Below are 56569 nucleotides of genomic sequence, written 5' to 3'. Positions count from 1 at the left end.
CGGCGCTTGACGTCTTTGCCGAGGCGACGCCGCCGGTCGTCATCCCGCGTCTGGTCGTCGGGCAGATCGACGGCTTCTTCGCGCTGGTGCCGGAAACGCAATTCGCGCCGCTCAACGAATTCGCCGGCGAGGTGGTGCGCGCCTTCGATAATTTCCGCGCGCCGCTCACGGAGGCGGAGATCGAGCGCCGCAACCCCGATGCGCTGAAGCCGGACGAGTTCCGCAACCTCTGCCAATGGGGCTATCCTTACGTCTTCGACACGTTCCGCTTCCACATGACGCTGTCAGGGCGCGTCGGACCGGAGGAAAGCCCACGTCTTCGCGCGGCGATCGACGGGCTGTTCGCCGACGTGCTGCGGCAGCCGGTGCCGGTCGATGCGCTGACATTGTTCGTCGAAAGCGAGCCCGGCGCCCCGTTCATGGTGCTTTCCCACCATGCGCTTGGCCGTGGCCCGGCCCGCAAGACAGCCTAGGGCGGATCAGCGGAACGCTGAACCGCCCTATCTTTAGTTTTTACGCAATTCCGGACGGAAACCGCAAAGCACTTTTCCTGGAATTGCTCTGATTTGATTGCCGACCGTTCGAGATAGGACCACCTGAGATGACCGCCGAAACCGTTCTCACCAATGCCCGCATCGTGCTGCCCGACGAGATTGTCGAGGGTTCGCTTCTGCTGCGCGACGGCCTGATCGCCGCCATCGAGCCGGGGGCCGCCCGGGCCGGCGAGGACATGGGCGGCGATTACATCATCCCGGGCCTTGTCGAGCTGCACACCGACCACCTCGAAGGCCACTACGCGCCGCGTCCGAAGGTGCGCTGGAACCCGATCGCCGCGGTGCTTGCGCATGACGCCCAGGTCGCGACCGCCGGCATCACCACCGTGCTCGACGCCTTGCGCGTCGGCATGGACGAGGACGCCGACCTGAAGTCCGACGACGTCCGCAAGCTGGCCGACGCGATCGAGGACAGCGTGCGCCAGGATCGGCTGAGAGCCGACCATTTCATCCACCTGCGTTGCGAGGTTTCGGCGCCGGACTGCCTCGAGGCTTTCGCCAATTTCGAGACTGACGACAGGGTGAAGCTCGCCTCGCTGATGGACCATGCGCCCGGACAGCGCCAGTTCGTAAACCTCGAGACCTATGCCTATTACTATCAGCGCAAGCTGAAGCTGACGGACCGCGACTTCCAGAAATTCTGCGAGAAGCGGATGGCGGAATCGGCCCGCAATTCCGGACCGAACCGGGTCTTCATCTCGGCCGCCTGCCATGAGCGCGGCATCGTGCTGGCCAGCCACGACGACGCGACCGCCGGCCATGTCGACGAAGCGGTCGAGCAGGGCGTGCGCGTCGCCGAGTTCCCGACGACGGAAGAGGCCGCCAAGGCCTCCAAGGCAGCGGGTCTCGGCGTGCTGATGGGCGCGCCGAACGTGATGCGCGGCGCCTCGCATTCCGGCAACGTCTCGGCGCGCACGCTTGCCGCCGACGGCCTGCTCGACATCCTGTCGTCCGACTACATCCCCTTCAGCCTGATACAGTCGGCCTTCTTCCTCGGCGACGTCGTCGAGGGGATCACGCTGCCGCAGGCGGTCGCCATGGTGTCGAAGAACCCGGCCGAGGCGGTCGGCCTTGCCGACCGCGGCGTCATCGAGCCCGGCCGCCGCGCCGACCTGGTGCGCGTGCGCGTCGACGACCATGTGCCGGTCGTGCGCACCGTGTGGCGTCAGGGCCGCCGGGTCGCATGATGGTCTCGGCCCTCATCGAGCGCGAGCTGGCCGAGAGCCTGCCGATCCGCAACGGCGTCTTCGTCGCGGTGGTCGGCCCGAGCGGCGCCGGCAAAGATACGGTGATCGGCTATGCCAAGCAGCGCTTTGCCGGCGAGACGCGGCTGGAATTCGTGCGCCGCGTGATCACCAGGCCGAGCGATTCGGCAAGCGAGGATCACGACACGCTGGCGGACGCCGCCTTTGCCGAAGCGGAAGCGGACGGCGCCTTCTCGCTGTGTTGGGACGCGCACGGCCTGCGCTACGGCCTGCCGGCCGATGTCGACTGGGCCGTGGCCAATGGCCATGTGGCGGTCGCCAACGTGTCGCGCGCGGTGATCCCGGCGCTGCGCGAACGCTACGCCAACCTGGCCGTGGTCGAGATCACCGCCACGCCGGAGATCCTGGCCGAACGGCTGGCCGCGCGCGGCCGCGAATCGCGCGGCGAGGTGCTTGCCCGCCTGGCGCGCAGCGCCAATGTCAAGCTGACAGGACCTGACGTGACCTCGATCGACAACAGCGGCGACAGGCAAATCGCCGGCGAACGCTTCGCCGAGGTGCTGCGCAAGGCGATGGCGTTCTCCGATCTGTCGGACATGATCTAATATCTTCCCCTTCTCCCCTTGTGGGGAGAAGGTGGATCGGCGCGCAGCGCCGAGACGGATGAGGGGTGTTGGAGGATCGCTGCGATGCCGAAATGAGCGCTGTACGCATCCTATTCTTCAGCGCCTCGTTTCTTCCAGCACCCTCATCCGGCCGCTTCGCGGCCACCTTCTCCCACAGGGGGAGAAGGGAGGCGCTTCACTTATTGAAGTTGGCGATGAACTGCTTGAACTGCGGCGTCGGCGGCCTGGCGAACATCTCCTTCGGCTCGCCGGCCGAATCCACCTCGCCCTTGTGCAGGAACATCACCTTGCTCGACACGTCCCGGGCGAAGCCCATCTCGTGGGTGACGACCAGCATGGTGCGCCCTTCCTCGGCGAGCGAGCGCATGACGCGCAGGACCTCGCCGACCAGTTCAGGATCGAGCGCCGATGTCGGCTCGTCGAACAGCATCACCTTGGGGTTCATCGCAAGCGCCCGGGCGATCGCGGCACGCTGCTGCTGGCCGCCCGACATATGCGGCGGATAGTAGTTGCGCCGCTCCCATATGCCGACGCGCTTCAGCAAGGCCTCGGCCTGCTCCAGGCACTCGGCGCGCGGCCGCTTCAAAACATGCGTCGGCGCGGCAACGAGGTTTTCCAGCACCGTCATGTGCGACCAGAGATTGAAGCTCTGGAACACCATGGCGAGGTTGGCGCGGATCCGCTCCACCTGGCGGATATCGGCCGGCGCCTGATGACCATCGCGGCTTTGCTTCATCTTGATGAGCTCGCCGTCGACCCGCACCTCGCCGGAATCCGGGGTCTCCAGGAGATTGATGCAGCGCAGCATCGTGCTCTTGCCGGAGCCCGAGGAGCCAAGGATGGAAATCACGTCGCCCTTATGGGCTTCCAGCGAAATGCCCTTGAGCACCTCGTGATCGCCGAAGCACTTGCGCAGGTTCTTGACGCTGATCGCGGGCGTCTCGCCGGAGGACGGTGCCGCTTGCGCGGCAGCAGCGACATTTGCCGACATCACAACACCTCCGGTACGGGTTTGACGAGTTGGCTCTGCTCGGGCGGCGGCCGCAACTGCGGCGAAAGCCGGTATTCGACCCAGGCGAACAGCCGGGCAATCGACAGGTTGAGCAGCAGGTAGATCACGCCGGCGCAGGTCAGCACCTCGATCGGCCGGAACGTGTCGTGCTGGATCTTCTGCGCCGTTCCCATCATCTCCATGATGGTGACCACGGAAGCGAGTGCAGTGGCCTTGGTCATCAGGATGATCTCGGTCGAATAGGCCGGCAGAGCGAGCCGCAGCGCGATCGGCAGCGTGACGAGGCGGAAGCGGGTGAAGGCCGACATGCCGAACGCCTTGGCCGCCTCTATCTGCCCGACAGGCACCGCCCGCAGCGCGCCGCGGAAAATCTCGCTTTCATAGGCGGCCGTGTTCAAGGCCATGGCGACGATCGTGCAATACATCGGATCGCGCAAGATCGGCCACAGGATCGGGCTGTGGCGGACGAAATCGAACTGGGAGAGCCCGAAATAGATCAGATAGAGCTGCACCAGGAGCGGCGAGCCGCGGAAGACGAAGACATAGGCGCGGGTGAAATATTCACCCAATTTGTAGCCGGAAGCCCGCAGCCAGGTCAGGCCGGTGGCGATGACGAGCCCGAAGGCGATGCCGAAGAACCAGATCTCGAGCGTCAGCGGCAGCGCCTTGAGCACGCTCCACATTGTGGAAAGATAGAAGTCGAAATCCACCGCCACCTCACTTCGGCCGCGTGAAACTGCGCGAGGTGTAACGCTCGGCCTTTTCGAAGATCGGCGTCGAGACCGAGGTCATCACCAGGTAAAGGATGCCTGCGACCGTGTAGAAAAGCAGCGAATGGTGCGTGGAACGCGCCGCCTTGTTCGCGGTGAGCATCAGCTCGGCGACGCCGGTGACCGATATCAGCGCCGAATCCTTGATGGTCAATTGCCAGACATTGCCCAGCCCCGGCACCGCGAGGCGCAGCACCTGCGGCATGATCACCAGGCGAAAGCGCAGCCAGGCCGACATGCCGTAGGCGCGGGCCGCTTCCAACTCGCCGCGGTGGATTGCCAGGAACGACCCGCGAAAAACCTCGGCCTGATAGGCGCCGGAAATGATGCCGACCGCAAGCACGCCGCCGAGGAAGCTCGGCATGTTCAAGATGTCGGTCGAGCCGATCGATCCAGTGGACCGCGCCACGCCAGTCAGAACCTGTGTGCCGCCATAGTAGAAGAGATAGATGATCAAAAGTTCCGGCTCGCCGCGGAAGATGGTGGTGTAGCTCTCGCCGATAAATCGCAATCCGCCGCGATGCGAAAGCTTGGCAGCCGCCACCAGCGACCCAAGCACGGCGCCAATCAGCATCGAGACGACGGTGACGGCGAGCGTCCAGGCGATGCCCCAGAGCAGCTGCACGCCCCAGCCGGCGGCCAACAGCTCATAGGCCGTCGCCACCTGGTCCTTGAGATCGTTGAGAAACTCCACTTACGGCTCCTGCGGGCGCCGAGATAGGTATCGACGGTTGCCTGCCTTTGATGCATGTCGTTGTCCCAAAACCGCTACGCACTTTCGGACGACATGCACTCAATGCAAAACGGGAGCAGCCTTGGCTGCTCCCGTTGCGACATTACTTGGTAATGTCGATCTTGAACCATTGCATGGAGTATTTCGACACCGAGCCGTCGTCGAGCGCGGCCTTGAGCGCCTTGTTGTAGATGTCCTGCAGGTCCTTGTCGGTCTTGCGGAAGGCCGCCCCGATGCCCGGTCCGAGGATCGGACCACCCTTGAATTGCGGGCCGACGAATTCAAGGTCCTTGGCATCGGGCTTGGCCAGCGTGCCGAGGAAATAGGTGGTGTCGGCGAAGGCCACATCGATGCGGCCCGCCATCAGGTCGAGGTCGTGCTCGTCGGTGGTCTTGTATTCATGGACGTTGGCGACGTCCTTGAGATATTTGTCGGCGAAGGTCGCCTCGGTGGTCGATACCTGCAGGCCGACATTCTTGCCGGTGAGCTCCTTGCGTAGCGTGTCGAGCGCTGCCTTGGATTCAGCGTCGTCCTTCGACAGGTCGATCATCTTGCCGCTGTTGGACATATTGGCCAGCGGGCCGTTCTTGTCGGCCAGGAAAGCCACCGGCGAAGAGGCATAGGGGATCGAGAAGTCGATCGTCTTCATGCGTTCCTCGGTGATCGACATGCCGTCCATGACGATGTCGAACTTGCCTGCGGTGAGGCCGGGAATGACGCCGTCCCAATCCTGCGCGACGATCTTGCATTCGAGCTTGGCGCGGGCGCAGACGTCGTTGAGGATGTCGACCTCGAAGCCGACGATCTTGCCGCTGGCATCCGTCTGGTTCCAGGGCGCGTAGGAGCCCTCCATGGCGACGGTGACGGTTTTCCAGTCCTTGGCCAGCGCCGGAGTCGAGCAAGTCAACGCCAGCGCCGCGAGCGCGATCCAACGTGATGATGTCACAACAGTGTCTCCCGTATTTTGTTCTTGGAACCCTCTGATACCAATTGCTTAGCCCAGCCCCCATTCTGCGACAAGGGCAGTTTTCCGCTTCACGCGTTGTTGCAATCCGCCCGCGAATCCCGGCCTGCCCGCCGGCTTCACCGCGAGCATCGATCCAACAGGGACCGTGAGCCTAAAGCGCGCCGCGCCGAAACGGATTCAGGCGACGCGCTTTAGGTCTTTTGTTTTGATGCATGTCGTTGCCCCAGAACCGCTGCACACTTCTGGGCGACATGCATTAGAGCGAGGCTATTCCGCCGGCGCGCCCGCAACGTTCTGGCGCGTCGCTTCGATCATGCGGCGCCGGGCGCGGAAGACACCCCATTGCTGGTCGACCAGCACGCCGATCAGGATCACGCCACCCATCACCGCGAAGTTGAGCGATGAGGGGATGCCGAGCAGGTTGACGAGGTTCTGCAGCTCCTGCAGCAGCACGGTGCCGAGGACGACGCCGACCAGCGAGCCCTCGCCGCCACGCAGCGAGAAGCCGCCGAGCACCGCTGCCGCAATGGCATAGAGCTCGTAGAACTGGCCATGGCTCGCCGGCGAGATCGAGCGCGTGTACATGGCGAAATAGATCGCCGACAGCGCCGTCAGCACGCCGCAGATGACATAGGCCGCGATAATGATCCGGCCGGTGCGGATGCCGGAGTATTTCGCCGCCTCCTCGTTCTTGCCGATGGCGTAGAGATAGCGGCCGAACACCGAGCGGTGCAGCACCACCCACATGACGATGGCGATGACGATCAGCGCGATGAAGGAGTTCGGCAAGCCGTAGGAGCGGCCCGCGGTCAGGAATTCGAGCGTCGGGAAATTCTGCCCGAAGGCGAAGCCCGCTGTGCCGTCGGCGGTATAGAAACGCGCCACGCCGCGATAGATCAGGAGGCCGCACAGCGTCACCACGAAGGGCTGCAATTTCAGCCGCGTGATCAGCCAGCCATGCACGAAGCCGATGACGGCGCCGAGCGCGATGATCACCACGAAGGCCAGCGGCCAGTCCAGCTCGCGCACCGCGATGAAGTCGATGAACAGCGTGCCGAGCAGGGCGATCAGCGAACCGACCGACAATTCGATGCCGCCGGTGATGATGACGAAGGCCTGGCCGATCGACAGGATGCCGAACAGGGCGACGAGGTTGGAGGTGTTGGCAAGGTTGATCGCCGACAGGAACCGCGGATTGATGGCCGTCACCACCGCGCCGACCACCAGGATCAGGATCAGCAGGCCGAGATCTTTCTTGCTCATTCAACTCCTCCCGCCGCTTGCAGCGACCTCGGCTTCTTGCCGACCGCCAGCAAGAGCACGTTCTCCTGGCTGAAATCGTCTTTGTCGAGGATGCCGGAGATCTGCCCCTCATGCATGACCGCGATGCGGTCCGACACGCCGATCACCTCCTCCATGTCGCTGGAGATCATCAGCACGGCGACGCCGGCATCGGCCAGCGCCCGCATCAGTCCGTAGATCTCGGCCTTGGCGCCGATGTCGATGCCGCGCGTCGGCTCGTCCAGGATCATCACCTTCGGATTCATCGCCAGCCATTTGGCCAGCACCACTTTCTGCTGGTTGCCGCCCGACAGCGTGCCGGTGCGGGTCAAGACCGACGGCGCCTTGATGCCGAGGTTCTTCTTCTGCTTTTCGGCGGTCGCGAGCTCGGCGCCGGTCGAGACCAGCGAACGCCTGGCATGCGCCGGCAGGTTGGGCAGCGTAATGTTCTGCGCGATCGAGAGATCGAGCAATATGCCGGTGAGCTTGCGGTCCTCCGGCACCAGGAAGATGCCGTTCGCCACCGCGTCGGCGGCCGAGCCGACGTTGAACGGCTTGCCGTCGAGCGTGACGCTGCCGGCCAAACGCTCGTCGATGCCGAACAGCACGCGCGCCAACTCGGTGCGGCCGGAGCCGACAAGGCCGGCGAGGCCGAGAATCTCCGCGCGCCTCAGTTCGAGGCTGACTGGCCTGTCCGGGTAGGTGCTGGTGCGGATAGCGTCGGCCGACAGAGCCACGCTGCCCGGCGCGCGCGTGGCTTCGCCCGCCTTCTCGCGCTCCTTCAGCATGCGGCCGATCATCAGCTTGACCATCTCGTCGTGGTTGATCCGGTCCTTCGCCAGCGTGCCGGCCAGCGTGCCGTCGCGCAGCACCACGACACGGTCGGCGACGCGCTCGATCTCATGCAGCCGGTGCGAGATGAAGATGACGCTGATGCCTTGCGCCTTCAGCCCCTTGATGACGTCGAGCAGCTTTTCGGTTTCGGCGATCGGCAGGCTGGAGGTCGGCTCATCGAGGATGACAAGGCGGGCCTTGATCGACAGCGCCTTGGCGATCTCGACCATCTGCTGCTGGGCGAGCGACAGCGATGCCACAGGCGCATCGGCCGAGAAATTGGCGCCGACGCGCTTTAGCAGCGGCGCCACCATCTCGCGCAGCTTGGCACGGTCGACCAGCTTCAGCAGACCGGCGCGCAGCGGCTCGCGGCCGAAGAAGATGTTGGCGGCGACGTCGAGGTTTTCGAAGAGGTTCAATTCCTGATGCACGAAGGCTATGCCGGAGCCGATGCTCTGCTCGACGGTCAGCCCATCATGCGCCGCGCCATCCACGGTGATGGTGCCGCTGTCCGGCCGCGTCACGCCGCCGAGGATCTTCATCAGTGTCGATTTGCCGGCGCCGTTTTCACCGACAAGGCCGATGACCTCTCCAGGCCGGACCTCCATGGAGAACCGGTCCAGGGCGACAACGCCCGGATAGGTCTTGCGCACGGCCTCCAGGCTCAGGAACGGAGCGGTGTCCGGGGGAGTGGTATCGGTAGAGGTCATCGCGCCTAAGTTTACCGCACGGGCAACAGCCGGTGGCCACAGACTGACGGGCCTTGGCGGGTCCGTCAATACGAACGCCGGCTCAAGGCAAGCCCTTGAGCCGGCGCAACTGTGCCGGGCTTACTTGCCCGCCATCGCCTTGAGGTTGGCGGCGTAGGCGTCGACGTCATCCTTGCCGATGATCTTGGTCGGGATGATGATCAGGTTGTTGGCCGGGATGCCCGACTTGTCGCCCTTGAGATAGGCGGCCATCAGCTTCATGCCCTGATAGGCCCATTCGAACGGCTGCTGCACCACGGTGGCGGCGACGGTGCCTTCCTTGACGCCGCCCAGCGTGATCGGATCGTCGTCGAAGCCGACGACGGTGATCTGGCCGAGCTTGCCGGCGTCGCGCAGCGCTTCATAGATGCGCGGCGTGTTGTAGGAGTAGAAGCCGACCATGCAGTTGATGTCGGGGCTGGCGACCAGCGCGTCCTCGACATTCTTCTTGGCGCGCGCCTGGTCGATATCGTCGCCGCGGACGTCAACCAGCTCGATCTTGCTGCCGGCGAGCCCGTCCTTCATGCCCTGGATGCGCTCCTTGGCGTTGTCGGCGCCGAGCAGGCCGACGAAGCCCAGGCACTTGCCGCCGTTGGGCATCGCCTTCTTGGCGATCTCGGCCGCCTGCTTGCCGGCATCGACGTTGGACGAGCCGATATAGGCGACGCGCTTGGTTTGCGGCGCATCGGAGTCGGTGGTGAACAGCGCGGTTTCCGAGGCGATCTTGTTCAGCCCGTCGGTCGAGGTCTTGGGATCGACGGCCGAGACCATGATGCCCTTGACGCCCGCCGTCACCAGATCGTCCATCAGACGCTGCTGGATGGCGACCGAGGACTGCTCCGGATACTTCAGCTCGAGATTGTAGTCGGGCAATTCGGCCTGCGCCTTCTTCACACCGGCTTCCGCCGCCTTCCAGAAGTCTGACGCGCCGTTGACGACGAAGGCCAGCGTCGGCTTGTCGTCGGCGCGGGTAACCGCCGTGGCCGCGAGCCCGATGAGCAGGGCCGCCGCGGCGACAGATGCATTGCGGATCATGGATTTCATAGTTCAACCTCCCTTGTAGAACTTGCCTTGTAGAACTCGTCGCCGATGTCTCGGCCGCGGCCCGGACAATCCTCCTCCTCAAGGGTACGGCGCAAAGGTCCGCCGACTTAAGAACGGTGCCGATCCGGCCGCGGTCGAGACACTAGACACTCATGTGACGTTCGTAAATAGTCCGATTTGTCTGACATTTTCGTGAGGATGGAAGCGCGCCCAAACCGGCGGGACCGCCGGGTCCCGAGCGAGCATCCCTCTCAACCGCCATCACCGGACGGAAGCCCGGGCGGCGACGGCGAGTTGACAGTAGAACGCTAACGACTATTAGTAAAGAGTATTAGTTATGGGACCAAGACGCGCGCTTTCGCAATGGAGGAGACGCTGGTCGGAAGACGCGCCGGGAGTGAGGAGGGCGAGCGCGGCGGTTGCCTGGGGCCACGCGGAAAATACGGGAATCGTCAGCATTGCTGACCTTGTCAGTCGGGTTTCGTTGCGAAGCGGCGCAGCCGGCAATTTGCATGCCGCGTCTGGTAATATGTATTAGTCAGCCGCGATCTCGATAAACGCACCGGCCTCGACCATCTTGCCGTTGCCGTCGGCCTTTGCTTTAGAGCCGGCTGGGTTTGGGAAACGACCATGAGCGAACCGACGGAACTCAGCGATCCTCCCGGGGCTTCCAGGCGCCGCAAGCCGGCCGCCAAGCCCAAGGGGCGCGTGACCATGACCGACATCGCGCGCGCGGCCGGCTGCTCGCAGGCGACGGTGTCGTTCGTGCTCAACAATTCGCCGGGCATCAGGCTGTCGCAGCAGACGCGCGACCGGGTCATCGAGGCGGCGCGGGCGCTGGGCTATTCGCCGCCGGTCTTCTCGGCGCTCCGGCCGCCGGTGACGCCGTTCGAAGGCTTGGACGGCGTCATCGGCTTCGCGGTCGACCAGCTCGCCACCAGCCCCGAGGCGGTGGTCGCCATCGAGGGCGCGCGGCAGGCCTCGTGGAACGCCGGCAATGTGCTTCTGGTAGCGCAAACCATGGGCGACGCGCTGATGGAGCCGCGCGCCATCCAGGCGCTGACGCGGCGGGGCATCTCGGCGCTGATCTATATGACCATTTTCACCCGCGAGATCACGGCGCCGGATTTCCTCTACAGCCTGGACATCCCGGTCATCCTGCTCAACTGCTACACCGCCGACTATGCCTTCCCGGCCGTGGTCCCCTCCGAGATCGCCGGCGGCCAGAGCGCGACCAGGCATCTGATCGCGCATGGCCATCGCCGTATCGCCACGATCACCGGCGAGCCGTGGATGCAGGCCGCGCAGGATCGGCTCAAGGGCTATCGGCGCGCCCTGGCCACCGCCGACATTCCCTTCGATCCGGAGCTGGTGGTCGAGGGCGACTGGTCGGCCAGCGCCGGCTATGCCGCGACGGTGAAGCTGCTCGCCCTGAAGGAGCGTCCCACCGCCATCTTCTGCCAGAACGACCGCACCGCGATCGGCTGCTACGAGGCGCTGAAGGAGGCCGGCCTGCATATCCCGCAGGACATTTCCGTGGTCGGTTACGACGACGAGGAGATCGCCCGTCATCTCTTCCCGCCGCTGACGACCTCGATCCTGCCGCATCTGGCGATGGGCCAATGGGCGATCGAGCAGCTCGAGACGCCGCCGACGCCCGGCCGCGGCCGCTATCCCATCACCAAGCTGGAGTGCCCGCTCGTGGAGCGGGAGAGCGTGGGGAGCGTAACCGCACAATTCCGGTGACCCGGCGCCGAGACCGGCTTATGACGCCGGCGCAAAGGGAGAGTTTGCCTTTGATCTTTATGGGCAGGCGGCGGCGCTGAACAGGGAGCTTCCTGCGGGCGAATTGATGCGGACGCTCGTGGCCGAAACAAGTGAGGTGTTCGAAACGCTCTCGGCCGGCAAAGTGATGCCTGCCTGAGCGAAGTCTCCGGTTCCAGGGGTCCCTGACAAGTCCCACCCGGATTGCGAAGATCAGCCGGCCAGCAGGGATGCCATCCGGTCGCGATCGATGATGTTGGCACTCGGCGGCAAGGGCTGACTGTCCAGCTCGGCCAGTTTTGCCGCGATATGCGGCCTGGCCATGACCTCCTGCGGCAGCGAAACGCACATCGCGATCTCGATCACGCCGCGAAACACGTCGGCATCCTCGCTTGCGGCGGCGAAAAGCCGGGCCATGACCGGATTGGGCAGCGGAACAGGAAGTCCATCCGCCAGGGCGTTCATCTCCGCGATCCGGGCACGGTCGGCGGCGATCTGGTTGCGATAGAACGGGCCGACCTGGCGCTCGGTCTCGGCATCATATTCTCGCGAGAATTCGGCAGGGTCGTCGATGTGCCGGCGAGCGACGTTCCTGAGCACCTGGGCGTGCACAAGGCCGACGCTCAAGCCCCGCCCGGCGGACGGATTGGTGCAGGCCCAAGCGTCGCCCACAGCCGCAAACCCGGTGACTACAGGCTGGCCGTCGACGACAAACCTCCTATAGCGGTCGAGAACGCCCGCCATCAGCAGGACATGCGTGATCGGCTCGCCGTCAAGCCAATGGGCCTGCATTGGACATGCCATGACGACACGGTGGAACGTGGCCGTGTCGCGCAAAGCCCGCATCGCCCTGTTTTTCGCCGAGGTGAACAGGGTGACCGACCAGGTGTCGTTGTCGCCATCCAGCGTAAGGATCGAGAACAGCCCCATCGGAGTGAGCAGGCGGCCCTTTCGGCGCGGCCGCTGCTTGCCCGTGAAATAGCGGGTGAAATAGACGAAATTGCTGTCCTCGGCTTCCTCGCTCGGACTGCGGCCTCCGGCGGCAATGATCCATTCGCAGGCAGGGCTTCGCCGCCCCATCGCATCGATCACCAGGTCGGCGCGAATCTCTTCGTCGGACGTCGTGCGAATGCCCGCAATATGCGGCACGCCGGGAATGGCTGAGGCTCCCGTGATCAGCTCACGAACCTTGATCCCCCGCCGGACCGTCACATTGGGCGCCGCTTGCGCCATCTCGGCTGTGGCCCATTCGATCACCGGCCGCCGGCCGGTGACGAAGCGCATGGCTTCGTCGCCCGGGCGGGGCGCCCTGTCCGTTATGGTCGGGGGCAACGATCCGGGGTCGAAAAAATCCATCCAGACGCAGCCGGCGCGCAGCAATATATCCGTAAGCCCGGGCAGTTCCTGATCGGCGACCATTCGGAAACGCGAGCTGAGGTTGTGAGGCTGCCTGAATTGCGCGACGCCGGGGCGCTCCCAGTCCCATCCTTGAATGGAACTCGAAGGCTGATCCGCCGGATCGGCCTCGAGGACCGTCACGTCATGACCGTCGCGGCCAAGCATGGCCGCCGTGCACAACCCGATTACGCCTCCACCGCAAATCAGGATCTTGCTCACCCCGTCCCCCAATGTCCGCGAGGGTCCGGCGCTATATTAGCTTCTGTACACGTTCCCGGCAACGTGCGGAGCCGGCCAGCTCCGACCCACTCCACGCTCGCGTGCAATCACGGACGGTCCGCTGCTTTCGTCGCTTGGCATGGCTCCCGCGCAGGTCTAGGCTGAGGTCCGCGAAGGGAGGGCGGGATGACATCAAGCTTCACCGTTCACGCCGCGTCCGGCTATGAGCAGCTCATGGGGCGCTGGAGCCGGAGGCTCGCGCCGAAATTCATCGACTTCGCCGGCCTGGGCGGCGGCGAAAAAATCCTCGACGTCGGCTGCGGCACCGGCAGCCTGACCTTCGAACTGGCGAAATCCGGTGATCTCGCCGAGATCCAGGCCATCGACTTCTCGCCGGTGTTCGTCGCGGCGGCGAGGGAGAAAAACACCGATCCGCGCATCACAATCAGCCAGGCCGATGCCACGGCGCTGCCTTTCGCCGACAACGTGTTCGACCGCGCGCTGGCGCTGCTGGTGCTGCACTTCGTGCCCGAGGCCGGCAAGGCGGTGGCCGAGATGCGCCGGGTGGTGCGGCCCGGCGGCGTGGTCGCTGCGGTCGTCTGGGATCACTATGGCGGCATGACCGGCATGCGCATGATCATCGACACCATAGCGGCGCTCAGCGAAAGCGGGCGCCAGATGCGCAGCCGCTATTGCTTCCAGCCGATGATGCAGCCGGGCGAGATGAAACGCACCTTTGTCGAGCAGGGTCTCGTCGACGTCACCGAAGCCGAGCTGACGATCCGGATGGACTACGCGGATTTCGACGACCTCTGGGCGCCGATCGGCGCCGGTGAAGGCCCGCTCGGCAGATACATGACCACGCTGGACGCGGCCGAGCAGAAGCGCGTCGAGGCCGCCATGCGCGATGCCTATCAGGCCGGCCGGCCCGACGGGCCGCGATCCTTCGCCAATGTCGCCTGGGCCTGCCGAGGCATCGTGCCCTGACATTCATGTCGACCGTGCGACACGGCATCGCGGCGTCGCATCAATTGCCGACGGCGGCTGCGGCATTGATCTCCCAGCCGTCGACCCAGACCTGCCGCAGCCGGTCGCCCTCGCCTTTGAACCACAGGCCCGCCGGCCGGCAGTCCTCGATCCGGTCGCTGCGGAAATTGCGGATGGCCTGGCGCAATTCGCACCAGGCGACGATGTTGGCGGTCTCGGCATAATAGATCAGCGCGACCGGGCGGATGATGCGGTTCGTCGCCCGCCCCGCTTCGTCGCGGTAGGAGAGGCTAAGCTTCTCCTCGTCGCGGATGGCGCGGCGGACCAGCGCGAGGTCGACCGCGGAGGCGGAAGGTGCTGCAAAACCCCAGGCGTGTAGCGCATTGGCGTCGAGCGTCTGCCGCAAGGGCGGCGGCACCGCGCCGGCGATCTTGGCGCCGACGCGTTTGGCCGCCTGTTTGAGCTCGTCGTCGCCGGTGCGCTCGAGCAGCGCCAGCGAGAGCACGATCGCCTCCATCTCCTCGATCGAGAACATCAGCGGCGGCAGGTCGAAGCCGGGCCGCAGGATGTAACCGATACCGCGCTCGCCCTCGATCGGCACGCGCATCGCCTGAAGCGCTGCAATGTCGCGATAGACCGAGCGCATGGTCACCTCCAGCCGCTCCGCGATCGTCGCCGCCGTCACCGGTTTCCTGGCCAGCCGCAGGATCTGGATGATCTCGAACAGGCGCGAGGCCTTGCGCATTTTTCCACCCGGCTGAAACGCAACTGACACACCCTCGTCAGTTGGCCTGACCTATAGGGCCGCCTACCGGCTTGAAAATCAACAGAATCCTTTAGGCGCTCGCGGCGGAGGCGACAGGCAACTGACATGAGCTATGGCGAAAACCTCTGGCTGTTCTTCGTGCTTCTGTTCGGCATCATCGCCGTTCCGGGCATGGACATGCTGTTCGTGCTGGCCAATGCGCTTACCGGCGGCAGCAACCGGGGCCTGGCGGCCACCGCCGGCATCATGCTCGGCGGCGCGGTGCACACGCTGAACGGGGCGGTCGGCGTCGGCCTGCTCATGCATTTCGTGCCGGTGCTGTTCACGCCGCTGCTGGTCGCCGGCGCCGCCTATATGGCCTATATCGGCGTTTCGCTGATGCGCAGCTCGATCACTGTCGGCGATGACGCGCCCGAAGGCAGCCGCTCGGCCTGGAAGGCGTTTCGCCAGGGCCTTGTCACCTGCCTGATCAATCCGAAAGCCTATCTCTTCATCCTTGCCGTCTATCCGCAATTCCTGAAGCCGGCCTACGGCCCGATCTGGATGCAGGCGGCCATCATGGGACTGCTGACGGTCGCCACGCAGGCGGCAATCTATGGCGGGCTCGCCGTCACCGCCGGCCGCAGCCGTGGGCTGCTGGTCGACAATCCGAGGGCGACCATCCTGGCCGGGCGCGGCGCCGGACTGCTTTTGTTTGCCGTTTCGATGTTCACAGCGTGGGAGGGGCTGAGGGCGGCGTGATTGCCGCCCTCGCCTTCTCGCTCACGCCGCGCCCTGACGGCTGGCGAGCAGCTCGCGCTTCACCGACCGGCGCCACTCGACGGCGCCGGCCAGGCCGTGCAGGACCGTCTCGGTGGTCGCCCAGTCGATGCAGCCGTCGGTGATGCTCTGGCCGTACACGAGCGGCTTGCCGGGCACGACGTCCTGGCGGCCGGCGACGAGATTGCTCTCGATCATGACGCCGATGATGCGCTCGTCGCCCGCCGCGACCTGGCCCGCCACATCATGCGCTACTTTCGGCTGGTTCTCCGGCTTCTTGGCGCTGTTGGCGTGGCTGACATCGATCATCAGCCGCGGCGCCACACCGATGCGGCCAAGCTCGGCGGCGGCCGCGTCGACGCTCGCGGCATCGTAGTTCGGCTGAATGCCGCCGCGCAGGATGACATGGCAATCCTCATTGCCGGTGGTCGCGGCGATCGCGCTGCGGCCGCCCTTGGTCACCGCCATGAAATGATGCGGCTGGGCGGCCGACTTCACCGCCTCACCGGCGATCCTGAGGTTGCCGTCGGTGCCGTTCTTGAAGCCGACCGGACAGGACAGGCCGGACGCCAGCTCGCGGTGGATCTGGCTTTCGGTGGTGCGCGCGCCGATGGCGCCCCAGGCGACGAGGTCGGCGATATATTGCGGCGTCGTCATGTCGAGGAATTCGGTCGCCGCCGGAAGGCCGAGATTGTTGACGGCCGACAGCACATTGCGCGCCATGCGCAAGCCCTTGTCGATGTTGAAGCTGCCGTCGAGATCGGGATCGTTGATGAGGCCCTTCCAGCCGACCGTGGTGCGCGGCTTCTCAAAATAGACGCGCATGACGATCTCGAGCCGGTCGGCCAGGGCCTCGCGCAGCGCCGCCAGACGGCTGGCGTAGTCCACGGCGGCGACCGGGTCGTGGATGGAACAAGGGCCGACGATGACCACCAGTCGATCGTCGGCCCCCGTGAGGATGGAATGGATGGCGTTGCGCGAAGCGGCAACGGTGCGCGTCGCCGTGAGCGAGCGCGGTATCTCGCGCATCACCTCGTCCGGCGTGCTCAGGACTTTGAGTTCCTTGACCCGAAGGTCGTCTGTGGTGGTCAACACGGCTTTCTGCTCCTGGTTAGGAGACCTGCCGGCTGAAACAAAAAAGCCGCCAGGTCTGGCGGCTTGTCGGATTTTGATCTGGAGTTTTCAGATCGAGCGCAATCCTCCCGCCGCCAGCGAGCTACCGTAGCTAAAGTACCAAAACGAGGCGGTCAGGTGGATCATGCGGCTCATATAGTCGATGCCGAAGCGCTTGTCACGTGTCTCGTTTGACGCAATTCCGAGCGGGAACCGCCTCACACTTTTCCTGAAATTGCTCTACTCCCCGATCACGCCGGCAATGTTCTGGTCATAATCGACCAACGAGCCGGTCATCACACCGGCCTGGGGACTCAGCATATAGGTGATCAGCCGGGCGAGCTGAGCGGGCTTCACCAACTGGCCCATCGGCTGCGCGGCTTCGGCCTTTTCCAACCAGTCGTCGGGCGCATCGTGCCATTTCTTCTGCACGATCGCCTCGCCCTCGGTGTCCATCCAGCCGGGCAGCACCGCGTTGCAGCGGATGCGGTTCTTCCGATAGGCGCTCGCGACATTCTTGGTCAGCGTCATCAGCGCGCCCTTGCTGGTCGAATAGGGCGTCAGGAAGGACTGGCCGGCATGCGCCGACATCGACAGCACATTGACGATCGAGCCCGGCGCGTTGCGCTCCAGGAGGTGTGTGACAAGGCCCTGCATCAGGAAGAAGGGCCCGCGCACATTGGTATCGAATATCTGGTCGAACAGTTCCTCGGTGGTCTCCACCAACGAGCCGCGCGCGGACGTGGCGGCGGCGTTGACCAGCGCGTTCAGCGTTCCGAAATGCTCGATCGCCGCCTCGACGGCGCGCTTGCAGTCGGCGACCTTGGCGACATCGGCGCTGATGAAGATGGCGTCGACGCCGCTCTTCTTCAGCACCGCGACCGCCTTGTCGCCTTTCTCCTGCGAGCGGCCGACCAGCGCCAGCGCGCGGCAGCCCTCGTCGGCAAGCGCTTCCGCGACGGCGAAGCCGATGCCCTGCGCACCGCCGGTGACGATGGCGCGCGTTTCCGAATTGCGACCGGCCAAACCGTTCATCGCTGTGCTCCTTGATCGAGGTAAGATGTTCAGGCGATACGGATGGTCTTGCCCGTCTTCGCCGATTCCAAGGCCGCGTCCGCCAGCTTCAGTGCAACGAGACCATCCTTGCCGCTCGGCGCCGCCTTCTCGCCCGCAGTTGCCGCGGCAATGAAGGATGAGATCTCGTTGGCATAGGCGTCGATGTAGCGGGTCATGAAAAAGTCGTGCAGCGGCGGGCGGGTGTAGCCCTTGTCGTTGGCGAGCTCGATCGACACCGGCCGCTGGTTCTCGGCCGCGACCATGCCCTTGGAGCCATGCACCTCAATGCGCTGGTCATAGCCATAGGTGGCGCGGCGCGAGTTGGAGATGACGGCCTGCTTGCCGGACGCCGTCTCGAGGATGACGCTGACCGAATCGAAATCGCCCGCTTCACCGATCTTCTTGTCGACCAGTACCGAAGCATGGGCGCTGACAGCGACGGGTTCTTCGCCCAGCAGGAAGCGGGCCATGTCGAAATCATGGATGGTCATATCGCGAAAGATGCCGCCGGAGCGGGCGATGTAGTCGAGCGGCGGGGCGCCAGGATCGCGCGACGTGATGGTGACCATCTCGACGTCGCCGATGGCGCCGTCGTCGATCGCCTTGCGGACGGCGGCGAAATGCGGGTCGAAGCGGCGGTTGAAGCCGACCATCAGCGTGGCGCCGGTCTGCTCGACCACCGCCAGGCATTTCTCGACGCGCTCGACCGAGAGGTCGATCGGCTTCTCGCAGAAGATCGCCTTGCCGGCCTTGGCGAAGCGCTCGATCAGATCGGCATGGGTGTCGGTCGGCGTGCAGATGATGACGGCGTCGATGTCCTTGGCCTTCTCGATGGCATCGATGGTGCGGACTTCCGCGCCATAGGCGGAGGCGAGCTCCGTCGCCGCTTTCTCGAAGGCGTCGGCCACGGCCACCAGCCTGGCCTGCGGGTTGGAGGCGACGGCGCGGGCATGCACCTTGCCGATACGGCCGGCGCCGAGGAGAGCGAAGCGGAGTGTCATGGAATGTCCTTCGAGGTGGGTTCTATAGGCATATCCGCGCCTGTCGGCGCGGAAGGTTGGTCGATTCCGTTATGAATCCGTCAGGCGGCCTGAAGCTCCGCCTGTCCGGTCTTGGCGCCGGTGATGTAGGCGACGATGTCGTTGCCGTCGGTGTCCTGCTTGCGCAAATTGGCGACGATGCGGCCGCGGCGGAAGACGACGATGCGGTCGACCAGGTCGAACACCTGGCGCATGTTGTGGCTGACCAGGATCAGCGGCTCGCCGTTTTCCTTCAACGTGCGGATGATGTTCTCGACCTGCGCGGTCTCCTGCACCCCGAGCGCCGCCGTCGGCTCGTCCATGATGATCAGCTTGGAGGCGAAGGTCGCGGTCCTGGCGATCGCCACGCACTGGCGCTGGCCGCCCGACATGTGGCGGATGGTGCTGGAGAGGTTGGGTATCTTCACCGCCGTGCGGACAAGCGCTGCTTCGGTCGCCTTGCGCATCGCCTTGCGGTCGAGGATCGAGAAGGGGCCGAGGTTGAACAGCACCTTCTCACGGCCGAGGAACAGGTTCGACGGCACGTCCAGGTCGTCGGCCAGAGCGAGGTTCTGGAACACGGTCTCGATGCCCGCCTCGCGCGCCTCGATCGGGCCGGAGAAATTCACCTCCTTGCCGTCGAACCAGATCTTGCCGCTGGTGCGCTGCTCGACGCCGGTGATCTGGCGCACGAAGGTAGACTTGCCGGCGCCGTTGTCGCCCATGATGGCGACATGCTCGCCCTTGCGCAGCTCGAAATTCGCCTCTTGCAGCGCATGCACGCCGCCATAGTGCTTGGTGAGGTTTTCGGTCTTCAGAACGATATCGGACATGGTCAAGCTCCTATCGCGCGGCGGCGCTGGCGCCATTGATCGAGAACGACCGCGCCGACGATGATCACGCCCTTGACCATCTCCTGATAATAGGCGTCGAGCCGCAGGAAGGTGAAGCCGGAAATGATGACGCCGAAGATCAGCGAGCCGATCACGGTGCCGATGATCGAGCCACGGCCGCCCGAGAGCGAGACGCCGCCGATGACGGCCATGGCGATGGCGTCGAGTTCATACATGACGCCCATGCCGGACTGGGCGGTGAGGTTCTTGGAGCAGAGCACCACAGCGGCCAAGGAGGCGAGGATGGCGGCGATGACGTAGACCAGCACCTTGTGGTTGGCGATCTTGATGCCGGACATGCGCGCGGCATCCTCGTTGGAGCCGATGGCGTAGCAGTGCTTGCCATATTTCGTGTAGGTCAAGATGAGCTGGAACAGGATCGCCAGCGAGATGAAGATGACGACCGGCATCAGGCCCTTGCCGATCGCGGCGAAGCTGTCGGTCGGAAACGAGATCGGCTCGCCCTTGGACCACCATTTGGCGATGCCGCGAGCGGTGACCATCATGCCGAGCGTAGCGATGAAGGGCGGGATGCGCGTATAGGCGATCAGCATACCGTTGACCAGGCCGGCGATGAGGCCGCAGCCTATGGCGACAAGCAAGGGCACGAGGACGGGCAGATCGACCCAGCCATAGGCAAGGAACATGGCCTTGGGGTTGGGATTGCCGTTGACGGTCGCCACCTGGGCAAAGCTCATCGCGATCATGGCCGTGGCGCCGACGACCGAGCCGGAAGACAGGTCGATGCCGCCGCTGATGATGACCTGAGTGACGCCGATGGCGATGATGCCGACGATCGAAACCTGCAGGATGATGATCTGCAGGCGCTGTTCGTTGAAGATCGCGTCAACGTTCGGACGCGTGTTGAACAGGAAACTGTCGCCGAGGAAGACACGGCCGATCAATTCGAACAGGCCGACCAGGATGACGAGCGCCAGGAACACATTGAACTCGGCCGGCCATGGGCGCTTCTTGGCGTCATAACTCAATCCGCCAATGCCATGCGATGTCTGTGACACGTCTTCTTCCTCCGAATGACCGCGCCCGCTCTCCCGCCCGACGGGGCGGGGGAGACAGGGAGCGGCGCCGCCACGCCAGCGGCCGTGATTTCAGCCAGTCCGATGTGCCGGCGCGCCGCTCCTCGGTTTGTCTTCACGCCATTCCTTCTGGAAAAGCGCCACGCGCTTTTCCCGGAATTGCGTTGGCGGCGCCTCAGTTCTTCTTCAAGAACTTGTCGATGTTCGCCGGCGTGACGAGCTGGAACGGGATGTAGACCTTGTGTTCCACCTTCTCGCCCTTGGCGAGCTTCAGCGCCGCGTCGAGCGCGCCGGCGCCTTGACCGGCCGCGTCCTGGAACACGGTCACCTTCAAGTCACCTGCCTGCATCGCCGCGAGCGCGTCCTGGGTCGCGTCGACACCGCCCACGACCATGGTCTTCATGTCGATGTTGGCGGCCTTCATCGCCTGGATGGCGCCGATTGCGCTTTCGTCGTTGTTGGCAATGACGCCATCGAACTGCTTGGCGGCCGACAGCCAGTTGGTCATCAGGTTCTGCGCCTGGTCGCGCTGCCAGTTCGAGGTCTGCTTGTCGATGATCTTGATGAAGTTGCAGTCCGGCGTGGCGATCACTTCCTCGATGTCCTTGGTGCGCTGCACCGCGGCCTGGTTGGAAAGCTCGCCCATGATCACATAGACATTGGCTTCCTTCTTGCCGGCTTCCTTGAACAAGCGGCAGACTTCCTTGGTCTCGAGCGTGCCGGATTCGGCCTCATTCGACGCGACGAAGGCTTGGTTGTCCGGCAGCGTATCGACATTGATCGGCTGGCGGTTGACGTAAACCAGCGGGATCTTGGCGGCGGCCGCGGCGTCGGACATCGCCTGGGTGGCCGAGGTGTCGACCGGGTTGACGATGATGGCGTCGACGCCCGAAGCGGCGAAGTTCTTGATCTGGTCGAGCTGCTTGGCGACATCGTTCTGCGCGTCCTCGACCTGCAGCTCGACACCGCTCATGCCCTTGGCCTGAGCGATCATGCCGTTGCGCAGCACAGTCAGGAAGTTGTCGTCGAAACGCGCCATCGAAACACCGATCTTGGCGGCGAAGGCGGATGAACACATCAGCGCCGAAAGCGCGACGCCCAAAAGAAGTTTCTTCATTTTATTCTCCTCCACTTGGTGTCCGGCTGCACCCATTGAACCGGAATCCCCGGTTTGCCCGGGGAATCTCTCCCTGCGGCCATGCGGCGTCGCCAATTCGATTGGAACGCCCCTTCCTCCGTTCGAACAGACGTTCCGGAACGAAAGAACCAAAAGGCCTAGTTGGTGAAATATTTATTCCATTTCGTTTTTGAAACGTCAAGGGAGATTCCGACCGGGGCGGCCGGTTTTTCGATCGCTATCGGCGTGGCGATGGTTCACGACCACCTTCGTGGGAGCCGGAATCGCGGCAAACCGACATGAAAGAATCCATCAGGCTGATGGATTCTTTCATGTCGATCTCATCACTCCGGGGTCTAGATGTTTTCCGGCAGATAGATGTCGAAGGGCAGGAAGGTCTGCCCGGGCGCATTGGCGGCGCCGCTTTCGATGGCATGGGCCATCAGCCCGACGAGCTCCCGGCAAAGCGCCGCGAGCGGCGTCGAGATCACCATGGTGAGGATGTTGTCGGCAAGCGCCGCGCGCGAGACGGCGTTGATCTCGTTGCAGATGACGACCGGCATCTCGGCAGGCTTTGCCGTCCGCAGCGCCGAGACCGCGCCTTCCATGCCGCCGCCGGCGACGTAGCAGCCGGCAAGATCGGGATGGCGCGCCAGAAGGTCGAGCATGGCGTCATGCGTCACGTCATTGGCCTCGAGGTTGACCAGCGTCTCCATCACGGTGAAGTCCGGCGCGTGCTCGCGAAAGAATGAGCGAAAGCCGATCTCGCGCAGCTCGTGGCCGTGGAAGCGGTGGCTGCCGACGAAGAGCGCGACCTTGCCCGGCTTCCTGGCGGCCTTGGCGATCATCCAGGCCGCGCTGCGCCCGACCTTGCGGTTGTCGAGCCCGACATAGCCCTCGCGGATGCCGGCGGCAAAATCCGACAGCAGCGAGAAGACCGGTTGCCCCCTGGCCTTCAGCGTCTCCACGACCGCGGTCAGGTTGGGATGGTCCGGGCCGACGACCGCGATGGCTCTCGACTTGGCCGCCAGTTTGCGCATCTGGGCGGCGATCTCGTCAGGTGCCAGGGAAGCGGCGAACTCGACCGTCGCGACGCCGCGGAAACGCTGCGACTGCGCGACCGCCAGCTCGAGCTCCCTGGCGAAATCGCCGTAGAAGACGTCATTGCCCCTGAGCAGCAGGAAGCCGAGCCTGTATTCCGGCAATTCCTGGCGCATGCGCTGCTTGATCAGTCCTGCCGCGTGGTAGCCGATCTCAGTGGCGGCGTCGTAGACCCGGCGCGCCGTTTCCTCGCGCACCGGCAGGCGGCTGTTCAGCACCCGGTCGACGGTGGCGACGCTGACGCCGGAGACGCGCGCGAGATCGGTGATGGTCGGCCGCTTCGCCATGAATGCTTCCTCGCTTGTCCCACTCCGGATATCCAACTCAGCACATATCTCATTCTGATAGGAAATGATAGAAACTATCTTTGTGATGTTGAGACTATCAGACCTTGCGGATATGCTGAAGCCCGAAAGTCAGCGATGTGCGAGCCCTGCATGGTCAGGGCGGTGCGCCAAGGGCCGGCGGAGGAACCCCAATGACGGCAATCACGTCTTCGGCGGCGTCGCCGCGCGACTACAGCCTGACCGGGCGAGACGCCAGGCTCGCGGTCGAGACCGGGCTCGCGGCGGCCGAGTGGTATCACACCGAGATCCCGCGCAAGCAGATGAAGGAGCTGATGCAGCGCTCCGACCAGCCGGCGATCCGCGACACCATCATCTGGCTGGCCGCTTTCATCGCCAGCGCCGCGGGCGGCATCTGGTTCTGGGGCAGCTGGTGGTGCGTGCCGTTCTTTTTCGTCTATGGCACGCTCTACGGCTCCTCGACCGATTCCCGCTGGCACGAATGCGGCCACGGCACGGCCTTCCGCACGCAGTGGATGAACGACGCCGTCTACCAGCTCGCCTGCTTCATGATCATGCGCAATCCGGTGACCTGGTGCTGGAGCCACACGCGCCACCACACCGACACCATCATCGTCGGCCGCGACCCGGAAATCGCCGTCATGCGCCCGCCGGATCTGTTGCGCGTGGTGCTGAACTTCTTCGGCATTCTCGACGCCTGGCACGCGATGACCGACATGGTGCGCAATGCCGCCGGCATCATCAGCGCCGCGGAAAAGACCTTCATTCCCGAACAGGAGCAGCCGAAGGCGATCCGGGTGGCCCGCATATGGCTCGCCATCTACATCACGACCATCGCCTTGGCGCTCTACCTGCATTCCTGGCTGCCGCTGATGCTGATCGGCCTGCCCCGGCTCTATGGCGCCTGGCATCATGTGATGACCGGCCTGTTGCAGCATGGCGGCCTTGCCGACAACGTCGTCGACCATCGGCTCAACAGCCGCACCGTCTACATGAATCCGATCAGCCGGTTCATCTACTGGAACATGAACTACCATGTGGAGCACCACATGTTCCCGATGGTGCCCTACCACGCGCTGCCGAAGCTGCATGAGATGATCAAGCACGACCTGCCGGCGCCGACGCCGTCGATCCTGGCCGGCTACCGCGAGATGATCCCGGCCTTCCTGCGCCAGCTGCGCAACGAGGATTATTTCCTCAAGCGCGCGCTGCCGCCGACGGCGAAGCCCTACAGAGAAGAATTCCACAACGATAACAATCCGGTGGCGGCCGCGGCTGAGTGAGCTGCCTGAGTGCTTAACCGACAACCGATTTTTCGCGGAGAACAAGATGAGCGACTGGGTCGAGGCCTGCGCGGCCGGAGACATCGACGAGGAGGATGTGATGCGGTTCGACCATGCCGGGCGCACCTTCGCCATCTACCGCAGCCCGGACGATGAGTATTTCGCGACAGACGGCTTGTGCACGCATGAAAAGGTGCATCTGGCCGACGGGCTGGTGATGGACGACATCATCGAATGCCCGAAGCACAATGGCCGCTTCAACTACAAGACCGGTGACGCTCGCGGCGCGCCGGTCTGCGTCAATTTGAAGACCTATCCGGTCAAGGTCGATGACGGCAAAGTCCTGATCCGGATCGGATGAAGACCATGATGGGGATGGTGATCATCGGCGCGGGCGAGTGCGGCGGGCGCGCGGCGCTCGCGCTCCGCGATCTCGGTTATGAAGGGCCGGTGACGCTGGTCGGTGACGAGCCGCACCTGCCCTATGAGCGGCCGCCGCTGTCGAAGGAAGCGATGATCGGCGAAGCGCCAGCCATCAAGTCGATCGCCACAGACGAGCTGTTCGCCGAACGCGCTATCCGGCATATCCGTTCGGTCCGAGCCACGGCGATCGACCGCGCCGCGCATGTCGTGCGGCTGTCGGACGGTTCTTCCCTTTCCTACGACAAGTTGCTGCTGGCCACCGGCTCCGTGCCGCGCCAACTGCCGATGCCGGGGCTTGGGGGCCGCTGCGTCTATCTCCGGACCTTCAACGATGCGCTCGCCATCCGCGCCCATCTCCGCACCGGAAACCGCGTCGCCATCATCGGCGGCGGGTTCATCGGGCTGGAACTGGCAGCCTCGGCGCGCAAGCTCGGCGCTGCCGTCAGCGTCATCGAGGCGCAGCCGCGCATCCTGATGCGCGGCGTGCCGGCCGAGATCGCCGAGGTGATCCACAAAGCGCATGAGGCCGAGGGCGTTGCGATCCGCACCGGCCAGGGGCTCGCTGCGATAGCCGATGACGGCAAGGAAGTCGCCATCACGCTGGCCAACGGACAGACGATCGTATCCGATCTCGCTGTCATCGGCATCGGCGCCGTGCCGGTGACGGCGCTTGCCGCCGAGGCGGGGCTCGCAATCGACAACGGCATCGCCGTGGACGAGCAATTGCGCACCGTCGACGCGGATGTCTTCGCCGCCGGCGATTGCTGCTCGTTCCCGCTCGCCGTCTATGGCGGGCGGCGCGTGCGTCTCGAAGCCTGGCGCAATGCGCAGGAACAGGGCGCCTTGGCCGCCAGGAACATGCTGGGCGCCGGTGAGGCGCATGCCGCCGTGCCGTGGTTCTGGTCGGATCAGTATGGGCTCACCTTGCAGATCGCCGGGCTTTCGGACGAAGGCAGGAGCATCGTGCGGCGCGACCTCGACGATGGCGCCTTCATCCTGTTCCATCTGGCCGATGACGGCAGGCTGGTCGCCGCCAGCGGCATCGGCCCCGGCACTGCCGTGGCGCGCGACATCCGCCTGGCGGAAATGCTGATCGCCAGGCAGGCGAGCCCGGCGCCGGAGGCGCTCGGCTCGCAAGCGGTCAAGTTGAAATCGCTGCTGGCGGCGTGAGGTCCGGCTAGAAAAGCGCCTTCAGCTCATCCAGCTTGTCGTTGACCAGCCAGCCGTAATAGTTCTCCTCGGGCAGCTTTTCCGGCTGTCCGGCGGCGCGGCGCTTTTCGTTCTCGGCCTTCAGCGCATAGGCGCGCTGTTCGGGATTGCCGACATTGTAGAGCGTAGCGGTGAGGCCCGGATTGTGCGAGATGTCGAAGCCGGCGATGCTGCGATAGGCGTCGATCGACTTCCTGATGGTCGCGGCGACGTAAGGCAGCGTCAGATCCGGGTCCATGATGGTCTTGTAGACCGTGTTGGGATCATCGATATCGAGCTTCGGCAGGCCGGAGACCTTGTGCACCAGATCGCTCATCTGGAGCGCGGTCAACGGGTTCAACTGGCCGAGGCCGAAGGTCTGGCCGGCATAATAGGGCTGGAAGAAGGTGGCGCCGAAGCGGTCGTTGGGGAAATCCTCGCCGCCGACGGTCTTGCCGCGGAAGGAGCGGTTCCAGACCTGCTCACGGCATTCCCACAGATCGTAGCTGTCGTCCATGCCGGCGCATTTCTTGAATTCCGGCCGCTGGACGAAATCCGAGATGTCCTCGCCGTGATAGGCGAAGGAAAGCTTGCTCGACAGGTAGGAGATTGCCTTGACGTAGTAGGTCTGCAAACGGTCGTAGGCGTCGACATTGTAGGTGTGCTCGCCGACGATGGCGCCGACGATATGCATGGGGTCGATGCCGTAGGCCGCCGCCACCTTCCTGATCTTGCCGCGCAATTCGGCATCGTTCTGCAAGAGCGCGTAGACCTTGCGGTACTTGGCCTGGAAGGTGGTGTTGGTGGCCTGGGTGCGCCGGCTGGAGGCGCCCGGAATATCCGGCTGCACGCTGTTGCGGTTGCCTGGAGGCACCATCGTCGCGGCGTTGGCGGTTGCCACCGCCGCCGCCAAGGCCATGCCGAGAAAAAGCAGGATAAGTTTCTTCATACGCCGCCGCTTTCGAATGCGCGGCAAACTAGGTAAAGCGCGCCGCGGAGTCGAGAGAAGGCTTCGCGCCGCCACCAAGAATGGTGGCCAGATGCTTCCATTTGGCCACACTTTCAGTTGGAAGGCGGTTCGGGCAGGCCTGAAGGCCAGCCCGAATTCACGGCAGCGTTTAAAGGATGAAGCGCGACAGGTCGGTGTTGCGCGACAGGTCGCCGACATGCTTCTCGACATAGGCGGCGTCGATGGTGACCGTCGTGCCGTGCCGATCGGGCGCGTCGTAGGAAATCTCGTCCAGCACGCGCTCCATCACCGTCTGCAGGCGCCGGGCGCCGATATTCTCGACGCTCGAATTGAGCTCGACCGCGATGCCGGCAAGCGAATCGATGGCGTCGTCGGTGAAGGTCAGCTCGACGCCTTCGGTCTTCATCAGCGCGATATACTGCTTGATGAGGCTGGCCTCGGTCTCGGTCAGGATGCGGACGAAGTCGGACTTTTCCAGCGCACGCAGCTCGACGCGGATCGGCAGGCGGCCCTGCAGCTCCGGCAGAAGGTCGGACGGCTTGGAGACGTGGAAGGCGCCGGACGCGATGAACAATATATGGTCGGTCTTGATCGGCCCATACTTGGTCGCGACCGTGGTGCCTTCGACCAGCGGCAGCAGGTCGCGCTGCACGCCTTCGCGCGAGGGACCGCCGGAAACGTCGCTCCTGGCGGCGATCTTGTCGATCTCGTCGAGGAAGACGATGCCGTCATTCTCGGCCGATTCCAGCGCCCGGCGCACCACCTCGTCCTGGTCGAGCAGCTTGTCGGACTCGTCGTTGACCAGCAGCGCGTAGGAATCGCGCACCGTGGTCTTGCGGGTCTTGGTCTTGCGGCCGCCCATCGCCTTCGACAGCATGTCGTTGATGTTGAGCACGCCGACATTGGCGCCCGGCATGCCGGGGATCTCGAAGCCGGGCATGCCGCCGGTGCCGGTGTCGGCCACCTCGATCTCGATCTCCTTGTCGTCGAGCTCGCCGTCGCGCAGTTTCTTGCGGAAGGAGTCGCGGGTCGCCGGGCTCGCCGTCTTGCCGACGAGGGCTTCCAGCACGCGTTCCTCGGCATTGATCTGGGCGCGCGCGGTGACGTCCTCGCGCATCTTCTCGCGCGTCAGGCCGATGGCGACCTCGACGAGGTCGCGCACGATCTGCTCGACGTCGCGGCCGACATAGCCGACCTCGGTGAATTTGGTTGCCTCGACCTTGACGAAGGGCGCTCCGGCGAGCCGCGCCAGGCGGCGCGAGATCTCGGTCTTGCCGACGCCGGTCGGGCCGATCATCAGGATGTTCTTCGGCATCACCTCTTCGCGCATCTGGCCTTCCAGCTGCTGGCGGCGCCAGCGGTTGCGCAAGGCAATCGCCACGGCGCGCTTGGCGTCCTTCTGGCCGATGATGAAGCGGTCGAGTTCCGAAACGATTTCACGGGGAGAAAAGGTGCTCATATCACTCAAATTCCACTTTGCCACTGCCTGATAAACTCGAACGGATGCAGCAGCATGATCACGTTGAGCGTCAGATTGTCCCGGATGATGTAACCCGTGCCGAGCTCGAAGATGAGCGCCAGGGCCACGACCACCCATATAGGTAGCTTTCGCGCCATCACAAATCCCAGCGCCATGAACAGCGTGTCGGACACCGAGTTGATGATCGAATCGCCGTAATAGCTGAGCGAGATGGTGCCGGCGCGGTAGCGCTCGATGATGAAGGGGCTGTTCTCCAGGATCTCCCATCCGCCTTCGATAAGGAAGGCGAAGGCGAGCCTCAGTCCGATGGGCGAGCGCGGGAACAGCGCCCACGCCAGCGCATAGAACAGGAAGCCGTGGATGACGTGCGAGAAGGTGTACCAGTCGGCGATATGCTGGGAGTTCTCCGAACTGTTGACGACGCCGTGCCAGAGCTTGACGTAGCCGCAGGTGCAGATCGGCGGGTGACCCATGCCGTACAAGGCCCCCGCCTGGAATATGATCAGAGCGAGCGCGAGCAGCAGGCCCATGCGCCAGCTGTCTTCATAGGCCGAAAGCGTCTTGTCCTCTCCAGATGCGGTCATCGCCTCAGTCCCCCAGATGCTCGTCGTCCTCGGCCGCGTCGACGGCCATCAGCACGACGTCCCCATATTGCGAATGCCTGCGGCCGATCGGCCTGAAGCCGGCCTTCTCATAGGCGCGGATCGCGCGGCCATTGTCGGGATGCGGATCGATGATGACGCGCGGCGCGCCCTCTTCGAACAACTCGTCGACGAACTGGCGCACGATGGCCGAGCCGTGGCCGACGCCGACCAGCTCCGGCGGGCCGATCGTGAGGTCGATGCCCAGCGTGCCGAAGGGCTGATCGGCATAGGGATGGTCGTCCTCCATATGCGGATCGTAGCTCTGCAGATAGGCGATCGGCCTGCCGTCCAGCTCGACAATCAGCGGCTCCACCGAAACCGAATCCATATGCTCGCGGATCTCGGCGATCTCCTTGTCCGGATCGTCCCACCACTGGGCGACATGCGGCTCGCGCAGCCACCGGGCGATGATAGGCAGATCCTTTTCCGTGACCGGCCGAAAATCGTAGCTATGTTCCCGTTCGACCATGACCTTGCCCAAAAACCGGTTCCCACTTCTTGGGGTCATGGTTGGTCTTTCCCTGATTGACCATGATCTTGTCCGAAAACCGGTGGCCACTTTTCGGGATCATAGTCGCTCAAGCCGCATCGAGCGTTTCGACGACGAAATTGTTGTTGGTGTAGACGCAGATGTCGGAAGCGATCTGCATCGCCTTGCGGGCGATCTCCTCGGCGTCCTTGTCGGTGTCGATCAGCGCGCGGGCCGCGGCCAGCGCGTAATTGCCGCCGGAACCGATGGCCATGACGCCATGCTCGGGCTCGAGCACGTCGCCATTGCCGGTCAGCGCCAGCGAGACCGATTTGTCGGCGACCAGCATCATCGCTTCCAGGCGGCGCAGATAGCGGTCGGTGCGCCAATCCTTGGCGAGCTCGACGCAGGCGCGCGTCAGCTGGTCCGGATATTGTTCGAGCTTGGCTTCGAGCCGCTCGAGCAGGGTGAAGGCATCGGCGGTAGCGCCGGCGAAGCCGGCAATGACGCTGCCGCCCTTGCCGATGCGGCGCACCTTGCGGGCGTTGCCCTTCATGATCGTCTGGCCAAGGCTGACCTGCCCGTCGCCGGCGATCACCACCTTGTTGCCCTTGCGCACGCTGACGATGGTCGTGGCGTGCATGGTGAGTTCATTCGACATTTTGAGCTCCGATTCGCGCTATCCCTTGAAAAGGCGATTGGCGCGGTACGAGTAAGTTTGATCGGCCATATGTATGCATAGGGCGAAGGATTGCAAACCGCCCCCGGCCCGGGCCGATAGCGGCCGGAATGGCAACTGGCAATCGCCGGATCATGCTGATAGAAGGCATTCGTTTTCAAGCCCCGGGCCTCCGAACAGGGCAACAAGGACAAAGCGATGACGCGTTCGGCCGAAGTCAGCCGCAAGACCAAGGAAACCGAGATTTCGGTCTCGGTCCATGTCGACGGCAAGGGAAAATCCGACATTTCGACCGGCGTCGGCTTCTTCGACCATATGCTCGACCAGCTGTCGCGGCATTCGCTGATCGATATGACGGTCAAGGCCAAGGGCGACCTGCATATCGACGACCACCACACGGTCGAGGACACCGGCATCGCGATCGGCCAGGCCTTGAGCAAGGCGCTCGGCGAGCGGCGCGGCATCATGCGCTACGCCTCGATCGAGCTTGCCATGGACGAGACGCTGACCCGCGCGGCGATCGACGTTTCCGGCCGGCCGTTCCTGGTCTGGAACGTGGCGTTCTCGTCGCCGAAGGTCGGCACGTTCGACACCGAGCTGGTGCGAGAATTCTTCCAGGCGCTGGCGCAGAATGCCGGCATCACGCTGCATGTGACCAACCATTACGGCGCCAACAATCATCACATCGCCGAAACCTGCTTCAAGGCGGTGGCGCGCGTGCTGCGGGCAGCACTCGAGCCGGATCCGCGCCAGCCGGATGCCGTGCCGTCCACCAAGGGATCCCTGAAAGGATAACCCTATGGCGATCTATGTCGTGATGGCGCCGCCGGTCGGCGACAAAGCCGAAGACGCAATTTTCGTGCGCGACAGCTTCACCTGGCTGGGCTTCGTGGTCGCGCCGCTTTGGCTCGCATGGCACCGGCTGTGGATCGAGGCGGCCTTGACCTTCGCCGTCATGGCAATCCTGTCGGTGGCCGGCGAGAGACTCGGGCTCGAAGGGGCCGGATCGCTGCTGTCGCTGCTGGTCTCGCTCTATATAGGCTTCGAAGGCCAGGCGCTGCGCATCGCTTCGCTGCGCCGGCGCGGCTGGCGCGAATGGGGCGTGGTCGAGGCCGGCAATCTCGCCGATGCCGAGACGCGCCACGCGCTGGAAGCCGGCGAGGAGAGCGAGGAGCAGCCGGCCCTGCCACGCATCGTGCCGGATGCATCGCAGGCCCGTCCGCCGCAGACAGGCATGGCGCTCGGCCTGACCCATACGCCTGGAAGGCCCTGAGATGCGGGTAGCCATCATCGATTACGGCTCGGGCAATCTGCGCTCGGCCACCAAGGCCTTCGAGCGAGCCGCACGCGAGGCAGGCCTTGCCGCGACGATCGAGCTGACGGCCGACGCCGAACGGGTGCGTTCCGCCGACCGCATCGTGCTGCCGGGCGTCGGCGCCTATGCCGACTGCGCCGCCGGCCTGCATGCGGTGGACGGCATGTGGGAGGCGGTGGAAGACGTTGCCCTTCGTAAAGGGCGGCCGTTTCTCGGCATCTGCGTCGGCATGCAGCTGATGTCGGAACGCGGGTTGGAGAAGACCGTCACCAGGGGCCTCGGCTGGATCGCCGGCGACGTCAAGGAGATCCAACCCTCCGATCCGGCGCTGAAGGTCCCGCAGATCGGCTGGAACACGATCGAGCTTATCCGCCCGCATCCGCTGTTTTCCGGCATCGAGACCGGCCCGAAGGGGCTGCACGCCTATTTCGTCCATTCCTACCATCTGGACGCGAAGAACCCGGCTGAGATCGTGGCGACCACCGACTATGGCGGCGCGGTGACGGCGGCGGTCGCGCGCGGCAACCTCGCCGGCACGCAGTTCCATCCCGAGAAGAGCCAGGCGCTCGGCCTGGCCTTGATCACCAACTTCCTGAAATGGAGGCCCTGACATGAGCAAGAAGGGCTATTGGATGGCGATGATCGATGTCCGCGATCCGGATGTCTACAAGCAGTATATCGAAGCGAATGCCGTCGCCTTCGCGAAATACGGCGCGAAGTTCCCGGTCCGGGCGGGCCGCTACGAGAGTCCGGAAGGAGCGACCGGCAACCGGCACGTGCTGGTCGAATTCGAATCCTACGACAAGGCGGTCGAATGCTATCATTCGCCTGAATATCAGCATGCCTCGAAGTTCCGGCTCGCCGCATCGACCGGTCATTTCGTCATCGTCGAGGGCGCCTGATCCATGATCCTGTTTCCAGCGATCGACCTCAAGGACGGCCAATGCGTGCGCCTGAGGCACGGCGACATGGCCACTGCGACCATCTACAACGACGATCCCGCCGCGCAGGCCAAGGCGTTCGAGGATCAGGGCTTCGAGTGGCTGCATGTCGTCGACCTCAACGGCGCCTTCAAGGGCCAGAGCGTCAATTCCGCGGCGGTCGGCGCCATCCTGAAGGCGACGAAGAACCCAGTGCAGCTCGGCGGTGGCATCCGCACCCTGGCGCAGATCGAGGACTGGCTGGATCGCGGCCTCGCCCGCGTCATTTTGGGCACGATCGCGGTGCGGGAGCCGGAGCTGGTCAAGCAAGCCTGCAAGGCTTTTCCCGGCAAGGTCGCCGTCGGCATCGACGCCAGGGGCGGCAAGGTCGCGGTCGAAGGCTGGGCCGAGGCCTCCGAGCTCGGCGTCATAGAGCTTGCCAAGAAATTCGAGGGCGCGGGCGCGGCCGCCATCATCTACACCGACATCGACCGCGACGGCGTGCTTTCCGGCATCAACTGGGATTCGACGATCAGCCTCGCCGAGGCGGTGTCCATTCCGGTGATCGCATCGGGCGGCCTCGCCTCGATCGCCGACATCGTGCGCATGACCATGCCCGATGCGCAAAAACTCGAAGGCGCGATCTCCGGCCGCGCCCTATATGACGGGCGTATCGACCCGGCCGAGGCGCTGGCGATCCTGCGCGGCGAGCGGGCGGAGGCAGAATAGTGAACATTTCGATCATCCTGGCATCCTATGACAGCGGCCATTTCCATGGCGGCTGCGGCCAGGGCCCGGACGCGCTGATCTCAGGCGGGCTGGCCGAGGCGCTGAAGCTCGCCGGCCACGATGTCGAGGTGAACGACATCGGTAAAGCGGTCGAGGACGAAGACGAGCGCGAGATCGGCACGGGATTTGCCGTCTGCAACGCGGTCTCGGGCGAAGTCCGGATGGCGCTGGACAAGAAGCGGTTTCCGATCGTTCTGGCCGGCAACTGCCTGACCGCCGCCGGCGCGGTGGCCGGCGCCGGCGCCGACGCCATCGTCTGGGCCGACCAGCATGGCGACCTCAACACGCCGGAAACCACCACGACGGGCTTTCTCGACGGCATGGCGCTGGCGACCGTGCTGGGCCTCTGCTGGCGAGCGATGGCGGCGCAGATCCCGGGCTTCAAGCCGGTCGATCCGTCGCGCTGCGTCCTAGTCAATGCGCGCGACCTCGACAGCGCGGAAAAGGACCTGCTGGAAAAGCTGCCGATCATCCGAACCGAATGCCCGGACTGGAAGGCTGCTGCGCAAAGGCTGAAGGTCGACGGGGCAAACCGGGTGCATATGCATGTCGACCTCGACGTGCACGACCCCGAGAAGCTGCAGGCCAACCGCTACACCACGCCCGGCGGTCCGGCACCGGAGCAGGTGCGCACCGCCATGTGCGGCCTCGCCGGGCCGCTCCGCATCGCCGGGCTCACCATTTCCGCCTACGATCCGGCCTTCGATCCGAAGGGCGACGTGCCGCCGCTGGTCGGCGAGCTGGTGGTCGACCTGCTCTCGACGCTGGAGGGCAAGTGATGCTCAAGGCACGCGTCATCCCTTGCCTCGACGTCAAGAACGGCCGCGTCGTCAAGGGCGTCAACTTCGTCGATCTCGTCGATGCGGGCGATCCGGTGGAGGCCGCCAAGGCCTATGACGCGGCCGGCGCCGACGAGCTCTGCTTCCTCGACATCACCGCATCGTCCGACAATCGCGAGACGATCTTCGACGTGGTCGCCAGGACGGCCGAACAGTGCTTCATGCCGCTCACCGTCGGCGGCGGTGTGCGCCAAGTGGCCGATATCCGCAAGCTGCTGCTGGCCGGCGCCGACAAGGTATCGATCAACACCGCGGCGGTGAAGAATCCGGATTTCGTCGCGGAAGCGGCCGACAAGTTCGGCAACCAGTGCATCGTCGTGGCGATCGACGCCAAGAAGGTGTCGGCGCAAGGCGAGACCGACCGTTGGGAGATCTTCACCCATGGCGGGCGCGAGAAGACAGGCATCGACGCGGTCGACTTTGCCAGGCGCATGGTGGAGCGCGGCGCCGGCGAGATCCTTTTGACCTCGATGGACCGCGACGGCACCAAGGCCGGGTACGACATTGCGCTCACCCGGGTGATCGCCGACGCCGTGCGCGTGCCGGTGATCGCCTCCGGCGGCGTCGGAACGCTCGATCACCTGGTCGAAGGCATCCGCGACGGCCATGCCGGCGCCGTGCTTGCCGCCTCGATCTTCCATTTCGGCACCTACACGATCGCCCAAGCCAAGGCGCATATGGCCAAGGCAGGCCTGCCGATGCGGCTGGACTCGGTTGCCCATGGGGCATAAATAACTGTTATGGCAGACTTTTCACTCGCCGAGCTGGAACAGATCATTGATCAGCGCGCCCATTCCGGCGACCCGGACTCGTGGACGGCGAAACTGTTCGCCAAGGGCATGGACAAGGCGGCCCAGAAGCTCGGCGAGGAGGCTGTGGAAGCGGTGATCGCCGCCATCCGCGGCGACCGCCAGGCCCTCGTTTCGGAAAGCGCCGATCTTCTGTATCATTGGCTGGTCGTCCTCGGCATAGCGGGCATTCCGCTCGACGACGTGCTGAAGGAGCTCGAGGGCCGAACCAGCCGCTCGGGCATCGCCGAAAAGGCGGCCCGGTCAAAGGGCTGAAAGAAACGGATAGCGCATGATGTCGCCGGAAAACCGCTTCGCACCTTTCGGCATCGTGCTCTAGGAGGGCAGGAAACCCGATGGACCAGCTGGCTCCGACCGAGAAGTACTCCCCTTTTCGATTCTTCTCCGCCGAGCAATGGTCGCAGTTCCGCGCCGACACGCCGCTGACGCTGAGCGGGGACGAGATCGACAGGCTGCGTTCGCTCAACGACCCGGTCGACCTCGAAGAGGTCAAGCGCATCTACCTGTCGCTGTCCCGACTTTTGTCGGCGCATGTCGAGGCGAGCCAACTTCTTTACCGGCAGCGCCAGGCCTTCTTCAAGGCGCAGGACGTGGTCAAGACGCCGTTCATCATCGGCATCGCCGGCTCGGTCGCGGTCGGCAAGTCGACCACGGCGCGCGTGCTGAAGGAGTTGCTGGCGCGCTGGCCGTCGAGCCCGAAGGTCGACCTCATCACCACCGATGGCTTCCTGTTGCCCAACGAGATCCTGCGCCGCGACAATCTGATGGAGCGCAAGGGCTTTCCGGAGAGCTACGACGTCGGCGCGCTGCTGAGATTCCTGTCCGGCATCAAGTCGGGGCAGCGCGATGTCCGCGCGCCGGTCTATTCGCACCTGACCTATGACGTCATTCCGGGCGAGTTCGTCACCATCGACCGGCCGGACATCCTGATCTTCGAAGGCATCAACGTGCTGCAACCGGGCAAGCTGCCGAAGGACGGCAAGATCGTGCCGTTCCTATCCGACTTCTTCGATTTCGCCATCTATATCGATGCCGACGAGAAGCTGATCCATCAGTGGTACATCCAGCGTTTCATGCGGCTGCGCGAAACCGCTTTCCGCAACCCGCACTCCTTCTTCCACCGCTATTCGCAGCTCTCCGAGGATGCCGCGCGCGCCATCGCCGAGGGGCTGTGGGCGAACATCAACCTGAAGAACCTGCGCGAGAACATCCTGCCGACCAGGGCGCGCGCCGACCTCATCCTGCGCAAGGGCGCCAACCACCTGATCGAGGAAGTGGCGCTGAGGAAGCTGTGAGGCCCTGAGAGAGCCGCCCGTATCGGACGGTTTTCATGTTCTTAAGAGATTCCTGCAAGAAGCCGACGGGATAACGGGCAAGGTTTTCATGCGACGGCTGCTGGCACTGCCGAAGCCATATCTGTTTGTGTTCGCGGTCACATCTATTGCGGCGGTGACACTGGCCTGGCCGGTCGGGAACGCGATCGTCGCACCGGGCCTGGATCCGAACCTTGCCGACAAGGATTTCGCCAACTACTGGCTGGCGTCCCGCTTGTTGCTTTCGGGCAAGGTGCAGGACCTGTTCGGCCCTTGGGATGTCTATTTCGGTCACCTTCGAGAGGCTTTCGGCAGCGAATATCCGTGGCACAATTGGAGCTATCCGCCGCATTTCCTCTTCCTGATCTGGCCGCTCGGATTGTTCGGCTACGAAACCGCGCTCCTGCTTTTTCTGGCGACGACCGGCGTCGCATTTCTGATCGCCTACCGTGCCTTCATCGGCGAGCGCGGTCTCGTTGCGTGGGTCGCCGCACTGCCCTTCATGGTTCTCAACTTCTGGGCGGCCCAGAACGGTTATCTCTGCGCGGCACTCGCGCTCGGCGCGCTGGCACTGCGCGAAAAGAACCCCATCGTTGCCGGCATCCTGCTCGGGCTGCTGACAGCCAAGCCTCAGATCGGCCTGCTGTTTCCGTTCCTCCTGGTAGCCGAGCGACGCTGGAGCGTCATCGCCAGCGCCGTCATAACCACGCTGTTGCTGGTGGTGGCCTCGGCCGCCGTGTTCGGGCTCGATTCGTGGCGCGGCTACATCCAGAACGTCGTGCCGTACCAGAATGCGGTCATGGGACAGCTCCGGGGGCTGTTCCTGGCGATGATGCCCTCTGTCTATGGCGCGCTTCGCAACTGGGACTTCAGTCCGGACCTGGCGCTGATGCTGCATCTCGCGGTGGCCCTGCCCGCCGCGCTAGTCGTGATCACGGCATTCTTCCGGGTCAAGGACGCGCGCGACCGCGACATACTGCTGCTGGTCGCCACATTCATTATCACACCCTATGCCCTGACCTACGATCTCGGATTGCTTGCCGGCGCGCTGGGGCTGATGGCGTCGAGAAAACCGCCATCGCCCGAGAGCGGGGCACGGCTCAGCATCGTCACCTTTGCGATGCTGCTTCCTCTCGCCATGATCCATTTTGGTTTGCTGAAAATTCCACTCGCCACAATCGTCCTGTTCGCGCTCTTCTTTGTGGCATTGCGCGACGCCGGTCTACCGCTTGACCTCCCGCCGCGTGGAAACGCCAAGATGGACGCAGCCCCATAAATGCGCCGCCTGGGCAGCTATGCCAAGGACGGCGCCCCGGAGATTTCAGTCTTCCGGCCTCCCGTCCATATCGACAGCAGCATCCACCCGGCGAGGAACAGCGGGACCACGACGCCGACGCAGTATCCCCCGTGGATGAACAAATGCGCGACGAAAGGCCAGAGCCAGAAGACAGCCAGGATCAGCCTCGGTGGCCTCGAAACCATTGCGGCGAGCATCGCGATGGCCACCGCCACACCGATCGTGTCGTAGGTATAGCCATAGGGCGTGGCCAGGATCGCGAGCACAGCGGTAAGCACCACGCGTTCCTGATGCGAGACAGCGCGGCCCGGCCACCAGAGCCAGATCGCCGCGGCGATGGAAGCGATGGTCGCGACCGCCTGCACGCCATAGGCGGAGGTTACCCCAGCGCCGGCGGCTCTCGCCGTGAAGAACACCGTTATCGCATTGTACTGGTAGGGTTGCGGATAAGGCGCCTCCATGATCGCCGTCATCAAGGGACGGGTTTCGGTCAGGAACAGCCGCCAGACATCGAAGCCGAAGAACAGGCCGGTGGCGACGGCGATCACGGCGCTGGTGCCGACGGCCGCGAGAATTGCCCGCCAATTGCCGCTGGCGAGCAGGCAGAAGGGCACGAGAATGCCGAGATGCGGTTTGATCGTCAGCAGGCCGAACAGAATCCCGGCCAGCAGCGGGCGCCTAGGCGCCACGGCGAGGCCTCCGATCAAGAGTGCGGTGGTCAACGCGCCGTTCTGGCCGAAGACCGAGTTCCAGATAACCGCCGGACTGAGGACAATCGCCAGTTCCAGGGCCGCTCCTAGCTTCAGCGGCCGTATCGCCAGCCACAGACACAGCACGGTCCCAATAGTCCAAATCAGGTAGGCAGGCAGGATCGGCAAGGTGGCAAGCGGAACGCCAACCAGGAGGATGTTCGGCGGGTAGCTCCATTCCTGGTTGGGAAGGTCGGGCGAGAACATGGCGCGCAGCGCCGCGCGGTAGGCGTCCACATCGAAGAGGGTCGCGACATGGCCGTCGATGGCCATGCGAGAGCCGGCCCAGAGATTGGTGAAGTCCCAATATGGGAGCCTGTGCGAAAGTTCGGAAAATCCTCGGTCGTCGAGGTTCCACAGCATGCTCAGGTAGAATTCGGTCATCCACAGCGCGATGATCGACACGACCGTGACGATGGCCACGTCCGAGAGGCTTCGGGTCCTGATCCAGTTCGGTTGCATGGCGACCTCGGTTGCGCAACCGCGGTTGTAGCCCGGGTGTCCTTAAGATCGCGTTGCCCGGTGCCAGGCATCTCAGCCAGGCACCGTCACCCGGCGCAACGTCAGATTGATGCGGCCGCCATTCTTAAGCAAGGCCGAGGTCGCGGGGTAGATGCGATCGACGCCGTGGAAGGCGAGGCGCCCTTCGCCGCCGAGCACGACGACGTCGCCGCTCTTCAGCCTGAACGACTTCGTGGCGCCCTCGCGCGTGGTCTGGCCGACCCGGAACAGGCAGTCGTCGCCCAGCGAGACCGACACGACGGGCGCGTCGAAATCCTTTTCGTCGCGATCCTGGTGCAGGCCCATCTTGGCATCCGCCGTATAGAAATTGATCAGGCAGGCCTCGGGCGGATGCGGGTAGGCCGCAACCTCGCGCCACAATTGCAGCAACGCCTCGGGAATCGGCGGCCAGGGCTCGCCCGTCGCCGGATGCGTCGGCTGGTAACGATAGCCGCGCTCCTTGTCGGTCACCCAGCCGAGCGCGCCGCAATTGGTCATGCGCACGCTCATCTCCTTGCCGGTGCGCGGCATGGCCGGAACGTATAGGGGTGCCACCTGCACGACGCGCCTGATCTCCTCGACCAGCGCTTCCTGGGCGGGGCGCGCGAGGTAGCCCGGCATGTGGCGGACGCCTTTGGGCAGAACGAGCATGGGCGATCCGGTTAATGATGCATTCGATTGGCCAAGCATGCCACCGGCAAAAGAAAACGGCGACCCGAAAGCCGCCGTTTTCCAAATTCAGATGATGTGCCGTTCAGGCCTGATCGACATCCGGTATGCGCAGCACCTGGCCGGGATAGATCTTGTCGGGATGCGTCAGCATCGGCTTGTTGGCCTCGAAGATGATGTTGTTCTTCGCGCCCTTGCCCTTGCCGTAATATTTTTCTGCGATCTTCCAGAGATTGTCGCCCTTCTGGACCGTATAGAATGTCGGTTCCTTGGCTGGCGCAGCCGCCTTGCCGGCCTCGGGCGCGACCTTCAGCTCGTCCGCCTGCACCTTCGACACGCCGAGCGTGTTGCCGACTGCGATCACCGCCTTTTCGAAGACCGACTGGTCCTTGACGGTGCCCTTCAGCACCGCGGTGTCGCCCTGCACGGCAACCTCGACGCCGTCCGTGCCCAGCTTATGCGAATCGAGCTCCTTCTTCAACGTATCGGCGTTTGGCGGGGCCTCGTCGTCGCCGCCGATCCCGAGCTTCTTGCCGACGCCCTTGACGAAATCGAAAATACCCATGGCTGGTCTCCTCGCTGTTGAAGCAACCAGACCTTGCCATCTGCAACCCTGAATTGGAAGCAGCCGATTTCAACCTTGCTGGAGCGGCTCACCGTTCAGGGAACGGCAAACCGATCCATCACTTTGTTTTTGACGCAAATTCCGGACGGAAAACCGCGCTCACTTTTCCTGGAATTGCTCTAATCGCTGTCGACCCGGCCGCGCAACTTCTTCACCGTCGACCGGCCCGCCTTGCTCTTGAGGCGCCGCTCCACGGCGCTTTTGGACGGCCTGGTCTTCTTGCGCGGCGGTGGCGGCGGTTCGGCCGCCTTGGCGATCAACGCCGTCAGCCTGGCCCGCGCATCGCCGCGGTTCTGCTCCTGGGTGCGGAAGCGGCCGGCCTCGATGACGATGACGCCGTCCTTGGTGGCACGCTGGCCGGCAAGCTTGATGGCGCGCTCGCGCACGCGTTCGGACAGACCCGTGGCGTTCGCAGCGTCGAAGCGCAGCTGCACCGCGGTCGCCACCTTGTTGACGTTCTGGCCGCCCGGACCGGACGAGCGGATGAAATCCTCGTGCAGGTCGCCCGGGCGGATAACGGCTTCGCCTGTTATGATGATGTCGTCGTCGCTCGCCATGGAAGCACTCATGACGCGATGGCCGCAAAAAGAAAAGGCCCGGCGCCAAGGAGGCTTCACCGTTTCACGGAAACGGCGAACCCTCCCTGGCTTTCTGTGTTGGCGCAATTCCGGACGGAAAACCGTTCACATTTTCCTGGAATTGCGCTGGCCGGGCCCTGGAGGTAGGGCGATCGAGGCAGCGATTATTCGGCCGCCTCCTGCAGCCGCGGCGCGGCGCCGAGGATGGTTGCGTCGACGTGGCGTTCGAACTTCTCGAAATTGGTCGCGAACATGCCGACCAGCTTGGCGGCCTGGCGGTCATAGGCAGCCTTGTCGGCCCAGGTCGAGCGTGGGTCGAGAATGGCACCGTCGACACCCGGAACGGCAACCGGCACCGCGAAGCCGAAATTGGCGTCGGTGCGGAACTCGGCCGACTTCAGCGAACCGTCGAGCGCGGCGCCCAACAGGGCGCGCGTCACCTTTATCGGCATGCGGCGGCCGGTGCCGTGGGCGCCGCCGGTCCAGCCGGTGTTGACCAGCCAGCAGTCGACACCGTGGCCGGCGATGAGCTCGCGCAGCAGATTGCCGTATTCGGACGGATGGCGCGGCATGAATGGGGCGCCGAAGCAGGTCGAGAAGGTCGCCTCCGGCTCGGTCACGCCCTTTTCCGTGCCCGCGACCTTGGCGGTATAGCCCGACAGGAAGTGGTACATGGCCTGCGCCGGCGTCAGTTTCGCGATCGGCGGCATGACGCCAAAGGCATCCGCCGTCAGCATGATGATGTTCTTCGGGTGGCCGGCGCGGCCGGTCTTCGAGGCATTGGGGATGAAATCCAGCGGGTAGGCGCAGCGCGTGTTCTCGGTGAGGCTGCCGTCGTTGAAGTCCGGAACACGGCCGGCGTCGAGCACGACGTTTTCCAGTACGGTGCCGAAGCGCTGAGTGGTGGCGAAGATCTCAGGCTCCGCCTCGGCCGACAGCCTGATCGTCTTGGCGTAGCAGCCGCCCTCGAAATTGAAGATGCCGTGCGGACCCCAGCCATGCTCGTCGTCACCGATCAATGTGCGCGAGGGATCCGCGGAAAGCGTCGTCTTGCCGGTGCCGGACAGGCCGAAGAACACCGCGGCGTCGCCGTCCGGCCCCTGATTGGCCGAGCAGTGCATCGGCATCACGCCCTTTGCCGGCAGCAGGTAGTTCAGCATGGTGAAGACCGACTTCTTCATCTCGCCGGCATAGGAGGTGCCGCCGATCAGCACGATCTGGCGGGTGAGGTCGACCGCGACCACCGTTTCGGTGCGGGTGCCGTGACGCGCCGGATCGGCGCGGAAGGAGGGCAGGTCGATGATCGTCATCTCCGGCACGAAATGCTCGAGCTCCGCTTCCTCGGGACGGATCAGGAGATTGCGGATGAACAGCGAATGCCAGGCGAATTCGGTGACGACCCGGGTCGGCAACTTCAGCTCGGCGTCGGCGCCGCCGACGAGGTCCTGCACGTAAAGGTCCATGCCGGCCGCATGTGCCCGGAAATCGGCAAGCAGCGTTTCGAATTGCGCCGGCGATATCGCCTTGTTGTTGTCCCACCAGATATGCGGCCCGGCCGCCTCGTCGCGCACGACGAATTTGTCCTTCGGCGAACGGCCGGTGTGTTGACCGGTCTCGGCGACCAGCGCGCCCTGCGCGGTCAACCTCGCCTCGCCGCGGCGGATCGCTTCCTCATAGAGTTCGGCCGCGCCGAAATTGTAGCGCACCATGCCCGTGGTCTTCAGGCCGATCGCGTCGATGGCGCAGTCGGGGTTGCGTTTGCCGGCTTCCGACATCAAATTTCCTCTCTGGATTTGGCCGCATGTGACGGGAGGTTTCCCGGAGCCCGCACCGGGGCTGCCAAGTTCAGAACCAGAAAAGCCAAATGATATCAAATCATTAATCGATTTAAACAATTTGAAAGTTGTTTAAATCGTTTATATGTGCAAAAAACCACAGACGTTGCCCAAAGGATTGGCAGCCTCGGTTCGTCCGATCCCAATACCGGTGCGATGGTGTGTAGCGGCAGGCCGCCCGTGACTCCGGACAGGGCCCGTGCCACATTTTGTACCCAATTTGTCCTGCAAAAGCCCTTTCTCGACGACAGAAGGGACAGCTCATGAGGGAGCCACTTGAAATGGCAACAATCGCGCTTGTCGACGACGACCGCAACATTCTGACCTCGGTGTCGATCGCGCTCGAATCCGAAGGCTATCGGGTCGAAACCTACACCGATGGCGCGTCGGCGCTGGAAGGCTTGGCGGCCCGGCCGCCGAACCTCGCCATCCTCGATATCAAGATGCCGCGCATGGACGGCATGGAGCTGTTGCGCCGCATGCGGCAGAAATCGGATCTGCCGGTGATCTTCCTGACGTCGAAGGACGACGAGATCGACGAATTGTTCGGCCTCAAGATGGGCGCCGACGACTTCATCCGCAAACCATTCTCGCAGCGCCTGCTGGTCGAGCGGGTGCGCGCGGTGCTGCGCCGCACCAGCGCCCGCGAGGCGGCGGCCAAGGCGCCCAGCCAGCAGGCCCGCTCGCTCGAACGCGGCCAGCTGGTGATGGACCAGGAGCGGCACACCTGCACCTGGAAGGGCGAGCCGGTGACGCTGACGGTGACCGAGTTCCTCATCCTGCATTCGCTGGCGCAGCGCCCCGGCGTGGTAAAAAGCCGTGATGCGCTGATGGATTCGGCCTATGATGAACAGGTCTATGTCGACGACCGCACCATCGACAGCCACATCAAGCGGCTGCGCAAGAAGTTCAAGGCCGTCGACGACGACTTCGAGATGATCGAAACCCTTTACGGAGTCGGGTACCGGTTTCGGGAAGCATGAGAGATAGGCAGTAGGGATTAGGCAGTAGGGAATAGTCGGTAGTCAGTTTTAAGTGACACAAGCGGCCACTCATGCGTAGCCGCGATCCCATTTTTCCATTCCCTACTGCCTACTGACTACTCACTAAACAGGGCCTGCTATTCGATGGCAGTGGAAGTAGAGCGAGGCAGACGGGCGGGCGCGGCGAAGCGTCCGCCGCGGATCGTGCCCGCCTTCGTGTCGAAAATAACGGTGCCGATGCGCCGGTTTCTCGGCCACCACATCTTCTCCAGCCTGACGCGGCGCATCCTGTTCCTCAACATGGCCGGCCTTGCCGTGCTGGTCACCGGCATCCTCTATCTCAACACCTTCCGCGACGGGCTGATCGACGCGCGCGTCGAAAGCCTGATGACGCAAGGCGAGATCATCGCCGGCGCGATCGCGGCCTCGGCGACCGTCGAGACCGACTCGATCAGCATCGATCCGGAAAAGCTGCTGGAGCTGCAGGCCGGCGAGAGCCTTGGACCGGGTTCCGACCAGCTCGACAATCTCGATTTCCCGATCAATCCGGAACGCGTCGCGCCGGTGCTCAGGCGCCTGATCTCGCCGACCCGAACACGCGCCCGCATCTATGACCGCGACGCCAACCTTTTGCTCGATTCGCGGCATCTCTATTCGCGCGGCCAGATCCTGCGCTACGACCTGCCGCCGGTCGAGGACGAGCAGCCGGACCTTCTGGAACGGGTCGAGAAATTCATCTTCGACTTCTTCCGCAACAAGGACCTGCCGGTCTACCACGAGCAACCCGGCGGCAACGGCGCGGCCTTCCCGGAAGTGGTCAAGGCGCTGACCGGCAGCCCCTCGACCATCGTGCGGGTGAGCGAGCAGGGCGAGCAGATCGTCTCCGTCGCGGTGCCGATCCAACGCTTCCGCGCGGTGCTCGGCGTCCTGATGCTGTCGACCGAAGGTGGCGACATCGACAAGATCGTCGCGGCCGAGCGCAAGGCGATCCTGCGCGTGTTCGGGGTGGCGGCTCTCGTCACCGCGATCCTGTCGTTGCTTCTGGCGTCCACCATCGCCAATCCGCTGCGCCGGCTTTCCGCCGCAGCCGTCAGGGTGCGGCGCGGCGTGAAGAGCCGCGAGGAAATTCCCGATTTTTCCGATCGTCAGGACGAGATCGGCAATTTGTCCATTGCCGTGCGCGACATGACGAACGCGCTGTACGCGAGGATCGAGGCGATCGAAAGCTTCGCCGCCGATGTCTCGCACGAGCTCAAGAACCCGCTGACTTCGCTGCGCAGCGCGGTCGAAACGCTGCCGCTGGCGAAGAACGATACGTCTCGCGCGCGTCTGATGGAGATCATCCAGCACGACGTGAAGCGGCTCGACAGGTTGATCACCGACATCTCCGACGCCTCCCGCCTCGACGCGGAGCTCGCGCGGGAGGACGCCGGCACCGTCGATTTGAAGAAGTTCATCACCGACCTCGTGGCCGTGTCGCGCGAGACGACGCGCAACAAGAAGGCCGTCGAGATCGAGTTCAAGGCGGCAAAGCTGCCGGCCGGCGCCAAAGGCTTCTTCGTTGTCGGCCATGACCTGCGGATCGGCCAGGTCATCACCAACCTGATCGAGAACGCGCGCTCCTTCGTGCCGGACGAACACGGCCATATCGCGATCTCTCTGGCTCGCGCCGGCAAGTTCAACATCATCACCGTCGACGACAACGGCCCGGGCATCCGGGCCGAGAAGATCGACCGCATCTTCGAGCGCTTCTACACCGACCGACCGGCCGGCGAGGCGTTCGGCCAGAACTCCGGCCTCGGCCTCTCGATCAGCCGCCAGATCGTCGAGGCGCATGGCGGCACGCTGACGGCCGAGAACATCCCCGGGACCAAGCCCGGCGAGATCAAGGGCGCGCGTTTCGTGGTGACGCTGCCGGCGGAAGGCTGACCGCCGAACCGACCATGCCGGACACGAAGCCGCCCCGCAACATCCATGGCACGGCTATCCTGATCGGCGAACGTGGCGTGCTGGTCACCGGGCCTTCCGGTGCCGGCAAGACGACGCTGGCGCTGGCGCTTGTCGATCATTGCCGCAGCCGCGGCATGTTTTCCCGGCTGGTGGGCGACGACCAGTTGTTTTTCGCCGCGCATGGCGGCCGGCTGGTGTGCCGCGCGCCGGCAACCATCGCCGGCCTATGCGAGGTGCACGGCATTGGGCCGCGCCCGCTGGCCTTCGAGCCGGCCGCCGTGATCGATCTGGTGGTTCGGCTCGTCGAGCCGGCCGACGTGGCGCGGCTGCAGGACGAAAGCGCCGAGACGATCGCCGGATGCAGGCTGCCCCGCATCGACGTCGCCCGGCAGAACGTCACGGCCGCGCTGCCCATGCTGATGGCGCGGCTGTCGATCCAGCCTTTTTCATGATCCGCCCGGGGTTTTTTGCTGCGATGCGTCAAAATGGCCCGGGCCGCCGCAATTTTGGGCTTGTCAACCGGCCGTGCGTCGACAAGATAGCGCTCCCGCCGCCTGGAATGGCTGGCGAACATAAGATACGCCTGTGAAGCGGCGATGACGGGAGCCACCAGAGAATGATCGGACTCGTGCTCGTGACGCACGGTCAACTCGCCACCGAGTTCCGGCATGCCGTAGAGCATGTCGTCGGGCCGCAAGACAATTTCGAAACCGTGGCGATCGGCGCCGACGACGACATGGAGCAGCGCCGGGCCGACATCGTCGACGCCGTGGCGCGCGTCGACACCGGCGCCGGCGTCATCGTGCTCACCGACATGTTCGGCGGCACTCCCTCCAACCTCGCCATCTCGGTGATGGAATCCGGCCGCACCGAGGTCATCGCCGGCATGAACCTGCCGATGCTGATCAAGCTCTCCTCGATCCGCAAGGGCGACAACATGGCCGCCGCGCTCGACGAGGCGCAGGCGGCGGGCCGCAAATACATCAACGTCGCCAGCCAGCTCCTGAGCAGCAAATGAACGCATCGGCGCCGCAGACGGACGAGGTGGTGCGGGAGTTCCCGATCATCAACCAGCGCGGCCTGCATGCGCGCGCTTCGGCCAAGTTCGTCCAGGTCGCCAGCGGCTTCAACGCCACCATCCATGTCGAGAAGGACGGCGTGAAGGTCGGCGGCACCTCGATCATGGGCCTTATGATGCTGGCGGCGAGCCCGGGCTATTCGATCCGTGTCATCGCCAGCGGCCCGGAGGCCGTGCCCGCCATGGACGCGTTGGAGCAGCTCGTCGCCTCGCGTTTCGGCGAGGAAATCTAGCTCTCATCCCGCGCCTCCAGGACATGCGCGCATAAAGATTTCTTTATGTCCCATTGTCGTATGGCGACCGATCTGCTAGTCAGGCCGGCAATCGCGCCCTCCCATGCGCCTTCCGGCGGCGGCGCGTCTTTGAGAAAAATTCACACCGGAGCACTGCCATGACGGGTAGCAAGGACTATGTGGTCGCCGATATCTCGCTTGCCGGCTGGGGCCGCAAGGAGATCGAGATCGCCGAAACGGAAATGCCGGGCCTGATGGCCTGCCGCGAGGAGTTCGGCGCCAAGCAACCGCTGAAGGGCGCGCGCATCACCGGCTCGCTGCATATGACCATCCAGACGGCGGTGCTGATCGAGACGCTGAAGGCGCTGGGCGCCGATATCCGCTGGGCCTCCTGCAACATCTTCTCGACGCAGGACCATGCGGCCGCCGCGATCGCCGAGGCCGGCATCCCGGTCTTCGCCGTCAAGGGCGAGTCGCTCGACGATTACTGGAACTACACCGACCGCATCTTCCAGTGGGCCGACGGCGGCACCTCCAACATGATCCTGGACGATGGCGGCGACGCCACGATGTACATCCTGCTCGGCGCGCGCGCCGAGGCCGGCGAGGACGTGCTGTCCAATCCCGGCAGCGAGGAGGAAGAGATCCTGTTCGCCCAGATCAAGAAGCGCCTGAAGGCCTCGCCCGGCTTCTTCACCAAGCAGCGCGAAGCGATCCGCGGCGTCACCGAGGAGACCACCACAGGCGTCAACCGGCTCTACCAGCTGCAGAAGAAGGGCCTGCTGCCCTTCCCGGCGATCAACGTCAACGATTCCGTCACCAAATCGAAATTCGACAACAAATATGGCTGCAAGGAATCGCTGGTCGACGGCATCCGCCGCGGCACCGACACGATGATGGCCGGCAAGGTCGCGGTGGTCTGCGGCTATGGCGACGTCGGCAAGGGCTCGTCGGCCTCGCTGCGCGGCGCCGGCGCCCGCGTCAAGGTCACCGAGGTCGACCCGATCTGCGCGCTGCAGGCCGCCATGGACGGCTATGAGGTGGTGACGCTGGAAGACGCCGCCCCCACCGCAGACATCGTCATCACCACCACCGGCAACAAGGACGTCGTCACGCTCGATCATATGCGGGCGATGAAGGACATGGTGATCGTCGGCAATATCGGCCACTTCGACAATGAGATCCAGGTGGCGTCGCTGCGCAATCTGAAATGGACCAACATCAAGCCGCAGGTCGACCTGATCACCTTCCCGGACGGCAAGCGGATGATTCTTCTCTCCGAAGGACGCCTGCTCAATCTCGGCAATGCCACCGGACATCCGAGCTTCGTCATGTCGGCGTCCTTCACCAACCAGGTGCTGGCGCAGATCGAGCTCTTCACCAAGCACGGCCAGTACCAGAACCAGGTCTATGTGCTGCCCAAGCATCTCGACGAGAAGGTGGCGCGGCTGCATCTCGACAAGCTCGGCGCCAAGCTGACCGAGCTGTCGAGCGAACAGGCCGCTTATATCGGCGTGACCCCGCAGGGCCCGTACAAGCCGGAACACTATCGCTATTAACCAAAGCGAAATTATCTACCAGATATTGACGCCGGGTGGTTGACTTTCCGCCCGGCTTTATTTTTTGCGCCAATGATTCTTCACGCCGATTCCGGCAGGCGTTATTGTTGTGATTCGCGGTCCGGGGACATGTTGGGCCGGGGACGCATTCAGGGCGGTCTTGCATTCAAGCGGCGAAGAGGACCAAGACATGCCGGGGGATTACCCGCCACGCGCGGGAACGGCCGTTTCCGGCGGCCATGAGGATTCGAACAAGGCCCGCCCCGTCGTGAGCGGCGGCGGGTTTCGTGCCGGCTCGCGGCTGGCCTCGCTGCTTGGCGCCTCGGCGCTCGCCGGCCCGCTGCTGGCCTCTGCCGCCCACGCCGAAACGGCCATTCCCGGCAAGGCCGCGGCGTCGTTCGGCACCGTCGAGGTCATGCAGCTGGCCATGTTCGTCGGCGTCATGGGCGCGGCACTTGTCTCGGCCATCTTCCTGATCCGCGAGCGCACGCGCACCGCCTCGCAGAATGTCCAGCTCAGGGCACGCATCGCGGACGTCAACGCGGCGCTGCAGCGTTCCGAGGCGCTGCTCAACCTGCGCGACCAGCGTGTCGTCGTCTGGGCCACGGACAACAAGAAGCCCGAGCTCATCGGCAGCTTGCCGCTGGAAAGCGGCGCGCCGGAAGACAGGTCGGCTTTCCTCGCCTTCGGCCGCTGGCTGATGCCGCGTTCGGCGGCGGCATTGGAGCACGCGGTCACGGCGCTCCGCGAGCAGGCGAAGGCCTTCGATCTGGTCATCGAGACGCAGGCCGGCGTGCCGCTGGAAGTGCATGGCCGCAAGAGCGCGGCGCATGTCCTGGTGCGCTTCGTGTCGCTGTCGGAGACGCTGCGCAACCAGGCCAGGCTGAAGATCGAGAACCAGCGGCTCAGCGCCGACTACGACACGCTGGTCGGCCTGCTCGACGCGTTGAAGATGCCGGCGTGGCTGCGCGCCGCGGACGGACGGTTGCAATGGGTCAACCGCGCCTATGCCGAGGCGGTGGAGGCCGAAAGCCCAGCTGCGGCAGTGCGCGACGCCAAGGAGTTCCTCGGCGGCCAGGCGCGCGAGCAGATCGCCGAGCAACATAAATCGCGCCCGGTCTTCGAACAGACGCTTTCAACGGTGATCGAAGGCGACCGCCGCATGTTCGCGGTCACCGATTTCGCCGGCGCCGACGGCTCGGCCGGGCTTGCCTGCGACACAAGCGCGGCCGAAACGATCCGCGCCGAATATGAGCGCACCGTGCGCAGCCATGCCGACACGCTCGACCAGCTCAACACCGCGGTGGCGATCTTCGATACCGACGAGAAGCTGCGCTTCTTCAACCAGGCCTTCCAGAAGCTCTGGGGGCTCGACTCGGGATTCCTGCTCAGCGCGCCTTCCAACACGCTGCTGCTCGACCGGCTGCGCTCGGAAGGCAGGATCGCCGAGCAGCCGGAGTGGCGGCGCTGGAAGGAGAACCTGCTCAGCGCCTACCGCGCCGTCGAATCGCAGGAGCATTGGTGGCACCTGCCGGACGGCAAGACGATCCGCGTCGTGGCGAACCCGCAGCCAAAGGGCGGCGTCACCTGGGTGTTCGAGAACCTGACCGAGAAGATGGACCTGGAAAGCCGCTACCAGACCGCCGTGCGGGTGCAGGGCGAGACGCTGGACAACCTCGCCGAGGGCGTGGTGGTGTTCGGTCCGGACGGGCGGCTGCGGCTGTCCAATCCGGCCTTCGTCGCGCTGTGGGGGCTGACGGCAGAAGCGGTCAAGCCGAACGTCCATGTCTCGGCGATCCGCGACCTGTGCGACCAGCGCGCCGCGAACAGCCCATGGGGCGGCTTCGTCGCCGCCGTGACCGGCTTCGACGACGAGCGCCGCGACCGCCGCGGCCAGATCGAGCTCGTCAACGGCAACGTGCTGAGCTACGCGGTGATCCACCTGCCCAACGGCCAGGTGATGATCACCTTCGTCGACGTCACCGACACCGTGAATGTCGAACGGGCGCTGAAGGACAGGAACGAAGCGCTGGAGAAATCCGACCAGCTGAAGAACGAATTCGTGCAGCACGTGTCTTATGAGCTGCGCTCGCCGCTGACCAACATCATCGGCTTCACAGAGCTTCTATCGCTGCCCGCGACCGGGCCGCTGACGCCGAAGCAGCGCGAATATGTCGAGCATGTCGGCTCGTCGTCCTCGGTGCTGCTCACCATCGTCAACGATATCCTCGACCTGGCCACCGTCGATGCCGGCATCATGCAGCTCGACATCTCCGAGATGAACATCGACCGGACGATCGCCGCGGCCGCCGAGCTGGTCGCCGACCGGCTGGACGAGCATCAAATCAAGCTCGCGATCGACGCCGCCGAGGCGCCGGCAAGCTTCCATGGCGACGAGACCCGCATCCGCCAGATCCTCTACAACCTGCTCAGCAACGCGGTGAACTATGCACCGGAGGCAAGCACGATCCGGCTTACCTGCCGGCGTCTCACCGACGGGGTCGAGTTCTCGGTGCATGACGACGGTCCCGGCATGCCGCCGGACGTGCTGGAATCGGTCTTCCGCCGCTTCGAGCCGCGCGCCAATGGCGGGCGGCGGCGCGGCGCCGGGCTCGGACTGTCGATCGTCAAGAGCTTCGTCGAACTGCATGGCGGAACCGTGCGCATCGAGACCGGCCAGGACAAGGGCACCACGGTGATCTGCACCTTTCCGGACAAGCCGTCCGGAATCCCGGACACGCCGGCCGGCATCCGCGACGCGGCCGAGTAGCGCGGCCTATATGACAGGGATGGTGCTGGAGCGTTTTCTCGCCGACGAGGCGGCAACGGCAAAGCTTGGCGAGGACCTCGCCATGGCTTTGCGCGCCGGCGACGCGATCGCGTTGAGAGGCGATCTCGGCGCCGGCAAGTCGACGCTGGCCCGCGCGCTGATCCGGGCGCTTGCCGACGATGCCGGCCTCGAAGTGCCGAGCCCGACCTTTACGCTGGTGCAGAGCTACGAGACACGCGTTCCGGTGCATCATCTCGACCTCTACCGGCTTTCCGCGCCGGACGAGCTCGACGAGCTCGGTCTTGACGATGCGCTCAGCCAAGGCGCGGCGCTGGTCGAATGGCCGGAACGGGCCGGAGACCGGTTGCCGGCCAACGCGCTGTGGGTCGAGCTAGCCGAACATGGCGACGGCCGCGTGGCGAGGCTTTCCGGGCAGGGACCGGCTTTCGAGCGCGCGGCGCGGTCGCTGGCGATGCGCGATTTCCTGGCCTCGGCCGGCTGGGGCGACGCCAGCCGTCGCCATTTCGTCGGCGACGCCTCCGCCCGCTCCTATGAGATCGTCTCGCTGCCCGGCCAGGCGCCGCGCGTGCTGATGAACTCGCCGCGCCTTGTGCTCGGGCCGCCGGTGCGCGACGGCAAGCCCTATGCGGTGATCGCTCACACGGCGCAATCGGTTACTGCCTTCGTCGCCATCGACAAAGCGCTGCTCGCGGGCGGCGTCAGCGTGCCGGTGATCCACGCCCAGGACCTCGATCAGGGTTTTCTGCTGCTGGAACATCTCGGCTCCGAAGGTTTTTTGAGCGGCGACGGCCAACCTATCGCAGAGCGTTACGAGGCGGCGGCGGAGCTGCTCGCCATGATGCATGGCAAGGAATGGCCCAGGCGCATGGAAGCGTCGCCCGGCGTGTTCCACGACGTGCCGCCTTTCGATCGCGACGCCATGCTGATCGAGGCCGACCTTCTGGTCGACTGGTATGTGCCGTGGATCACCGGCGAACCGGCGAGCAACGACTTGCGGGCAGGCTATCACCGGGTATGGAACGCCCTTCTCGACCGGCTCGAGGGCAGCCAATACACCTTGATGCTGCGCGACTTCCATTCGCCCAACATCATCTGGCGCGGGGAGCGTTCCGGCCTCGACCGGCTTGGCATCGTCGACGTGCAGGACGCGCTGATCGGGCCGGCCGCCTACGATGTCGCCTCCTTGGCCATGGATGCGCGTGTCACCGTCCCGCATGAAATCGAGCGGCGGACGGTCGCGGCCTATGTCGCGGCACGCCGGGTGGCCGGCGCCTTCGACGAGGCCGGCTTCTCCGAGGCCTATGCGATCATGGCGGCGCAGCGGAATTCAAAAATCCTCGGCATCTTCGTGCGGCTCGAAAAGCGCGACGGCAAGCCTTACTATCTGAAGCACCTGCCGCGCATCCGCGATTATCTGAGGCGGGCGCTGGCGCATCCTGCGCTGGCCGGCCTGAAGGAATTCTACATGGCCCACGGCCTGCTCGAGGAACGGGTCCCATGAAGCCCCCAACCATGAAGCCCGCGACCGCGATGGTGCTGGCCGCCGGGCTCGGCAAGCGCATGCGGCCGATCACCGACACGATGCCCAAGCCGCTGGTGAAGATCGCCGGCAAGACCTTGCTCGACTGGGGGCTCGACAGCCTGGAAGCCGCAGGAATCAGCAAGGCCGTCGTCAATGTGCACTATCTGCCCGAGCAGATCGTCGCTCATGTCGCCGGGCGCCGGACGCCGAAGATCGTCATCTCCGACGAGCGCGAGGCCCTGCTGGAATCGGCGGGCGGCATCGTCAAGGCGCTGCCGCTGCTCGGCAGCGACCCCTTCTACATCATCAACGCCGACACCTTCTGGATCGACAGCGGCAAGCCCAGTCTCGACCGGCTCGCCCTTGCATGGGACGCCGCCAGAATGGATATTCTGCTGATGCTTGCCGATCTCGACTCAGCGACCGGGCACTGCGTCGGCACCGACTTCCTGGTGGCGCCGGACGGCGCGCTCACGCGCTCCAAGGGCGATCCGGCGGGCCTGATCTATGCCGGCGCCGCCATCATCCACCCGCGCATCTTCAAGGACGCGCCAACCGGCTCGCATTCGCTCAATGTCTATTTCGACAAGGCGATCGCCGCCGGACGCCTGTTCGGCATGAAGATGAACGGGCGCTGGATCACCGTCGGCACGCCGGACGCGATCCCAGCCGCCGAGGCGGCCGTGGCGGGCGCGCTCGCGAAAGCGGTATGAGCGGCGCGCGGCGCGTCCTTTCCATCCCGCCCGGAGCGCCGTTCCTGCCGACTCTGGCGAAGGCGTTGCTCGACGGGCGATTGATCCCCGGCTTTCGCTTCGACGGCGAGCCGCTGGCGCTGGCCGACGCCACCATCTACGTGCCGACGCGCCGCGCCGCGCGTGCCCTGCGCGGCGCCTTCGTCGACATCCTTTCCGAGTTGGGAGGGGGTAAACGTTCCGCCATCCTGCCGACGGTGCGGCCGCTCGGCGAGTTCGACGAGGACGAGGCAGCCTTCGACGCCGAGGCGGTGCCGGCGATAGACCTCGCGCCGCCGATCGCCGCACAGGAACGGCTGTTGTTGCTGGCGCCTTTGGTGCGCGCCTGGAAGGAAAGCCTGCCGGGCCATGTCAGGGCCCGCTTCAACGAGGAGTTCGTCGTGCCTACCTCGGCCGCCGACGCCATCTGGCTGGCGCGCGACCTCGCCCGGCTGATGGACGAGATCGAGACCGAGGGCACGGATTGGGCGAAGCTCGCGACGCTGGTCACCGGCAACCTCGCCGGCTGGTGGCAGGTGACGCTCGATTTCCTCGGCATCGTCACCGACAACTGGCCGGAATTGCTGAAGGAGCGCGACCGCTCCAATCCGGCCGCGCATCGCAGCGCACTGATCCGCCTGGAAGCGGCGCGGCTGAAGCGCAATGCACCGGCCGGCCCGGTGATCGCCGCCGGTTCGACCGGCTCTATCCCCGCTACCGCCGAACTGCTTGGCGTGATCGCCGGCCTGCCCAACGGCGCGGTCGTCCTGCCCGGGCTCGACCGCGAGCTGGACGACGCATCCTTCGCGGCGATCACGGCGCCCGGCGCGCGTCCGGCAACGCTCGGCCATCCGCAATACGGCCTCGCCAAGCTGATCGGCGGCATCGGCATTGCTCGCCGCGACGTCGAGGACGTCGTCGCGGCGCCATCGCCGCTTGCGCTACGCGCGGCGCTTGTCGGCGAGGCGCTGCGGCCGGCCGAAACCACCGAATACTGGACCGAGACACGGCCGCGTTTCACCGCCTATGACATCGAGCAGGCGCTTGCCGGCGTGACGCTGGTGGAAGCGGCGAACGAGCGTGACGAGGCGGCGGCCATCGCCATCGCGCTGAAGCGCGCCGTGGAGATCCCAGGCAGGCGCGCGGCGCTCGTTACCGGCGACCGGGCGCTGGCGCGGCGGGTTTCGGCCGAGCTTCTGCGTTTCGGCGTCGTCGCCGACGATTCCGGCGGAACACCGCTCCTCAACACGCCGGCCGCCAGCCTACTGCGGCTGGCGCTCGGCGCCGCCTTCCGGCCCGGCGATCCGGTGGGCCTTCTCGCCTTGCTCAAGCATCCGCTGCTTGGGCTCGGTCTCGAACGCCCAACCGTGCGCAAGGCTGCCGAGCTTATCGAGCTGGTGGCGCTGCGCGGCGGCACGGGCCGGCCCGACGTCGCATCGCTTGGCGCGCTTTTCGAGACACGGCTGGCGGAGCTGGGTGGCGACACAAGGCAGCCTTTCTGGTTTTCGCGCATGACCGTGCGCGGCATCGAGCAGGCGCACGGCATGCTTAGCCGCCTTACCAAGGCGCTTGCGCCGCTCACCGCGATACGCGACGAGAAGGACGCCGACATCGCGACGCTGACCAGCGCAAGCGTCGTCGCGCTGGAGGATCTGGGCCGTGCTGCCGACGGCAGCCTCGCCGACCTCTATGCCGGCGACGCCGGCGAGAAACTCGCCGATCTGCTGCGCGGACTGGTGGCGGCGTCCTCGCCCTTCACTTTCGCCGCTTCGGAATGGCCCGACGTGATGGAAGCGCTGATCGCGCCGGAGACGGTGAAGCCGGCGCAAGGCACCGACCGCAACATCGCCATCTGGGGCGCGCTGGAAGCCCGGTTGCAGAATGTCGACACGCTGGTCATCGGCGGGCTCAACGAAGGGATCTGGCCGCGCAAGCCCGAGAGCGACCGCTTCATGTCGCGGCTGATGAAGACCGGCATCGACCTCGAGCCGCCGGAACGGCGCATCGGCCTTGCCGCGCATGATTTCCAGATGGCGATGGGCACGAAAGAGGTCGTGCTGACGCGGTCTGCGCGTTCGGGTGACGCACCGGCGGTGCCGTCGCGCTGGCTGCAGCGTATCCTGACCTTCATCGGCAAGGAGCCGGCCGCGGTACTCCGCGGCCGCGGCGACGCGCTGCTTGGCTGGGCGCGCGCTCTCGACGCCGGCGAGAAGAAGGATTTTGCCCTTCGACCGCAGCCCAAGCCGCCGCTCAGCATGCGCCCGCTGCATTTCTCGGTCACCGAGATCGAGACGCTGCGCCGCGATCCTTACGCGGTCTATGCGCGGCGCATCCTCAACCTGATGCCGCTCGAGCCCTTGATCCGCGATCCGGGCGCAGCCGAACGCGGCACGCTGTTCCACGAGATCCTGCATCTGTTCTCGCGACGCGTGGAAGATCCAAAGGCGCCGAACGCGCTGGCGAGCCTCATCGAAGCCGGCCGTCTCTGCTTTGCCGAGGCGAAGCTGCCGCCGGATATCGAGGCTATCTGGTGGCCTCGTTTCGAAAAGCTCGCCGAGAACATCATCGGGTGGGAGCACACCCGCGCCGATGCGGTGGCGAGGCGCTACGCCGAGGAGCGCGCCGAGAAGACGGTGGTCGGCCGCACCGGCGTGACGCTGTCCGGCTATGCCGACCGCGTCGATCTGCTTGCCGGCGGCATGGCCGATATCCTCGATTACAAGACCGGCTCCTCGCCCTCGAAAGCGCAGGCGCACACGCTGCTGTCGCCGCAATTGGCTTTGGAGGGGGCGTTGCTGAGGCGTGGGGCCTTCAAGGAATTGGGCATTCGCGAGCCCTCGCAGCTTGCCTTCGTGCGGCTGAAGCCGAATGGCGAGGTGTTCGAGGAATCGATCCTCGAATACAACCGCAAGCCTCGCACCGCCAACGATCTCTCCGAGGAGGCCTGGGCGCGGCTGGAGCGGCTGCTCTTCCACTATGCCGACCCGACCACCGGCTATCTGTCGCGCGCCCTGCCCTTCCGCGAGGGCGAAGCCGAC

At 64.8% G+C, this 56569-nt stretch carries 55 protein-coding genes (2 of these 55 running past the window's edge); 29 read left to right on the top strand and 26 right to left on the bottom strand.

Annotation, left to right across the window (positions count from 1 at the left end):
• From MJ8_RS01405 to phnN, 3 genes are all read left to right on the top strand, one after another.
• Positions 1-473: the 3' portion of a DUF1045 domain-containing protein gene (locus MJ8_RS01405; protein WP_201412748.1), read on the top strand. Its footprint begins 235 nt before the window's first position; 473 of the gene's 708 nt are visible here — the last part of the coding sequence; its start codon lies beyond the left edge, outside the window; it ends in the stop codon at positions 471-473.
• 128 nt (positions 474-601) lie between these two features.
• Positions 602-1741: an alpha-D-ribose 1-methylphosphonate 5-triphosphate diphosphatase gene (locus MJ8_RS01400; protein WP_201412747.1), complete on the top strand. Its 1140-nt coding sequence runs from the start codon at positions 602-604 to the stop codon at positions 1739-1741.
• Complete coding sequence (phnN, locus tag MJ8_RS01395; protein ID WP_201412746.1) at positions 1738-2364, top strand: phosphonate metabolism protein/1,5-bisphosphokinase (PRPP-forming) PhnN; 627 nt, start codon at positions 1738-1740, stop codon at positions 2362-2364. Before MJ8_RS01400 ends, phnN begins: the two co-directional genes overlap by 4 nt.
• A 196-nt stretch (positions 2365-2560) precedes the next feature.
• On the opposite strand, the gene MJ8_RS01390 is transcribed toward phnN, so the two are convergent.
• From MJ8_RS01390 to MJ8_RS01360, 7 genes are all read right to left on the bottom strand, one after another.
• Positions 2561-3376: an ABC transporter ATP-binding protein gene (locus MJ8_RS01390; RefSeq protein WP_201412745.1), complete on the bottom strand. Its 816-nt coding sequence runs from the start codon at positions 3374-3376 to the stop codon at positions 2561-2563.
• Positions 3376-4107, bottom strand: coding sequence for an ABC transporter permease (locus tag MJ8_RS01385; protein WP_318528199.1), 732 nt, complete (start codon positions 4105-4107; stop codon positions 3376-3378). Before MJ8_RS01385 ends, MJ8_RS01390 begins: the two co-directional genes overlap by 1 nt.
• A 7-nt stretch (positions 4108-4114) precedes the next feature.
• Positions 4115-4861 (bottom strand): ABC transporter permease, encoded by a 747-nt coding sequence (locus MJ8_RS01380; protein WP_225248101.1) that lies wholly within the window; start codon positions 4859-4861, stop codon positions 4115-4117.
• Positions 4862-5003: 142 nt separating this feature from the next.
• Positions 5004-5846, bottom strand: a complete 843-nt coding sequence (locus MJ8_RS01375; protein WP_201412744.1) for a transporter substrate-binding domain-containing protein — start codon at positions 5844-5846, stop codon at positions 5004-5006.
• A gap of 288 nt (positions 5847-6134) precedes the next feature.
• Positions 6135-7130, bottom strand: coding sequence for an ABC transporter permease (locus MJ8_RS01370; RefSeq protein ID WP_201412743.1), 996 nt, complete (start codon positions 7128-7130; stop codon positions 6135-6137).
• Complete coding sequence (locus tag MJ8_RS01365; RefSeq protein ID WP_201412742.1) at positions 7127-8692, bottom strand: sugar ABC transporter ATP-binding protein; 1566 nt, start codon at positions 8690-8692, stop codon at positions 7127-7129. The genes MJ8_RS01370 and MJ8_RS01365 overlap by 4 nt, the downstream gene beginning before the upstream one ends.
• A gap of 120 nt (positions 8693-8812) precedes the next feature.
• Positions 8813-9775, bottom strand: a complete 963-nt coding sequence (locus MJ8_RS01360) for a sugar-binding protein (protein WP_201412741.1) — start codon at positions 9773-9775, stop codon at positions 8813-8815.
• 630 nt (positions 9776-10405) lie between these two features.
• Here MJ8_RS01360 and MJ8_RS01355 point away from each other — a divergent pair.
• Positions 10406-11521, top strand: a complete 1116-nt coding sequence (locus MJ8_RS01355) for a LacI family DNA-binding transcriptional regulator (RefSeq protein ID WP_201412740.1) — start codon at positions 10406-10408, stop codon at positions 11519-11521.
• 231 nt (positions 11522-11752) lie between these two features.
• Here MJ8_RS01355 and MJ8_RS01350 read toward each other — a convergent pair whose 3' ends face one another.
• On the bottom strand, positions 11753-13102 hold the full coding sequence (locus tag MJ8_RS01350; protein ID WP_412177138.1) for an FAD-dependent oxidoreductase: 1350 nt from the start codon (positions 13100-13102) through the stop codon (positions 11753-11755).
• Between the two features lie 240 nt (positions 13103-13342).
• Here MJ8_RS01350 and MJ8_RS01345 point away from each other — a divergent pair, with 240 nt between their 5' ends.
• Entirely contained in the window at positions 13343-14143 is an 801-nt protein-coding gene (locus MJ8_RS01345; RefSeq protein ID WP_201412738.1) for a class I SAM-dependent methyltransferase, read from the top strand.
• Between the two features lie 40 nt (positions 14144-14183).
• On the opposite strand, the gene MJ8_RS01340 is transcribed toward MJ8_RS01345, so the two are convergent.
• Positions 14184-14888: a helix-turn-helix transcriptional regulator gene (locus MJ8_RS01340; RefSeq protein ID WP_201412737.1), complete on the bottom strand. Its 705-nt coding sequence runs from the start codon at positions 14886-14888 to the stop codon at positions 14184-14186.
• A 126-nt stretch (positions 14889-15014) separates the two neighbouring features.
• On the opposite strand from MJ8_RS01340, the gene MJ8_RS01335 reads away from it, so the two are divergent.
• A complete protein-coding gene (locus MJ8_RS01335) occupies positions 15015-15650 on the top strand; it encodes a LysE family translocator (protein ID WP_201412736.1) in 636 nt (211 codons plus the stop codon).
• Between the two features lie 21 nt (positions 15651-15671).
• On the opposite strand, the gene MJ8_RS01330 is transcribed toward MJ8_RS01335, so the two are convergent.
• The 7 genes from MJ8_RS01330 to MJ8_RS01300 form a co-directional block, all read right to left on the bottom strand.
• Positions 15672-16763 (bottom strand): 3-deoxy-7-phosphoheptulonate synthase, encoded by a 1092-nt coding sequence (locus tag MJ8_RS01330; protein ID WP_201412735.1) that lies wholly within the window; start codon positions 16761-16763, stop codon positions 15672-15674.
• Between the two features lie 258 nt (positions 16764-17021).
• Positions 17022-17816, bottom strand: a complete 795-nt coding sequence (locus MJ8_RS01325) for an SDR family oxidoreductase (protein WP_201412734.1) — start codon at positions 17814-17816, stop codon at positions 17022-17024.
• Positions 17817-17845: 29 nt separating this feature from the next.
• A complete protein-coding gene (gene iolG / locus MJ8_RS01320; RefSeq protein ID WP_201412733.1) occupies positions 17846-18838 on the bottom strand; it encodes an inositol 2-dehydrogenase in 993 nt (330 codons plus the stop codon).
• Positions 18839-18918: 80 nt separating this feature from the next.
• A complete protein-coding gene (locus MJ8_RS01315; protein WP_201412732.1) occupies positions 18919-19689 on the bottom strand; it encodes an ATP-binding cassette domain-containing protein in 771 nt (256 codons plus the stop codon).
• A 2-nt stretch (positions 19690-19691) separates the two neighbouring features.
• On the bottom strand, positions 19692-20768 hold the full coding sequence (locus MJ8_RS01310; protein WP_201412731.1) for an ABC transporter permease: 1077 nt from the start codon (positions 20766-20768) through the stop codon (positions 19692-19694).
• 193 nt (positions 20769-20961) lie between these two features.
• Entirely contained in the window at positions 20962-21903 is a 942-nt protein-coding gene (locus MJ8_RS01305; RefSeq protein WP_201412730.1) for a sugar ABC transporter substrate-binding protein, read from the bottom strand.
• Between the two features lie 356 nt (positions 21904-22259).
• Positions 22260-23291: a LacI family DNA-binding transcriptional regulator gene (locus MJ8_RS01300; protein WP_201412729.1), complete on the bottom strand. Its 1032-nt coding sequence runs from the start codon at positions 23289-23291 to the stop codon at positions 22260-22262.
• Positions 23292-23482: 191 nt separating this feature from the next.
• Between MJ8_RS01300 and MJ8_RS01295 the strand changes: the two genes are divergently transcribed.
• From MJ8_RS01295 to MJ8_RS01285, 3 genes are read left to right on the top strand one after another with little or no spacing between them, the layout of a single operon-like run.
• The gene (locus MJ8_RS01295) at positions 23483-24592 is read left to right on the top strand and encodes a fatty acid desaturase family protein (protein ID WP_201412728.1); all 1110 of its coding nucleotides are present in this window, start codon (positions 23483-23485) and stop codon (positions 24590-24592) included.
• A gap of 46 nt (positions 24593-24638) precedes the next feature.
• Positions 24639-24953, top strand: coding sequence for a MocE family 2Fe-2S type ferredoxin (locus tag MJ8_RS01290; protein WP_201412727.1), 315 nt, complete (start codon positions 24639-24641; stop codon positions 24951-24953).
• Positions 24950-26185, top strand: a complete 1236-nt coding sequence (locus MJ8_RS01285) for an NAD(P)/FAD-dependent oxidoreductase (protein WP_412177087.1) — start codon at positions 24950-24952, stop codon at positions 26183-26185. Before MJ8_RS01290 ends, MJ8_RS01285 begins: the two co-directional genes overlap by 4 nt.
• 7 nt (positions 26186-26192) lie before the next feature.
• Here the strand turns inward: MJ8_RS01285 and MJ8_RS01280 are convergent, their stop codons facing one another.
• The 5 genes from MJ8_RS01280 to hslV all read right to left on the bottom strand — a co-directional run bounded on the left by MJ8_RS01280 (position 26193) and on the right by hslV (position 30427).
• A complete protein-coding gene (locus tag MJ8_RS01280) occupies positions 26193-27227 on the bottom strand; it encodes a DUF1402 family protein (RefSeq protein ID WP_412177086.1) in 1035 nt (344 codons plus the stop codon).
• A 94-nt stretch (positions 27228-27321) separates the two neighbouring features.
• Positions 27322-28632: an ATP-dependent protease ATPase subunit HslU gene (hslU, locus tag MJ8_RS01275; protein WP_201412725.1), complete on the bottom strand. Its 1311-nt coding sequence runs from the start codon at positions 28630-28632 to the stop codon at positions 27322-27324.
• Positions 28633-28637: 5 nt separating this feature from the next.
• The gene (locus MJ8_RS01270; protein ID WP_201412724.1) at positions 28638-29237 is read right to left on the bottom strand and encodes a DUF2585 domain-containing protein; all 600 of its coding nucleotides are present in this window, start codon (positions 29235-29237) and stop codon (positions 28638-28640) included.
• A 4-nt stretch (positions 29238-29241) separates the two neighbouring features.
• Positions 29242-29766, bottom strand: a complete 525-nt coding sequence (locus MJ8_RS01265) for a GNAT family N-acetyltransferase (protein ID WP_201412723.1) — start codon at positions 29764-29766, stop codon at positions 29242-29244.
• A gap of 109 nt (positions 29767-29875) precedes the next feature.
• Positions 29876-30427 (bottom strand): ATP-dependent protease subunit HslV, encoded by a 552-nt coding sequence (hslV, locus tag MJ8_RS01260; RefSeq protein ID WP_201412722.1) that lies wholly within the window; start codon positions 30425-30427, stop codon positions 29876-29878.
• 216 nt (positions 30428-30643) lie between these two features.
• Between hslV and hisB the strand changes: the two genes are divergently transcribed.
• The 10 genes from hisB (at position 30644) to MJ8_RS01210 (ending at position 37706) form a co-directional block, all read left to right on the top strand.
• Positions 30644-31240, top strand: coding sequence for an imidazoleglycerol-phosphate dehydratase HisB (hisB, locus tag MJ8_RS01255; protein WP_201412721.1), 597 nt, complete (start codon positions 30644-30646; stop codon positions 31238-31240).
• A 4-nt stretch (positions 31241-31244) separates the two neighbouring features.
• Complete coding sequence (locus tag MJ8_RS01250; RefSeq protein WP_201412720.1) at positions 31245-31718, top strand: DUF2628 domain-containing protein; 474 nt, start codon at positions 31245-31247, stop codon at positions 31716-31718.
• A gap of 1 nt (position 31719) precedes the next feature.
• On the top strand, positions 31720-32370 hold the full coding sequence (gene hisH / locus MJ8_RS01245) for an imidazole glycerol phosphate synthase subunit HisH (protein ID WP_201412719.1): 651 nt from the start codon (positions 31720-31722) through the stop codon (positions 32368-32370).
• Position 32371: 1 nt separating this feature from the next.
• Entirely contained in the window at positions 32372-32662 is a 291-nt protein-coding gene (locus MJ8_RS01240; protein ID WP_201412718.1) for a DUF1330 domain-containing protein, read from the top strand.
• Positions 32663-32665: 3 nt separating this feature from the next.
• Entirely contained in the window at positions 32666-33409 is a 744-nt protein-coding gene (gene hisA / locus MJ8_RS01235) for a 1-(5-phosphoribosyl)-5-[(5-phosphoribosylamino)methylideneamino]imidazole-4-carboxamide isomerase (RefSeq protein WP_201412717.1), read from the top strand.
• On the top strand, positions 33409-34248 hold the full coding sequence (locus MJ8_RS01230; protein ID WP_201412716.1) for an arginase family protein: 840 nt from the start codon (positions 33409-33411) through the stop codon (positions 34246-34248). The genes hisA and MJ8_RS01230 overlap by 1 nt, the downstream gene beginning before the upstream one ends.
• Entirely contained in the window at positions 34245-35039 is a 795-nt protein-coding gene (hisF, locus tag MJ8_RS01225) for an imidazole glycerol phosphate synthase subunit HisF (protein WP_201412715.1), read from the top strand. The genes MJ8_RS01230 and hisF overlap by 4 nt, the downstream gene beginning before the upstream one ends.
• Before the next feature lie 9 nt (positions 35040-35048).
• Positions 35049-35372 (top strand): phosphoribosyl-ATP diphosphatase, encoded by a 324-nt coding sequence (locus MJ8_RS01220; RefSeq protein ID WP_201412714.1) that lies wholly within the window; start codon positions 35049-35051, stop codon positions 35370-35372.
• 80 nt (positions 35373-35452) lie between these two features.
• Complete coding sequence (gene coaA / locus MJ8_RS01215) at positions 35453-36412, top strand: type I pantothenate kinase (RefSeq protein WP_201412713.1); 960 nt, start codon at positions 35453-35455, stop codon at positions 36410-36412.
• 88 nt (positions 36413-36500) lie between these two features.
• The gene (locus MJ8_RS01210; RefSeq protein WP_201412712.1) at positions 36501-37706 is read left to right on the top strand and encodes a glycosyltransferase family 87 protein; all 1206 of its coding nucleotides are present in this window, start codon (positions 36501-36503) and stop codon (positions 37704-37706) included.
• Positions 37707-37723: 17 nt separating this feature from the next.
• Here MJ8_RS01210 and MJ8_RS01205 read toward each other — a convergent pair whose 3' ends face one another.
• The 5 genes from MJ8_RS01205 to MJ8_RS01185 all read right to left on the bottom strand — a co-directional run bounded on the left by MJ8_RS01205 (position 37724) and on the right by MJ8_RS01185 (position 42624).
• Positions 37724-38938, bottom strand: coding sequence for a glycosyltransferase family 87 protein (locus MJ8_RS01205; protein WP_201412711.1), 1215 nt, complete (start codon positions 38936-38938; stop codon positions 37724-37726).
• A gap of 72 nt (positions 38939-39010) precedes the next feature.
• The gene (locus tag MJ8_RS01200; protein ID WP_201412710.1) at positions 39011-39628 is read right to left on the bottom strand and encodes an alpha-ketoglutarate-dependent dioxygenase AlkB family protein; all 618 of its coding nucleotides are present in this window, start codon (positions 39626-39628) and stop codon (positions 39011-39013) included.
• A 103-nt stretch (positions 39629-39731) separates the two neighbouring features.
• Positions 39732-40211, bottom strand: a complete 480-nt coding sequence (gene lysM, locus MJ8_RS01195) for a peptidoglycan-binding protein LysM (protein WP_201412709.1) — start codon at positions 40209-40211, stop codon at positions 39732-39734.
• Positions 40212-40390: 179 nt separating this feature from the next.
• A complete protein-coding gene (gene arfB, locus MJ8_RS01190) occupies positions 40391-40828 on the bottom strand; it encodes an alternative ribosome rescue aminoacyl-tRNA hydrolase ArfB (RefSeq protein ID WP_201412708.1) in 438 nt (145 codons plus the stop codon).
• 185 nt (positions 40829-41013) lie between these two features.
• The gene (locus MJ8_RS01185) at positions 41014-42624 is read right to left on the bottom strand and encodes a phosphoenolpyruvate carboxykinase (RefSeq protein WP_201412707.1); all 1611 of its coding nucleotides are present in this window, start codon (positions 42622-42624) and stop codon (positions 41014-41016) included.
• Between the two features lie 341 nt (positions 42625-42965).
• On the opposite strand from MJ8_RS01185, the gene MJ8_RS01180 reads away from it, so the two are divergent.
• The 10 genes from MJ8_RS01180 to addB form a co-directional block, all read left to right on the top strand.
• A complete protein-coding gene (locus tag MJ8_RS01180) occupies positions 42966-43667 on the top strand; it encodes a response regulator transcription factor (RefSeq protein WP_006201274.1) in 702 nt (233 codons plus the stop codon).
• Positions 43668-43811: 144 nt separating this feature from the next.
• Positions 43812-45596, top strand: a complete 1785-nt coding sequence (locus MJ8_RS01175; protein ID WP_201412706.1) for a sensor histidine kinase — start codon at positions 43812-43814, stop codon at positions 45594-45596.
• Positions 45597-45610: 14 nt separating this feature from the next.
• Positions 45611-46069, top strand: coding sequence for an HPr kinase/phosphorylase (locus tag MJ8_RS01170; RefSeq protein WP_201412705.1), 459 nt, complete (start codon positions 45611-45613; stop codon positions 46067-46069).
• 164 nt (positions 46070-46233) lie between these two features.
• Entirely contained in the window at positions 46234-46635 is a 402-nt protein-coding gene (locus MJ8_RS01165; RefSeq protein WP_027166957.1) for a PTS sugar transporter subunit IIA, read from the top strand.
• Positions 46632-46928: an HPr family phosphocarrier protein gene (locus MJ8_RS01160; protein ID WP_095819113.1), complete on the top strand. Its 297-nt coding sequence runs from the start codon at positions 46632-46634 to the stop codon at positions 46926-46928. The genes MJ8_RS01165 and MJ8_RS01160 overlap by 4 nt, the downstream gene beginning before the upstream one ends.
• A 158-nt stretch (positions 46929-47086) precedes the next feature.
• Positions 47087-48487, top strand: coding sequence for an adenosylhomocysteinase (gene ahcY / locus MJ8_RS01155; RefSeq protein WP_201412704.1), 1401 nt, complete (start codon positions 47087-47089; stop codon positions 48485-48487).
• Between the two features lie 190 nt (positions 48488-48677).
• Positions 48678-51257 carry a sensor histidine kinase gene (locus MJ8_RS01150; protein WP_201412703.1) on the top strand — a complete coding sequence of 860 codons (2580 nt, stop codon included), beginning with the start codon at positions 48678-48680 and terminating at the stop codon, positions 51255-51257.
• Positions 51258-51267: 10 nt separating this feature from the next.
• Entirely contained in the window at positions 51268-52779 is a 1512-nt protein-coding gene (gene tsaE, locus MJ8_RS01145; RefSeq protein ID WP_201412702.1) for a tRNA (adenosine(37)-N6)-threonylcarbamoyltransferase complex ATPase subunit type 1 TsaE, read from the top strand.
• The gene (locus tag MJ8_RS01140) at positions 52776-53513 is read left to right on the top strand and encodes a nucleotidyltransferase family protein (RefSeq protein ID WP_225248099.1); all 738 of its coding nucleotides are present in this window, start codon (positions 52776-52778) and stop codon (positions 53511-53513) included. The genes tsaE and MJ8_RS01140 overlap by 4 nt, the downstream gene beginning before the upstream one ends.
• On the top strand, positions 53510-56569 hold the 5' portion of the coding sequence (gene addB, locus MJ8_RS01135) for a double-strand break repair protein AddB (RefSeq protein ID WP_201412701.1). It continues 75 nt past the right edge of the window; 3060 of the gene's 3135 nt are visible here — the first part of the coding sequence; it begins with the start codon at positions 53510-53512; its stop codon lies off the right edge, out of view. The genes MJ8_RS01140 and addB overlap by 4 nt, the downstream gene beginning before the upstream one ends.

Origin of the sequence: Mesorhizobium sp. J8, assembly GCF_016591715.1 — a bacterium.
Lineage (GTDB): Bacteria > Pseudomonadota > Alphaproteobacteria > Rhizobiales > Rhizobiaceae > Mesorhizobium.
This window is presented reverse-complemented; position numbering and strand designations above follow the sequence as displayed.

Bases quoted from the DNA above. Each gene is read 5' to 3' on its own strand.
- MJ8_RS01400 (WP_201412747.1), top strand. From the start codon at position 602: ATGACCGCCGAAACCGTTCTCACCAATGCCCGCATCGTGCTGCCCGAC.
- phnN (WP_201412746.1), top strand. From the start codon at position 1,738: ATGATGGTCTCGGCCCTCATCGAGCGCGAGCTGGCCGAGAGCCTGCCG.
- MJ8_RS01390 (WP_201412745.1), bottom strand. From the start codon at position 3,376: ATGTCGGCAAATGTCGCTGCTGCCGCGCAAGCGGCACCGTCCTCCGGC.
- MJ8_RS01370 (WP_201412743.1), bottom strand. From the start codon at position 7,130: ATGAGCAAGAAAGATCTCGGCCTGCTGATCCTGATCCTGGTGGTCGGC.
- MJ8_RS01365 (WP_201412742.1), bottom strand. From the start codon at position 8,692: ATGACCTCTACCGATACCACTCCCCCGGACACCGCTCCGTTCCTGAGC.
- MJ8_RS01360 (WP_201412741.1), bottom strand. From the start codon at position 9,775: ATGAAATCCATGATCCGCAATGCATCTGTCGCCGCGGCGGCCCTGCTC.
- MJ8_RS01355 (WP_201412740.1), top strand. From the start codon at position 10,406: ATGAGCGAACCGACGGAACTCAGCGATCCTCCCGGGGCTTCCAGGCGC.
- MJ8_RS01350 (WP_412177138.1), bottom strand. From the start codon at position 13,102: ATGCTTGGCCGCGACGGTCATGACGTGACGGTCCTCGAGGCCGATCCG.
- MJ8_RS01345 (WP_201412738.1), top strand. From the start codon at position 13,343: ATGACATCAAGCTTCACCGTTCACGCCGCGTCCGGCTATGAGCAGCTC.
- MJ8_RS01340 (WP_201412737.1), bottom strand. From the start codon at position 14,888: ATGCGCAAGGCCTCGCGCCTGTTCGAGATCATCCAGATCCTGCGGCTG.
- MJ8_RS01335 (WP_201412736.1), top strand. From the start codon at position 15,015: ATGAGCTATGGCGAAAACCTCTGGCTGTTCTTCGTGCTTCTGTTCGGC.
- MJ8_RS01325 (WP_201412734.1), bottom strand. From the start codon at position 17,816: ATGAACGGTTTGGCCGGTCGCAATTCGGAAACGCGCGCCATCGTCACC.
- iolG (WP_201412733.1), bottom strand. From the start codon at position 18,838: ATGACACTCCGCTTCGCTCTCCTCGGCGCCGGCCGTATCGGCAAGGTG.
- MJ8_RS01315 (WP_201412732.1), bottom strand. From the start codon at position 19,689: ATGTCCGATATCGTTCTGAAGACCGAAAACCTCACCAAGCACTATGGC.
- MJ8_RS01305 (WP_201412730.1), bottom strand. From the start codon at position 21,903: ATGAAGAAACTTCTTTTGGGCGTCGCGCTTTCGGCGCTGATGTGTTCA.
- MJ8_RS01300 (WP_201412729.1), bottom strand. From the start codon at position 23,291: ATGGCGAAGCGGCCGACCATCACCGATCTCGCGCGCGTCTCCGGCGTC.
- MJ8_RS01295 (WP_201412728.1), top strand. From the start codon at position 23,483: ATGACGGCAATCACGTCTTCGGCGGCGTCGCCGCGCGACTACAGCCTG.
- MJ8_RS01290 (WP_201412727.1), top strand. From the start codon at position 24,639: ATGAGCGACTGGGTCGAGGCCTGCGCGGCCGGAGACATCGACGAGGAG.
- MJ8_RS01285 (WP_412177087.1), top strand. From the start codon at position 24,950: ATGAAGACCATGATGGGGATGGTGATCATCGGCGCGGGCGAGTGCGGC.
- hslU (WP_201412725.1), bottom strand. From the start codon at position 28,632: ATGAGCACCTTTTCTCCCCGTGAAATCGTTTCGGAACTCGACCGCTTC.
- MJ8_RS01270 (WP_201412724.1), bottom strand. From the start codon at position 29,237: ATGACCGCATCTGGAGAGGACAAGACGCTTTCGGCCTATGAAGACAGC.
- MJ8_RS01265 (WP_201412723.1), bottom strand. From the start codon at position 29,766: ATGGTCGAACGGGAACATAGCTACGATTTTCGGCCGGTCACGGAAAAG.
- hslV (WP_201412722.1), bottom strand. From the start codon at position 30,427: ATGTCGAATGAACTCACCATGCACGCCACGACCATCGTCAGCGTGCGC.
- hisB (WP_201412721.1), top strand. From the start codon at position 30,644: ATGACGCGTTCGGCCGAAGTCAGCCGCAAGACCAAGGAAACCGAGATT.
- MJ8_RS01250 (WP_201412720.1), top strand. From the start codon at position 31,245: ATGGCGATCTATGTCGTGATGGCGCCGCCGGTCGGCGACAAAGCCGAA.
- hisH (WP_201412719.1), top strand. From the start codon at position 31,720: ATGCGGGTAGCCATCATCGATTACGGCTCGGGCAATCTGCGCTCGGCC.
- MJ8_RS01240 (WP_201412718.1), top strand. From the start codon at position 32,372: ATGAGCAAGAAGGGCTATTGGATGGCGATGATCGATGTCCGCGATCCG.
- hisA (WP_201412717.1), top strand. From the start codon at position 32,666: ATGATCCTGTTTCCAGCGATCGACCTCAAGGACGGCCAATGCGTGCGC.
- MJ8_RS01220 (WP_201412714.1), top strand. From the start codon at position 35,049: ATGGCAGACTTTTCACTCGCCGAGCTGGAACAGATCATTGATCAGCGC.
- coaA (WP_201412713.1), top strand. From the start codon at position 35,453: ATGGACCAGCTGGCTCCGACCGAGAAGTACTCCCCTTTTCGATTCTTC.
- MJ8_RS01210 (WP_201412712.1), top strand. From the start codon at position 36,501: ATGCGACGGCTGCTGGCACTGCCGAAGCCATATCTGTTTGTGTTCGCG.
- MJ8_RS01205 (WP_201412711.1), bottom strand. From the start codon at position 38,938: ATGCAACCGAACTGGATCAGGACCCGAAGCCTCTCGGACGTGGCCATC.
- MJ8_RS01200 (WP_201412710.1), bottom strand. From the start codon at position 39,628: ATGCTCGTTCTGCCCAAAGGCGTCCGCCACATGCCGGGCTACCTCGCG.
- lysM (WP_201412709.1), bottom strand. From the start codon at position 40,211: ATGGGTATTTTCGATTTCGTCAAGGGCGTCGGCAAGAAGCTCGGGATC.
- arfB (WP_201412708.1), bottom strand. From the start codon at position 40,828: ATGGCGAGCGACGACGACATCATCATAACAGGCGAAGCCGTTATCCGC.
- MJ8_RS01185 (WP_201412707.1), bottom strand. From the start codon at position 42,624: ATGTCGGAAGCCGGCAAACGCAACCCCGACTGCGCCATCGACGCGATC.
- MJ8_RS01180 (WP_006201274.1), top strand. From the start codon at position 42,966: ATGGCAACAATCGCGCTTGTCGACGACGACCGCAACATTCTGACCTCG.
- MJ8_RS01175 (WP_201412706.1), top strand. From the start codon at position 43,812: ATGGCAGTGGAAGTAGAGCGAGGCAGACGGGCGGGCGCGGCGAAGCGT.
- MJ8_RS01170 (WP_201412705.1), top strand. From the start codon at position 45,611: ATGCCGGACACGAAGCCGCCCCGCAACATCCATGGCACGGCTATCCTG.
- MJ8_RS01165 (WP_027166957.1), top strand. From the start codon at position 46,234: ATGATCGGACTCGTGCTCGTGACGCACGGTCAACTCGCCACCGAGTTC.
- MJ8_RS01160 (WP_095819113.1), top strand. From the start codon at position 46,632: ATGAACGCATCGGCGCCGCAGACGGACGAGGTGGTGCGGGAGTTCCCG.
- ahcY (WP_201412704.1), top strand. From the start codon at position 47,087: ATGACGGGTAGCAAGGACTATGTGGTCGCCGATATCTCGCTTGCCGGC.
- MJ8_RS01150 (WP_201412703.1), top strand. From the start codon at position 48,678: ATGCCGGGGGATTACCCGCCACGCGCGGGAACGGCCGTTTCCGGCGGC.
- tsaE (WP_201412702.1), top strand. From the start codon at position 51,268: ATGACAGGGATGGTGCTGGAGCGTTTTCTCGCCGACGAGGCGGCAACG.
- MJ8_RS01140 (WP_225248099.1), top strand. From the start codon at position 52,776: ATGAAGCCCCCAACCATGAAGCCCGCGACCGCGATGGTGCTGGCCGCC.